A 55,937-nucleotide genomic window follows, 5' to 3' on the forward strand; every position below is an offset into this window, starting at 1 on the left:
ACGCCGGCCTCGTCAGGCCCATCAATACAAAGCCAACGCCTCAAGACACCGCCGCTTGTGCCCCTCCCCATGCGAAGGCAACAACTCCAGCGAGGGCAGCCGCAACCCATAGTCCACCTCCGCCTCGTCAGCCATGACCACCCAGGCACACAGTCGCGACAAGCGTTGCTCCACAGAACCACCACCCGTCAAGGCCATATCAAGCCAGAGTTCAACCGCCTGGCTCTGCTGGCTGTCTCGGCTCACCAGTTCGTCTGTCTTGGCCGCCTTCTTCCACACGATGGCCTTGAGCGGATCGCCGCGTCGATAGGGGCGCAGGCCGTCGAACTCGCCGCTGGGTGTCTGCCGCACGGCTGCGCCGGTGCTGTGCGGTTCGCCGGCCGGCAGAGGTGGCGGATGGGTTTCGGGTTGGGGGTAGGTCAGCAGCAAGGTGGCCGGGCGCCACACGGTCCAGACGCGGAACAGGCCGAGCGGGAAGTGGGTTTCGGCGGTGAGGGTGGGGATCGGGTGTCGGCCGCGCGGCCCGCCGGGCAGGAGCAGTTCGAGGGTGCTGCTGCCTTGCGCCGGCACGTCGCTCCAGACCCAGTGGCCGCTGCCGGGCAGGCTCAGGCCGATGCCGTGGCGCGGGTTCTTGCGGCTGTTGTTCAGGCTGATGTGCAGCGGCGTGGGGCCGCCGGCAAAGCGCGGCTCGGGGGGCTGCAGGCTCAAGGTCAGGCCGCGCAGTGTGCCGTGTGAAACGGGAATGCTGACGATGGCGCAGCCGGCCAGCAGAAAGGTGAGCAGGTAGCCGAGGTTGAGCTGGTAGTTGATGGCGGCCACCAGCAGCACCAGCAGCGTGGCCGCCAGCATGAGGCCGGCGCGCGTGGGCAGGATGTAGACGTTGTGCTGGGTCAGCAGCAGCACGTCCTGGCGTGGCAGCCGGTTATGCCACCAGCGCTGCCAGCGCGCGCGCGCATGGGCCAGCGGGTGCAGCAAGGGGTGCGGCAGGCCTTGCGTGGCGTCCATGGCCAATGCGCTCAGGGCAGAGGGACGGCTTCGATCATGGCGCGCACCTGCTCGAATGCGCCGCGGCCGGCCGTGCCCACCGGCACCAACCGGTGCGCCGTGGTTTGCGGCAGGATGGCCTGGATGTCGTCCGGCGCCACATAGTCGCGGCCGTTGAGCAGCGCCTGCGCCCGGGCGGCGCGCAGCACGGCCAGGCCGGCGCGCGGGCTCAGGCCCTGCACGAACCAGCGGCCCGAGCGGGTGGCGGCAATCAGGTCCTGCAGGTAGTCCAGCAGCGGCGGGGCTGCATGCACGGCCAGTACCTGTTGTTGCAGCGCTTGCAGTTCGGCCAGGGTCAGCAGGCTGGGCAGGGCTTCGACCATGGCACGCCGGTCGTGGCCGCTCAGCAGTTCGCGTTCGGCGGCACGGTCGGGGTAGCCGAGCGAGATGCGCATGAGGAAACGGTCCAGCTGCGATTCAGGCAGCGCGTGGGTGCCCAACTGGTCGTGCGGGTTCTGTGTGGCGATGACGAAGAAGGGCGCGGGCAGCGGGCGGGTCTCGCCTTCGATGCTGACCTGCCGCTCTTCCATGGCTTCGAGCAGGGCGCTCTGCGTTTTCGGGCTGGCGCGGTTGATCTCGTCGGCCAGCAGCACCTGCGCGAAGATGGGGCCGGGGTGGAAGACGAAGGTGCTCTGGTTGCGGTCATAGACCGAGACGCCCGACAGGTCGCTGGGCATGAGGTCGGCGGTGAACTGCACGCGCGAGAACTGCAGGCCGAAGGTGCGGGCCAGCGCGTGGGCCAGCGTGGTCTTGCCGACGCCGGGGGCATCCTCGATCAGCAGGTGGCCGCCTGCCAGCAGGCAGGCCACGCTGTCCTGCACCTGGCTGGATTTGCCGACGATCACCGTGTTAAGCTGATCCACCAGAGACTTGAGCTTGTGCTGTGCATCCATGGCATGACCTTAACCGAAATCGCAGAGACAGGAACCGACCGTGAGCAAGACCGGCTACTTCACCCACCCTGATTGCCGCAAACATGAGATGGGGCCGGGTCACCCGGAGTGTCCCGAGCGGCTCGATGCCATCGAAGACCGTTTGCTGATCTCCGGTGTTGGCGACGCACTGACGCGGCTGGAGGCGCCGGCGGCTTCGGTCGAGGAGATGGAGCTGGCGCACGGGCGCATGCATGTGGCCGCCTTGCGTGGCCTGCATGACATGCTGCTGGAGGAGGTCAATGCGGGCGGCCCGCGCTACTCGCACGTGGACCCTGACACGGCCATGAACGCCAGCACCTGGAGTGCCATCCTGCGCAGTGCAGGCGCCGCGATGGCCGCCACCGATGCCGTGATGGCCGGCGAGCTGGAGAACGCCTTCTGCGCCATTCGCCCGCCCGGCCACCATGCCTGCCGTGACAAGGCCATGGGCTTTTGCTTCGTCAACAACGTGGCGCTGGCGGCCAAGTACGCGGTGGAGCGCCATGGCCTGAAGCGCGTGGCCATTGCCGACTTCGACGTGCACCACGGCAACGGCACCGAAGACATCGTGGCCGACGACCCGCGCATCCTGATGGTGAGCATCTACCAGCACCCGTTCTACCCGCACGGCGGCGCACGGCCGGATACCGACACCATGGTCAACGTGCCGGTGCCGGCCTACACCAAGGGCATGGACGTTCGCGAGTTGATCGACATGCTGTGGCTGCCGCGCCTGGAAGCTCACAAGCCCGAGATGATCTTCATCAGCGCCGGCTTCGATGCCCACCGCGAGGACGACATGGGCCAGCTCGGCCTGGTGGAGTCTGACTACGCGTGGATCACCGAGCGCCTGAAGGACATTGCACGCCGCTACAGCAAAGGGCGCATCGTCTCCTGCCTGGAAGGCGGCTACAACCTCAGTGCCCTGGCGCGCAGCGTGGAAGCGCACTTGCGCGTTTTGGCTGACGTCTGAAGAGGAGGCTGGGGCGCACAGGTTTCACCGCCGGGCCGTCCCAAGGTGAAACGCGGCCCCACTCCAAGCAAAGCGCAGGGCAGGTCTGCGCGGGGGCAGGGCGCTACACGCAGTGAGCAACCGTGAGGGCCACATTCACCATGCAATGTAGGCGTAACCCTTTTCCTGCAGTTCCATCACGGCGGCGGCGCCGACGGCCTCGACCTTGACGAAGTCGAGCATGTCGGCTTTTTCCCAGCCGATGGTGTGCATGGTGTTGCCGCAGGCGATGAAGGTCACGCCGTAGGACTCGCTCATGCTGCGGATGCGCTGCTGGTGCAGCGGGGCCACCGCCCGTTTCGGTTTCTTGGCCAGCAGGTGGATGCCGGGTCCCCAGGCCACCACCACGATGCTGACGTCGTCCACGTATTTCTTCAGCACCGCGCCGATCGAGTTGAGGACGGCCTCCTGGTATTCGGGCTCGTAGTGATTGAGCTGGTAGACGATCTTGTGCGGCGGGCCGTCGTCGGCGGGTTGGGGTTTGGCCGGCGCGGCCTGGGCGGTGGTGGCGGCACCGGCAGAGGCCGCGGCCAGGGCGGTCAGCAGGTGGCGACGGGGCAGGGGTGAGGAGGACATGAGGGCCTGTTTGGGGTTGATGCGTGAGCGTAGATTAGCCCAAAACGCCGGAAGTTCCGGCCGGTTGCGTGTCGGGGGCGACGGGCTGCAATTCGGGGAGAATGGTTTCATCGCAGCAGATGCTGTCTTCAAGAAGTTTGTGAACCATGGGTGAACTGCAAAACCTCGTGCATGACCTGGGCGGGGCCCGGGTCTGGGTGGAAGGGCTGGTGCTGGCGGCCTGCATCGTGCTGGCCTACAGCGTGGCACGGCTGATCGGGCGCGGTCAGGCGGCGGAGTCGGTCTGGTTCGGGCGGCGCACCTTCGACGGCCTGCTGTTCCCGGCGCTGGCGGTGGTACTGATCTACGCCGCGCGTTATACGCTGGCGCAGTACCAGCCGGTGGTGGTGCTCAAGCTGGCGCAGCCCATCTTCATGTCGCTGGCCGTCATCCGGCTGTGTGTGCAGGTGCTCAGCGCGTCGTTCCCGAAGTCGCCGGCGGTGCATCTGGTCGAGCGGCTGGTGTCATGGCTGGCCTGGGGCGCGACGGTGCTGTGGATCACCGGCCTGCTGCCGGCCGTGCTGACCGAACTCGAGTCCATCACCCTGGCCTTCGGCAAGAGCCGGGTCAGCCTGCGCACCATGATCGAGGGCACGCTGTCCTCGGGCGTGGTGCTGGTGCTGACCTTGTGGATTTCGGCCACGCTGGAGCGGCGCATCCTGCGCGAGGCGGTGGGCGATCTGTCGATGCGCAAGGTTGCCTCCAACGCCATCCGTGCCGTGCTGCTGCTGGTGGGGCTGTTGTTCGCGCTGTCGGCCGTGGGTGTGGACCTGACGGCGCTGTCCGTGCTCGGCGGTGCCTTGGGTGTCGGTCTCGGTTTTGGTCTGCAGAAGCTGGCGGCCAACTATGTCAGCGGTTTTGTCATCCTGATCGAACGTTCGCTGCGCATCGGCGACATGGTGCGGGTGGACGGTTTCGAGGGCGTGGTGACCGACATCAAGACGCGCTACACGCTGATCCGCGCGCTCAACGGCCGCGAGTCCATCGTGCCCAACGAGCTCATCATCACGCAGCGGGTCGAAAACCTGTCGCTGGCTGACCCCAAGGTGTCGCTGTCGGTCACGGTCTCGGTGGGTTACGACAGCGATGTGGATCAGGTGCAGCAGATTTTGTGTGCTGCCGCAGCCGCCTGTGAGCGCGTGTTGAAAGACCCGGCGCCGGTGGCCCACCTGACCACTTTCGGCGCCGACGGACTGGAGTTCACCCTGTCGGTCTGGATCATCGATCCGGACAAGGGGCAGCAGGGCCTGCGCTCCGAAATCAACCTCAACATCCTGCGTGGCCTGCGCGCGGCAGGGATTGAAATTCCCTATCCGCAGCGCGTTGTTGAATTCAAGTCCGGACCCGGTAGCCCCGTGGAAACCCCTAAACCGACCGATCGGTCGGTTAATTCATAATCAACTCGGCGACCAAAACCATTAATTACCAAGGAGACATCGTCATGAAGAAAACCCTCACGTTCTCGTTATTGGCGGCGGCGCTGTTCAGTGCCGGTTTGGCACAGGCCCAGATCAAGGTCGGGGTGACCGTCTCGGCCACCGGGCCGGCGGCCTCGCTGGGCATTCCGGAGAAGAACACCTTCGCCGTCATGCCCAAGACCATTGCGGGCAAGACGGTCGAGTACATCGTGCTCGACGATGCCTCCGACACCACCACTGCGGTCAAGAACGCGCGCAAGCTGACCGCCGAAGACAAGGTCGACATCATCATCGGATCCTCGGTCACGCCCAATGCGCTGGCCATGATCGATGTGGCAGCCGAGACCGAGACGCCCGTGATTTCGCTGGCTGCTTCCAGCCGCATCATCGACCCGATGGATGCCAAGCGCCGCTGGGTGTTCAAGACACCGCAGAACGACAGTCACATGGCGAGCGCTGTGACCGGCCACATGGCGGACGCAGGCATCAAGAACATTGCCTTCATCGGCTTCAACGATGCCTACGGCAGCGGCTGGTCCGATGAGATGGTCAAGTTCGCCGCCCTGCGTGGCCTCAAGATCGTGGCCAGTGAGCGTTTTGCGCGCAACGACACTTCCGTTACCGGCCAGATCCTGAAGATCATGGCCACCAACCCGGACGCCGTGCTGATTGCCGGCTCCGGCACACCGGCAGCCCTGCCGCAGAAGGCGCTGAAGGAGCGTGGCTACAAGGGCAAGATCTACCAGACGCACGGCGTGGCCAACCCGGACTTCCTGCGTGTGTGCGGCAAGGACTGCGAAGGCACCTTCCTGCCGGCCGGCCCGATTCTGGTGGCCAGCCAGCTGCCGGCCTCCAACCCGATCCGCAAGGTCGCGCTGGACTACATCGGCAAGTATGAAAAGGCCTTTGGTGCCGGCAGCTTCTCCACCTTTGGTGGCCACGCCTGGGACAGCGGCCTGGTGCTCGAAAAGGCCATTCCGGTAGCCCTGAAGGCTGGTCAGCCGGGCACCAAGCAGTTCCGCGCGGCACTGCGTGATGCCATCGAGAAGACCACCGATCTGACCGTCTCGCACGGCGTGATCAACATGACCCCGAACGACCACCTCGGCTTCGACCAGCGCGCACGTGTGATGGTGGAAGTCAAGAGCGGGACCTGGAAACTGATCGGCGACGCCAAGTAAGTTTTGCTTTGGCAAGCAATCTGGGATGAACCGAGGGGCGGCGCAGCCGCCCCTCTTGTTATCCCTGTCTGACCGGATAGATGGGAACGAGATGGATTTATCGATAGCGGCCATCCTGGCGCAGGATGGCCTGACTTCCGGTGCGATCTACGCACTGCTGGCACTCGCGCTGGTACTGGTGTTTTCGGTCACGCGCGTGATCTTCATTCCGCAGGGCGAGTTCGTGGCGTTTGGTGCCTTCACCATGGCCGCGCTGCAAGGTGGCAAGTTCCCTACAGCGTCCTGGCTGTTGCTGGGGCTGGGTGTCACGGCCTTCGTGATGGAGCTTGTGGCGATTGCGCGGTTGCCTGAGCGCCGCAGCCTGCGCGAGGTGGCGCACGCGGCCTGGCAGATCCTGTTGCTGCCGGTGCTGGTCTGGGGTGCTGCCCAGTGGTTGCCGTTGTCGAACTGGCCCATGCTGCTGCAGGTGGCTTTCACCCTGGCCATCGTGGTGCCCATGGGGCCACTGGTCTACCGCATCGCTTACCAGCCGCTGGCCAGTGCTTCCACGCTGGTGCTGCTGATCGTGTCGGTGGGTGTGCATTACGCTTTGACGGGCATCGGCCTGCTGGCCTTTGGTGCGGAAGGCGTGCGCACCGAGCCGTTCACCGATCTGCGTTTCGAGATCGGTGCCCTGTCGGTTTCCGGGCAAAGCCTGGCCGTGGTGGTCGCCGCGTTGTTGCTGATCCTGCTGCTGTATGTCTATTTCGAGCGCACGCTGCCGGGCAAGGCCCTGCGCGCCACAGCAGTCAACCGCGTAGGGGCGCAGATCGTGGGCATCGGCATCACGCAGGCCGGGCGCGCTTCGTTCCTGTTGGCTGCGGCCATGGGCGCGGTGTGCGGCATCCTGATCGCGCCCTTCACCACCATCTACTACGACAGCGGCTTCCTGATCGGCCTCAAGGGTTTTGTGGCGGCCATCATTGGCGGCCTGGCCAGCTACCCGCTGGCGGCCGCCGGCTCCCTGTTGGTCGGCCTGCTGGAGTCCTATGCCTCGTTCTGGGCCAGCGCCTACAAGGAGGTGATTGTCTTCACGCTCATCCTGCCGGTGCTGCTCTGGCGCTCGCTGGCAGCGCCGCACCACGATGAGGAGGAAGAAGCATGAACCGGCTTTTCCTCGTTTTCATCGCCTTGCTGGCCCTGCTGCCGGTCTTGCCCACGCCTGAGTTCTGGATCACGCAGGCCAACTACATCGGCCTGTCCGCCATCGTCGCCATCGGCCTGGTGCTGCTGACTGGTGTGGGCGGCATGACCTCGTTCGGGCAGGCGGCTTTCGTCGGCCTGGGGGCCTATGCCACCTCCTATCTCAGCACGGCACTGGGCATGTCGCCCTGGCTCGGCCTGCTGGCCGGCGTGGCCGTCAGCATGGCGGTGGCGTTCATCCTCGGTGCGCTGACCATGCGGTTGTCCGGCCATTACCTGCCGTTGGGCACCATCGCCTGGGGGCTGTCCTTCTTTTTCCTGTTCGGCAACATGGAGTTCCTGGGCAAGTTCGACGGCATCAGCAGCATCCCGCCGATCGAGCTGTTCGGCCATCCGCTGCGCGCCGGCGAGGAAATCTTCTACCTGATCTGGGCCGTGGTGGTACTGGCCGTGCTGGCCACGCAGAACCTGCTCAACTCGCGCCCCGGTCGCGCCATCCGCGCGCTCAAGGGCGGGGTGGTGATGGCCGAGGCCATGGGTGCGCGCACGGTCTGGCTCAAGCTGGTGTGTTTCGTCTTTGCCGCGGTGCTGGCCAGTCTGTCGGGCTGGCTGTATGCGCACATGCAGCGCTCGGTCAATCCCACGCCGTTCGGCCTGAACGCCGGCATCGAGTACCTGTTCATGGCGGTGATCGGTGGTGCCGGGCATGTCTGGGGTGCCATCTTCGGTGCCGGCCTGGTGACCCTGCTCAAGGACCAGCTGCAAACCTGGTTGCCGCGCCTGTTCGGTGAGGCTGGCAACTTCGAGACCATCGTGCTGGGTGTGCTGCTGGTGGTGCTGTTGCAGCACGCCCGCAACGGCCTGTGGCCTTATCTGGCCGAACTGATGCCGCGCCGCTGGCGCCGCCAGGCACAGGTCGTGCCGCCGGCACAGGCCGAACCTCTGCCGGTGCGGACACGGCCCGCTGCGGGTGAGCCGCTGCTGGTGGTGGCGGGTGCACGCAAGGAGTTCGGCGGGCTGGTGGCGGTGAATGACATGCGCTTTGAGATCAAGGCGGGTGAGGTGGTCGGTTTGATCGGTCCCAACGGTGCCGGCAAGTCCACCATGTTCAACCTGATCACCGGCGTGCTCGACGTTACGCGCGGCAGCGTGCGCTACTTGGGGCAGGAGATCCAAAGCCTGCCGTCGCGCGAGATCGTGCGCCGCGGCATCGCGCGCACCTTCCAGCACGTCAAGCTGCTGGGCAATATGTCGGTGCTGGAGAACGTGGCGCTGGGGGCTCATTTGCGCGGCCAGGCCGGTGTGCTGCGCAGCATGCTGCGTTTGAACCGTGGCGAGGAGGCCCGGCTGCTGGCCGAGGCGCAACGGCAACTGGAACGCGTCGGCTTGGCTCATTTGATGCACGAGCCGGCGGGCAGCCTGGCGCTGGGCCAGCAACGTATTCTGGAAATCGCCCGCGCCCTGTGTTGCGACCCGGCGCTGCTGCTGCTGGACGAGCCGGCCGCCGGCCTACGCTACAAGGAGAAAGAGGCGCTGGCGGAACTGCTGGCCCGGCTGCGCAGCGAAGGCATGAGCATCCTGATCGTGGAGCACGACATGGACTTCGTCATGAACCTGTGCGATCGCCTGGTGGTAATGGAATTCGGCACCTTGATTGCCGAGGGGGTGCCCTCGGTGGTGCAACAAGATCCGGCGGTGCTGGAAGCGTATCTGGGAGGCCTATGAGCACCGAACCCTTATCTGTGGCGGCACCTTCGACGGTGCTGGAGGTGCGCGAACTGCACGCCGGTTACGGCAAGGTGGCCGCCTTGCATGGTGTGCATCTGCGCGCCGAGGTCGGCGAGATCGTGACCGTGATCGGCCCCAACGGCGCCGGCAAGTCCACGCTGCTCAATGCGCTGGGCGGCACGCTGCCGCTGACCGGCAACACGCGTGGCCAGATCCAGTTTCTGGGCCATGAGCTCAGCCGCATGCCGGTGGAGAAGCGGGTGGCCTTGGGCATGTCGCTGGTGCCGGAGAAACGCGAGCTATTCGGCAGCATGAGCGTGCTCGACAACCTGCTGCTGGGCAGCTACCGCCGCTACCGGCTGCACGAACCGAACCCGGCCGACCAGTTGGAGACGGTGTTCGAGCTGTTTCCCCGTCTCAAGGAACGGCGCGAGCAGTTGGCGGCCACGCTGTCAGGGGGCGAGCGCCAGATGCTGGCCATCGGCCGCGCGCTGATGGCCAAGCCGCGCCTGTTGATGCTGGATGAACCCAGCCTGGGGCTGGCACCGTTGATCGTGAAGGAAATCTTTCACATCATCCACGAGCTCAAACAGACCGGCGTCACGATTCTGCTGGTCGAGCAGAACGCACGCGCCGCGCTGCAGGTGGCCGATCGGGCCTACGTGCTGGAGACCGGCGACGTCATGTTGGAAGGGCCGGCCGACCAACTGGCGCGCGACTCGAAGGTGGTGGAAACCTACTTGGGTTTGAGCCGCGCCAAGTGATGCTTGTGGGTGATAAAAGGCTGGGCCACTCATTGCGTGCGCGGTCAGTCCTGCTCGGTGTTCGTCAGGCTCTTGGGTTGCTAAGGCGCCAGGCAAACCAACTTGGCAGAAACGAATCGGGTTAGTCTCGTGGCCGGAACAAAATCACCAGCGCCGGCGGTACCCGTCCATCGGTATCCCGCGGCAGCACCTCGGTCTTGTCGATGGCCTTGAGCACGGCCTCGTCCCAGGCCTTGGACCCACTGGACTTCAGGACCTTGCGGCCGACGATGGTGCCGTCGGGGGCGGTGCGAACTTCGACTTCCGCCACCGGGTTGCCAACGATGTCTTCGGTGAACACGATGTTGGGCTTGATGCGGCCGATGATGCGGCCGGCGTAGCTGGCCGAGGGGCCGGAGGATTTGAGGGCAGTGCCGGTAGAAGAGGGGCCGCCGGTGGCGCCGGCCAGGCCGGCCATGCGCTTGAGGTTTTCCTCGCGCATCTTCTTCAGCTTTTCGGCGTCCTGCTGTTCCTTGAGCTTGTCCTTCTTGGCGTCCAGCTCTTTCTGTTTTTTCTCTTCCGCCAGCTTCTTCTCGCGCTCCAGCTTGTCGCGCTCGCGTTTTTCCTGCTCACGCTTGAGCAGGGCAAGTTTTTCCTTCTCGCGTTCCCGTTCGCGCTGTTCCTGTTCCAGCTTCTCCTTGGCCTTGCGTTCCTTCTCGCGCGCCAGCGCAATGTCGGCTTGCGACACCACCGGTTCGGCCTTGGGTGGGGGCGGCGGTGCGGGTTTGGTTTCGGGCTCCGGTGGCGCTTCCACCAGCTTGGGGGCCGCCTGCTGCGGCACGGCCGACCAGAGCTCGGCCTCAACCGCCGGTGTCTGCGCATCGCGCTTCCAGCTCACGCCCCAGGTGAGGGCCGCCAGCAGGAGCAGGTGCGCCAGCACGGCAAGCGAGAAGGCGCGCATCAACCCCGGCGGGGGCGGTGGCGCGAACTCGAAGCGGTCGGCGGGAGCGTGCATGCGGAAGAGAACGTTTAGTTGGCGAGCTGGACCGACAGGCCGACGCGCTGGATGCCGGCGCGCTGCAGCGTGTCCATGACCTTGACTACGGTTTCGTACTTGACGTTCTTGTCGGCGCTGATGACGACGGCGGAGTTGGCAGCGGCAGTGCTGTCGCGCGCACCCTGGGCCTGCTTCACGGCGGGAGCCAGTTCCTTCAGGTTGAGGGAGCTGGTCTTGTCTTCTACCTTGAGCTCCAGCGTGTCGTTCTTGTTGACGACGATCTGGATGATCTGGTCCGGCTGCTTGGCGGCCTTGCCGACGCTGGGCAGGTCGATCACGCTGGGTGTGATCAGCGGTGCCGTCACCATAAAGATGATCAGCAGCACCAGCATCACGTCGATGAAGGGCACCATGTTGATTTCATTGATGGTGCGCCGGCCGCGACCGCGGCTTGCAACGGAGGGCATGGTTTTTCCCCCTTAGCGTCCGGACGGCGAAGCCATCGCGCCGGAACCGATGTTGCGCTGCAGGATGTTGGAGAATTCCTCGATGAAGGTCTCCAGGTGGATGGCAACGCGGTCGATGTCGCGGGCGAAGCGGTTGTAGGCCACCACAGCCGGAATGGCAGCGAACAGGCCGATGGCGGTGGCCACCAGCGCTTCGGCAATGCCGGGGGCCACGGTGGCCAGCGTCACCTGCTGCATGGAGGCCAGGCCAGTGAAGGCGTGCATGATGCCCCAGACGGTGCCGAACAGGCCGACGTAAGGAGACACCGAGCCGACCGAGGCGAGGAAGGACAGGCTGGATTCGACCACGTCCATTTCGCGCTGGAAGCTGGCGCGCATGGCACGGCGGGCGCCGTCGAGCAGGGTGCCGGCATCGGTGATGCGGCGTTCGCGCAGTTTCTGGTATTCACGCATGCCGCTGGCAAAGATGCGCTCCATCGGGCCGGCAGCGCGGGCGTTCTGCGAGGCGGCTGCGAACAGGTCGTTCAGGCTGGTGCCGGACCAGAAGTCGCGCTCGAAGATGTCGTTGAGTGACTTCACGCGCTTGAGCGAAAACAGCTTGCGGAAGATGGCTGCCCAGCTGGCAACCGACATGGTGAGGAGGATCAGCATCACCAGCTGCACGACCCAGCTTGCGTGCAGCACCAGTTGGATGATGGACAGTTCTTGGTTCATTTCAGGACATCCTGTACAGATTGCGGAATTCTTGCAGGTTTCATGGTGGCGGCGTCCACCCAGCCGATGCGGATGGTGCCCTCACACAAAAGTTCAGGGCTGGCAGCTGTTTTGCGAAAGGCCTGCTGCTCGATTGTCAGCGATGCACGGCCGCTTTCCAGCAGGCAGGCTGTAACCAACAGTTCGTCGTCGAGCCGGGCCGGGCGGTGGTACTTGAGCTGCGTTTCGCTCACCACGAACATGCCACCACTGCTGTTGCGCAGGGCTTGCTGGCCAACGCCGAGCGAACGCAGCCATTCGGTGCGGGCGCGCTCGAAGAACTTCAGGTAGTTGGCGTAGAACACGATGCCGCCGGCATCGGTATCTTCCCAGTAGACGCGGATCGGAAGTTCGAAAGTCATCTGCACCTCAACCTAGCAAGGCTTGCAGCCGCGCCACCGCTTGCTGCAGCTGCGGCATCGAGTTGGCGGTGGAGAAGCGGATGAAGCGCCCGGTGTCGGCGCTGCCGAAGTCGCGCCCCGGCGTCACGGCCACATGAGCCTGCTGCATCAGCGCGAACGAGAGGTCCCAGCTGTCCTTGACGCCCAGTTTGGCACAGGCGGCAGAGCAGTCGGCCCAGGCGTAGAAGGCACCGTCCGGCATGACCGGTACGTTCAGCCCCATGGCATTGAGGGCCGGAATGAAGTAGTCGCGGCGCGCCTTGAATTCGGCGCGACGGCGCTCGTACTCGAGCAGGCTCTCGGCTTCGAAGCAGGCCAGCGCGGCGTGTTGCGCAATCGTGCTGGGGCAGATGAACAGGTTCTGCGCCAGACGCTCGACCACCGGCACCAGGGCTTCGGGGACCACCAACCAGCCCAGGCGCCAGCCGGTCATGTTGAAGTACTTGGAGAAGCTGTTGATGCTGATGATGTCGTCGCTGAGGGCCAATGCGGTCTGGCCGTAGCGTTCGTCATAACTCAGCGGCAGGTAGATCTCGTCGACCAGCGTGATGCCGCCGCGCGCACTCACCACCTCATGGATGCGGCGCAACTCGCTCGGGTCGATCGAGGTGCCGGTGGGGTTGGAGGGGGAGGCCAACAGCACGCCGCGTGTCTTGTCGCCCCAGGCCGCTTGCACCTTGTCGGCACTGAGCTGGAAGCGCTCGGCCGCCGTGGTGGGCAGCAGCACCGCAGTCCCTTCGGCGGCACTGACGAAATGCCGGTTGCAGGGGTAACTCGGGTCGGGCATCAGCACCTCGTCGCCAGCCTCGATCAAGGCCAGGCAGGCCAGCTGCAGCGCGGCCGAGGCACCCGCGGTGACCACGATGCGGCTGGCGGGTACGTTGACACCGAAGCGCTGGCCGTACCAGGCGCTGATGCGCTCGCGCAGCGCGCTCAATCCGGTGGCATCGGTGTACTGGGTGCGGCCGTCGCGCACCGCTTTTTCAGCGGCCTGCTGCACCAGCGGCGGGGCGGTGAAGTCGGGTTCGCCGATGTTGAGGAAGATCATCGGCGCATCGCTGTGCGCCACCTCACGGGCCAGGGTGGAAGCAGCCTTGGCCACTTCCATGACGTAAAAGGGTTCGATGCGCTGGGCGCGGCTCGCAATTCTCATGCGTGGCGGGGTCACGCGCGGGGTTGGTTGGCGCGGTCAGCCGCTACTTCGGCGGCGCGCAGCTGCTGCGCCAGGCCATTGAGCACGCCGTTGACGTACTTGTGGCCGTCGGTGCCGCCAAATTCCTTGGCCAGCTCGATGCACTCGTTGAGCACCACGCGCCACGGCACGTCCATGCAGTGCTGGAATTCGTAGGTGCCGATCCACATCACGGCGTGTTCGATCGGCGAGATCTCGGCGATCTTGCGGTCCAGCAGGGGGGTGATCAGGCGGTCGAGTTCCTCGGCCGCGGCCACGCAGCCGTGCAGCAGCGCGTCGTAGTGTGCGGCATCGGCCTTGTTGAAGCCGGCCAGGTCGCGCGTGAAGACGTCGATGGCACTGGCCTCATTCTTGCCGACCAGGTGCTGGTACAACGCCTGCAAGGCGAATTCGCGGGCGCGGCTGCGGCCGGATTTGCTGGCGGCTTTGCGTGCGCCGGTGCTGGTCAGGCCGGTGCGCGACTGGCGCGGCGGGCGTTTGGAAGCAGGTTGGTTATCGCTCATTGGATCTCGTCCAGCAGGTTGGCCATTTCGATGGCAACACGGGCGGCATCACGCCCCTTGTCGGTCTGGCGGGCAATCGCCTGTTCCATGTTCTCGGTGGTGAGGATGGCATTGGCTACCGGCAGCTGGTAGTCCAGCGCAATGCGGCTGACGCCGGCACCCGACTCGTTGGCCACCAGTTCGAAGTGGTAGGTCTCGCCACGGACAATGCAGCCCAGGGCAATCAGGGCGTCGTAGCGGTTGCGCTCGGCCATGGCCTGCAGCGCCACTGGCACTTCCAGCGCACCGGGCACCAGCACGTGGTCGATGTGCTTGTCCTGCACGCCCAGGGCGGCGAGTTCGGCCTTGCAGGCCTGCGCCAGGGCATTGGTGATGGATTCGTTGAAACGCGCCTGCACGATGCCGATGTAGAGCTTGCGGCCGTCGAGCCGCTGGTCGTTGAAAGCCAGGCTTCCCTTGTCTGCGCCGAACATATGGATTTCCTTTGTGTTTTTATTTGGTGACGTAGCCGACAACTTCGAGGCCATAACCCGTCATGCTGGGCAGGCGGCGCGGGTTGCCCATCAGGTTCATCTTGTGCACGCCGCAGTCGCGCAGGATCTGTGCGCCCACGCCGTAGGTGCGCAGGTCCATGCGGCCACGCTCCGGCCCGTGGCTGGCGCGCGCCGTGCCTTCGAACTGGGCCAGCAATTGCTCGGCACTTTCGCCGCAGTTGAGCAGCACCACCACGCCACGGCCTTCGGTGTGGATGCGCGACAGGCAGGCATCCAGGCTCCAGGAATGCATGGCGCGGTTCACTTCCAGTGCATCCAGCACCGACAGCGGCTCGTGCACGCGTGCCAGCACGGTGTCGGCCGGGCTCCATTGGCCCTTGACCAGCGCCAGGTGCACGCCCTGACTGGGTTTGTCGCGGAAGGCGTGGGCGGTGAACTCGCCGAAGGCCGTGTTGAGCGTGCGGGTGCCGACCTTCTCGATCAGCGATTCGTTGTGGCTGCGGTACTTGATGAGGTCGGCAATGGTGCCGATCTTCAAGCCGTGTTCGGCAGCAAACAGCTGCAGGTCGGGCAGGCGGGCCATGGTGCCGTCGTCTTTCATGATCTCGCAGATCACGGCCGACGGCGAACAACCGGCCATGGCGGCGAGGTCGCAGCCAGCTTCTGTGTGGCCGGCGCGCATGAGCACGCCGCCGTCCACCGCCTGCAGCGGGAAGATGTGGCCGGGCTGCACCAGGTCCTGCGGCTTGGCGTCACGGGCCACGGCGGCTTGCACGGTGCGTGCGCGGTCTGCGGCCGAGATGCCGGTGGTCACGCCGGTGGCAGCCTCGATGGAGACGGTGAAGGCGGTGCTGTAGACGGTGCCGTTGCGTGCGGCCATGGGCGGCAGGCGCAGGTACTCGCAGCGTTCGCGCGTGAGCGTGAGGCAGATCAGGCCACGGCCGAAGCGGGCCATGAAGTTGATGGCCTCGGGGGTGACGTGGTCGGCGGGGAGGACCAGGTCGCCTTCATTCTCGCGGTCTTCTTCATCGACCAGGATCACCATGCGGCCGGCCCGCATCTCGGCCACGATGTCTTCGACCGGGGAGATGGCCACAGGGGTCATGGGGGTGGGGGTGCTCATGCGTTGGCTTTCTCGGAGGTGGGCGCGCTGCCGAGCATGCGCTCGACATAACGCGCGATCAGGTCAATTTCAAGGTTGACGCCGGAACCCGCCTGTAGCGAGCCCAGCGCGGTGTTCTGCACGGTGTGCGGGATCAGGTTGATGCTGAGTTCGCAGCCCTCTGCCTGGTCCTGGATGCGGTTGACGGTCAGGCTGGCGCCATTGACGGTGACCGAGCCCTTGTAGGCTAGGTATTTGGCCAGCGCCAGCGGGGCCAGGATGCGCAGCTCCCAGCTTTCGCCGACCTGGGCGAAATGGGTGACACGGCCGATACCGTCCACATGGCCCGACACCAGATGACCGCCCAGGCGGTCGTTGGCGCGCAGGGCTTTTTCCAGGTTGATGGGGCCGGTGCGGTCCAGACCGGTGGTCTTGGCCAGCGATTCGGCGGAGATGTCGATGGTGAAACGGCCTGCTGCGGCGTCGAAGGTGGTGACGGTCATGCAGGCACCGTTGAGGGCGATGCTGTCGCCAAGGCCCACATCGGCCAGGTAATCGGCAGGGCACTCAATGGTCAGGCGCTTGCCGTGCGTCAAAGAGCTGCCGAGATCGTGGACGGCGGCGATGCGCCCCACAGCGGTGATGATTCCGGTGAACATCCTCGTATTTTCGCAGGGAATGGGGCCGCTGGCCGGGGCGGCCTCTGAAAACCGTGAATTAGAAGCGGTCTCGCCCCGGAATCCGGGCCAGGATGCGCAAATCCGGGCCGATCATGGTTGTTTCACGGAATTCCAGCTCGATGGCCTGCGACAGCTCGGCCAGGGGACCGATGTTGACCATGCCGCGTCCGGCCCCCAGCAGTTTGGGCGCCAGGTAGAGCAGGAACTCGTCTACCAGACCTTCGCGCACCAGCGAGCCGTTGAGCTTGTGGCCGGCTTCCACGTGGATTTCGTTGATCTCGCGCGTGGCCAGGTCACGCAGCATGGCCGCCAGGTCCACCTTGCCTTCGGTGCCCGGCTGGCGGCCGGGGCAGTAAATGACGGTGGCGCCGCGTGCTTCCAGTGCTGCTTTTTTGACATCGTTTGGCACGGCAGCATAGATGGTGATTGCGCGGCCTGCTATAAAAAGATGAGCGTCCAGCGGCGTTTCCAGACGGCTGTCCACCACCAGCAGCTGGGGTTGGCGCGGTGTATCCACCTCTCGCACGTCCAGCCGCGGGTTGTCTTCCAGCACGGTGCCGATGCCGGTCAGTACGACACAGGCGCGGGCGCGCCAGGCGTGGCCGTCGGCGCGGGCCGGGGCGGACGTGATCCACTGACTGGTGCCGTTTTCCAGTGCCGTCTGGCCGTCCAGCGAGGCAGCCACCTTCATGCGCACCCAAGGCGTGCCCCGCACCATGCGGCTGAAAAAACCGATGTTGAGTTCGCGCGATTCGGCGGCACCCGGGCCGACCTCGACCTCAATGCCGGCAGCACGCAACCGTTCGAAACCCTGGCCGCCGACGCGTGGATTGGGGTCGGTGAGCGAGGCCACCACTTTTTTGATGCCGGCCGCGATCAGCGCATCACAGCACGGGCCGGTGCGGCCCTGGTGGGAACAGGGCTCCAGTGTCACATAGGCGGTGGCGCCTGCCACACTGTGGCCGCGGGCCTGTGCATCACGCAAGGCCATGATCTCGGCGTGCGGACCGCCGGTGCGCTGGGTGGCACCGGCACCCAGCAACTGGCCGTCGGTAGAAACGATGACGCAGCCCACGGCGGGGTTGGGTGGGGAGATAACTCGTCCACTCGCAGCGAGTTGAAGGGCTTCGTCAATCACAGGCGTTCAGCAAAATTTACTCAGGGTTAGGCGAAGTCTACCGTCTGGCGGGGTAACCAGGCCATACGTCGGGCGATAGGGGGCGACTTGGCCAGCCACCGTTAAGCTCCCGCACATGAAAGTGCGTCAGTCCGGTTTCACTTTGGTTGAGTTGATGGTGGTCGTCACGATTGCCGTGATCCTGCTTTCTCTGGCAGCACCCAGTTTCCGGTCCATGCTTGTCAAGCGTGGTGTTCAGTCCGCAGCCGATGTATTGGTCAGCGACTTACGGTATGCACGATCCGAAGCGCTTAAACGCTCTTCCACGGTCATTGTGTGTAACTCCCTGAACGGCTCAAGTTGCATGGCACTGTGCAGTCCTGCGGTACCTAATGTGTGTGCGCCCACGGCCAGCTGGCGAGGGGGGTGGATTGTCTTTGCAGATAGCAATGGCAATGGCTCAGTTGATGCTGGCGAGATCTTGCGTGTTCAAGATGCTTTGCTATCGATGGCATCTATTGCGAGTACCAATCCGGCCAATGACCGTCTGAATTTTGTCTATTTGCCCAGTGGCTGGGCGAGAGCTTCCTCGCAGACGTTCATTTTTACCCCTGAGGGAGGAGCAGCCAGCGCTGCGCGTGTTGTCTGTGTGTCGAGTCAAGGACGAGCAGCCCTCAAGGCGGAGGGGTCGACATCATGTGTTTAACCATCAGTTCCATGAGGTCTGGGCAGTGGCGTCAGCCGGTTCGGCGTGACCGCATGACCGGCGCTTCAATGGTCGAAGTGCTGGTATCCATTGTTCTTGCCTCATTTGCCTTGCTGGCGTTGGCGGGCGTGAATGCGGCTTCCGTGCGCTACACCAAGATGGCTCAGTACCGTGCCACAGCAACGCAATTGGCCAATGACATGGGGGAGCGCATCCGGGCGAACAAAGGGGTTACCAATCCTGCGCCGACTGGATTTTTTGCCGGTAATTACGACTTTACTTCGGACTTTGCCAGTCAGGCGACCGTGGCTACTTTGCCTGCACAGCTGTGCAATACAGCGGCCAGCAATTGCACTGCAGCTGAAATTGCTGACCTTGACCTACGACAGTGGCGCATTTTGGTTCGAGAGCAGTTGCCTGAGGGGGCTGTTTTCTTGCGACGTCAGGCGGGGGAAGTGGCCATGGATTTGTGGGTCATCTGGCGCGACCCTGCAGTGGCAGCTGTTGATGAGGCGCCGGCGCTGGCCGCAGAATGCCCAGACAGTCTGAATCGAGGCAGCGATGTCAGTATCCGCTGCAGCTATTTCCGGATCAATCTATGAAACAACGGGTATCCCGTTCTCGCATGCAGGGTATGTCCCTGATCGAACTCATGGTCTCTTTGGTCATAGGGTTGGTGGTCGTTGGCGCCGTTCTGGTGAGCTATCTGGGGGCCGGTCGGACTGGAAAATTGCAGGTCGCCTATGCGGAAATGAATGAGAACGCACAGGTCGCGATGAGCACGCTCACTCGCGAATTGCTGCAGGCTGGATATGCCTCGCCTACAGGCGTCAATGGAAGTGCTACGTTTGTGCGCTCTTATTCAGCCAGACCCGTCATGGGATGTGACAATGGCTTTGTTTCACCCAACACCACGAGTGATGTGGCCTGTGCAGTCGGCACGGGAGGTCCTGCCATTGAAGTCGTGTATGAGGCGGATACCACCAATACGGTGCCAACCTCAGCTGGGGTACCTTCGGATTGTCTGGGCAATGGCTTGCCCGCAACACCCATTGGAACAGCAACGTTCTATTTTTCCTACAACCGCTATTACCTCGCCACGAGTGCGGTAGGCCGTCCAGAATTACATTGTGCCAGTCGTCAAGGTGCGGCCGGTCAGCCACTGGTTGACAATGTGGAGGCTCTGAAGATCTGGTACGGCGAAGCCAATGCAGCCAATCCTCGTCAGGTTGTGCGTTATGTCAGTGCCGCAAACGTGACGGACTGGGGAATGGTGATCAGCGTCCGCACCTGCATGCTCATGCGTAGCAGTGAGCCTGTGCTTGAAGCCGAAGACCCTCTCAACTATCTGGATTGCGATTCTGCGTCACAAACCTCGGCGGATCGCTTTGCCCGTCGTGCGTATTTCACGACGACGACCTTGCGCAACAAGATGGCTTTCTGAGGTCGCCCATGCAATTCAAGCTTATCCATCGACCTGTTTCGCCAGCTTGGGGGCAATCCGGTGTTTCCCTCATCATTGTCCTAGTGATGCTAGTCATTATCGGCATTACCTCTGCTGCTGCCATCAGGAATGCCACTTCCAGCGAGAAGCTGACCAACAACATCCGCATCCAGAATCTGGCTCAGCAGTATGCCGAAGCTGCTTTGCGATTCTGTGAAGCCGAGTTGGCGAAAGCTGATGCAAGCCGAGTCGTCACGCTGTCGGAGGTCAACATTGTTCAGACAGCCTACGGTGCCAATCCAGCCTGGAATCAGGCGACCACGTGGACCGGTGGAGGTGGTGCATCCGCTTCCAAAACAGTGTTGCCGGAGTCCCAGGTCAAATCGACAGATAGCTCTTTCAAGCCCTCGGTCTTGCCGGAATGCGCGGTGGAGAAGCAAATCATGGCAGATGCCAATATGGCCTACGTTATCACGGCCCGTGGCTTTAGTCCTGACTACAGAGCCGATGTGGCGACCGGTGCCACGACCTCCGGATCGGTCGTTTGGCTGCAATCAACGGTCATATTGAACTGAAGGAAGAGTGAACATGTCTTTCCTACCCAAATTGTTTTCTGCGAAGGCAGCGCTCATGCTGGCTATGTTGGTCGGAACAGCCGCAATGGCACAGACCACACCTTCTCAAAATCCATTACTCAGTCGCGATGGTGGTGGCGTGCCACCTAACATCATGCTGACCATGGACGACTCAGGTTCCATGATGTTTCAGCATATGCCGGAGGAAACGGTGTACGTCGGCGCGTATTCCGTGGCCAATCCCGTGGGCGGAAATTCCGTGCGAATGGATCCAAGCGATAACGCCACGTTGTCGGGCTTTTTTATCGGTACTGTTGCCGGGCGAACTGGGTCGGCAAATTGGCGTCAGAAGTTGCTGCGCTCGGCCGACACCAATACGATTTATTACAACCCGGAAGTTCGCTATCTTCCTTGGCCGGTGGCAGCTGGGGGACGCATGGCACCGTCCTCTGCGGCTGCCGCACCGCGCGATCCGATGAACCCCTCTACCGGCGGCACGGTTAACCTTACGGATAGCAGGACGATTACCAACAATAACCTTGTCTGGTGTTATCGAACCGACTCACAGAGCAGTTGTGGCACGACCAGTTCAGGCGTGGCATACGATCCTGGTTTGTATTACCGCTTGAAGAAAAATGCCAGCGGCGCGTATCTGGATCCCACCCAAGCATCCAATTATGATGAGTACTCGATCAATGTGGGGAGCAGTTTCACCAAGTACACGGCGCGCACCGACTGTGCCGGCACAAGCTGTACGCAGGCCGAGGAAAGGCAGAATTTTGCCAACTGGTTTACCTACTACCGTACGCGTAACTTGCTGGCGCGAGGATCGCTTGCCGAGGCATTCAACGACTCGTCCAACACCTTTCGGCTTGGCTGGGGGCGAATTAACCAAGGCAATAGCCGGAGCATTGACGGCGTCAATACGGTTGTGATCGAGTCCGGTGTCAGGGCGTTCGACAGCACGACAAAGACCAATCTGTTTAACTGGCTGTATGCCTTGCCAGCCAACGGCAGCACGCCCCTGCCGCGTGCCATGCGTGCTGTGGGAGAGTATTACAAGCGTTCGGACAATAAGGGTCCTTGGGCCGACAATCCTGGGCAAACCAATACTACGGCAGATAAATCTTGCCGCCGTTCTTATCACATCATGGTGACTGACGGGTACTGGAACCAGACGACGACCTCTGTCGGAAATTCTGACAATACGGATGGGGCTGTCATCACTGGGCCAGGACGCACTTATCAGTATGTGTCCCCCCGTCCGTACCGAGATGGCTATTCAGACCGTTTGGCGGACTACGCCATGGAATACTGGAAAAAGGATTTACGTACCGATCTGACCAATAACGTGGTGCCTTCGGCTGACAATCCAGCATTCTGGCAGCACATGGTCAATTTCATGGTTGGCTTAGGCGTGAGAGGTACGTTGAATCCCGCCGTGGACTTGCCGGCACTGACCGACGGGACCAAGACTTGGGGAACGGACGAAATCGATGATTTGTGGCATTCGGCGCTCAACAGCCGGGGGGTATTTTTCAGTGCCAAAGACCCCAAGGAGTTGGCGGACTCAATCAAGAGTTCGGTGGGGCAAGCCTTGGAACGCGAATTGCGTGAGGCTGGCGTGGCGACCGCATCAACGATTCTGCAGGATGGCAATCGCAAATACATTCCTATGTATCGGACCTCCGACTGGAATGGGGACATTCAAGCATATCTGCTCGACTCGGCAGGTCAGGCAGGCGCGCTCAGTTGGACAGCCACCTCCAAGTTGCCCACATGGAACAATCGCAAGATCTATACATGGCGGGCGGATACCGTGCCGCCTGCAGCGGTGCCTTTCACATGGACTGACATGGGGGGCGACAGCCAAGCCGCTCTCGGCAGCGTGGGGAGTACCTATACCTCGTCCTTTGTGGATTTTCTGAGGGGTGACAGGAGTAAGGAGGGCGACAGCCAACCATTTCGTGTGCGCAAGGGGATTCTGGGGGACTTCATCAATTCCAATCCTGTGTTGGTCAAGGATGCTGTGAATATGGGATATATCAATTTGCCAACCACTCAAGGTGGAGGAGCTGCTTACTCTTCTTTTTTGACGCAGAAGGCAGCGCGTCCCGCGGTTTTGTTTGTCGGTGCTAACGATGGCATGTTGCATGCATTCAAGGACACCCTGGGGGCTGTGCCAGCAGATGATGGCAAGGAGATCTTTGCTTATGTACCCAAGGCGGTCTACCCTAATCTGTCAAAGCTAAGTGACAAGACCTACGGCACAGCATTGCTCTATCACCAGTTCTTTGTCGATGGTCCATTGATGGAGACGGACGCTTTCGTTAAAGCACCTGGCGCCTCTACGCCTAGCTGGCGCAATTACCTGCTGGGCACCTTGGGTGCGGGCGGGCGAGCCGTGTTCGCGTTGGATGTCACTGATAACGTTAATTTGGGTGCTTCCAACATACGATGGGAGTTATCCAGTGACGGTAATGGTGATGTGGGTTATATTTCCGCGCCGGTGCAGGTGGGAGTTTTGCCCAATGGCGAGTGGGTGGCAATATTTGGCAATGGAAGCTACAGCACATCGGGCAATGCAGTGCTGTTTGTTGTTAATCTGGAAACAGGCGTTACGCAGACATTGACCGTAGACTCTTCTGGTGCCAATGGCCTGGGAGGGGTTGGCGTTGTGCGTAACAGCAGTGGGCAGATTACAACTCTTTATGCTGGCGATTTGAAGGGTAGTCTGTGGAAGTTTGACTATCTGGCTTCGGCATCCAGCCGCTTTCAAGTGTCTGGCGGAGCGGCATTTTTCGCTGCTACCAGTTCGGGTGGGACGCTGCAACCCATTACGCAGGCGCCGGTTGCCTACGATTTTTCTAAAGGTGGCAAGCTCGTGGTATTCGGTACCGGCGTTCTGAACACCACGACCGATGCCGACTCAACGGCCGTGCAGTCCATCTACGCGGTCTGGGACAAGGCGTCAGACACTTTGCCTCGGCCTATGGGGAGGAGTGTGCTGGAGCCCCGGACGATCACTGCTGTCACTGGCGCTGGTGGTGCCGTCTTCTACTCGCTCGACGGAACGGCGGTTAACTGGACATCCCTGCGTGGTTGGGTCTTGGACCTGGATGTCATCACCGGCTTGCGAGTGGTTTATCCGTTGCAACGCGTAAGTTCGTCCGTTGTCTTGGTTAGCGCTGTCGCGCCTGCTCGCAATGTGCAAGTATGCGATACGGCGGCGGGTTCTGGCTTGAATCTGATGTTTGGCGTGGAGGCTGGCGTGAACCCGTCATATCCGATGTTTGATACCAATGGAGATGGTGTATTCGGCAGTGACGATGCCCGGGTCGCAGGCTATGCAACAGGTGCGGATGGTATTGATGCCGTGGTTAGGGGCACGCAGACTTGTGTCTCGGGTATCTGCACGACCAAGCTCAGCATTCAAAATACGGCAGGCCAGTTTGGCGCTTCCATTCAGGAAACGCAAAGCACGGTGGGTGCCAGGGTGATCAAGGATCGGGTCTGGCGGCACATTATCAATCCCCCCATTCGTTGAATCGTTACAAGGTTTGAATAAGCATGTATTCATTGCGCAATAAATCCCCCCGCTTGTCTCGTGCTTCCACGTCAGGGTTCACACTGATCGAATTAATGATCGTGATAGCAATTGTTGGTGTCCTGGCCATGCTGGCCTATCCAAGTTATGTCGAGCACCTGCGGCGGGGGTACCGTGTCGAGGCACGCACGGCCTTATTGGAGGCGCAGCAATTCATGGAGCGTTTTTATGCAGCTAACAGCCGCTATACGACCGATGCAGCCGGGACGACGAGTCCAACGCTGCCAGCTCGGTTGCAGAATGTTCCAGCGGGTTCGCCGCGTTATACCTTGGGCGTGGTTGCTACAGTTAACTCGTACACTTTGACGGCAACGGCCGCGAGCGCTGACAAATGTGGCAACCTCACGCTGACCAATACAGGCGTCAAAGGACGTAGCGGGTCTGAGATGTCAGTGCAGGACTGCTGGAAGTAAGGCCGGGAATTCAGGCTCAGCGCCTGACCTCATCCACCAGCATCTTGAACTCGTCAATGTCCTCGAAGCTGCGGTAGACGCTGGCAAAGCGGACGTAGGCCACCTTATCGAGTTTCTTCAACTCACGCATGACCAGTTCGCCAATGCGTGTGGAGGGGACCTCGCGCAGGCCCAGGTTGAGCAGTTTCTCTTCAATGCGCTCAATCGCGCTGTCGATTTGCTCGGTGCTGACCGGGCGCTTGCGCAACGCCAGGTTCATCGAGGCCTGCAGCTTGGCCCGCTCGTATTCGATGCGCCGGCCGTCTTTCTTGACGATGGCCGGGAAGTTGACGTCGGGACGCTCGTAGGTGGTGAAGCGCTTGTCGCAGGCGCCACATTGGCGCCGCCGGCGGATGAAATCCCCATCCTCCGAGATCCGGGTCTCGACGACCTGGGTCTCGGAGTGACCGCAGAAGGGACATTTCATGGCAGCAAGCCTTGGAGCGTGAACGCACGGTTTTGATCACGGGCACCCGTGGAACCGGCTTGGCCGGGCCACAGGGTGCGCCCCCCCTGCCACCGAAGGATGGCGTTCAGGGGGCTGAGGGCTGCGGCTCCAAGCCTGCCTGCGCAGGCTTGGACAGCCGGAAGAACCATTGCCTCTGGCAATTGGTGCCGGGGCGCGCAGCGCCTCAGGGGGGTGTTGGTCACTTGTACACCGGGAAGCGTGCGGTCAGGGCGTTGACCTTGGCGCGCACGGCAGCGATGTTGGCTTCATCGCGCGGGTTGTCCAGCACGTCGGCAATCAGGTTGGCCGTCAGGCGGGCTTCCTCGTCCTTGAAGCCGCGCGTGGTCATGGCCGGGGTGCCGATGCGCACGCCGCTGGTGACCATCGGCTTTTCCGGATCGTTCGGGATGGCGTTCTTGTTGATGGTCATGTGGGCAGCGCCCAGCACGGCTTCGGCTTCCTTGCCGGTGATGCCCTTGGCGCGCAGATCGACCAGCATGACGTGGCTTTGCGTACCGCCGCTGACGATGCGCAGGCCGCGTTGGGTCAGCGTTTCGGCCACGATGCGGGCATTGGTTACCACCTGCTGCTGGTAGGTCTTGAAGCTCGGGTCCATGGCTTCCTTGAAGGCTACCGCCTTGGCGGCAATCACATGCATCAGCGGGCCGCCTTGCAGGCCGGGGAAGATGGCGCTGTTGATGGCTTTCTCGTGCTCGGCCTTCATCAGGATGATGCCGCCACGCGGGCCACGCAGGCTCTTGTGGGTGGTGGAGGTCACCACGTCGGCAAACGGCACCGGGTTGGGATAGACGCCGGCGGCAATCAGGCCGGCGTAGTGGGCCATGTCCACCATGAAGATGGCGCCGACGTCCTTGGCCACCTTGGCAAAACGGGCGAAGTCGATATGCAGGCTATAGGCGGACGCGCCGGCGATGATGAGCTTCGGCTTCGTTTCGTGCGCCTTCTTCTCCATGGCGTCGTAGTCGATCTCTTCCTTGGCGTTGAGGCCATAGGAGACGACGTTGAACCACTTGCCGCTCATGTTCAGGGCCATGCCGTGGGTCAGGTGGCCGCCTTCGGCCAGGCTCATGCCCATGATGGTGTCGCCGGGCTTGAGGAAGGCCAGGAACACGGCCTCGTTGGCCGAGGCGCCGCAATGCGGCTGAACGTTGGCGGCTTCGGCACCGAAGATGGCCTTGACGCGGTCAATGGCCAGCTGCTCGGCCACGTCCACATATTCGCAACCGCCGTAATAGCGCTTGCCCGGGTAACCCTCGGCGTACTTGTTGGTGAGCTGCGAGCCCTGGGCGGCCATGACGGCTGGCGAGGCGTAGTTTTCGCTGGCAATCAGCTCGATGTGGTGTTCCTGGCGGGCGTTTTCGGCCTGGATGGCGGCCCAGAGTTCGGGGTCAGTCTGTTCGACGAGGATGTTTCGGTTGTACATGGCAGTCGGGTAAAACGCTGGTCCCCCGTCATGCGGGGGCTGCCCAGGCGAACGGCTGAACACAGAAAACCACGCGGGTTCTGCGGCACGCTTCCCTGTGGTGTCCCACGTCAGCACAACCTGCCCGAGGAGGGCGGCGCGCCTATCGCCAGTCGCGTACCCCTCAAGTGTAGCTGACGGGCGAGGGCCTTGCCGTCCTGCGCCTCAACAAGGGGTCAGCTGAGGGCGACCTTTTCCGTGGTGGTTTCGGGTTTGGCAGGCGTTGTGACCGGGATGATCTGCGGTGTCAGGAGCGGCACGACGCGGCCATTGGCAACCTGTTGCAGGCGGGCATGTTCGGCCAGCACTTTGGCGCCATAACCGGTGTCATCGTCCAGGTTGGCGGCCCCGACATAAAAACGCAGGCCGCCTTCCAGCGAGCCGGCGCGTTCAATACATTCCTGCAGCACCTTGGCGCCCACGCGCAAGTTGCTCACGGGATCAAAGGCGGCAAATTTGCCGCCAAAGCTTTCGTATTTGTCGCTGTGGATCCGGGTCATGACCTGCATCAGGCCCTGGGCGCCGACCGGGCTCTGGGCAAACGGGTTGAAGCCGGATTCCACTGCCATCACGGCCAGCAGCAAGGTCGGGTCCAACTGGGTGCGTTTGCCGATTTCATACGCTTCGGCCACCAGGGCGCTCAGGGGTTCGGGCGCAACACGGTACTTTTTGCTCAACCAGTAGGCGACGGCGGCCTGTTGTTTGGGCAGATCCTTGGGGTTGGCCGCCGTGGCACGCTCAATGGCATCGGCCTCCACCACAAAACCGGTGATGGCAATCTGGCGGCTTTGCAGCCAGCTCATCAGGCGGACTTCGCCGGCCTGGCGCAGTTCCGGGCGGGCGATCAGGGTGATCGTGGCAAACATCACAGCCAGCCCGAGGAGGGCAAAGCCGTTGTGGGTAATTTCAAAAAAGCCTTGGGCGACATCAGCAGCGAAGGTTCGCAGGCCTAGGCTCAATTTTTTGAACGCTGTCATAGCACTTCCTCTTCTCGCGTGGGCCGGTGCCTTGGCACCGCAGAAAGGTCGCAGTGTCAGGAACAGGTGTCACGTCTGGGTTGGTACGTCATCAGAATCCTGCGGGTCGTCTCTAGCGAGGGCAGCGATTCGATGTAGCCGGGGTCGGCAGCGGGTTCGGGTTCCCCCTGACTTAAGGCAGGGTTGGCTGAATTTTAAGTGCTTCAATATACCTGGTCAATAATAAAGAATCGTTTTGTTATTCCTTTAATATTCTGTGACGAAGGTGGGTACTGGGCAATCAAATGGCCGGATTTCATTGAAATTCCGATTTGAAATCGCCCGCAGGATGGCTAAATTGAAAGGGCCTGACGCATCAGGCACGCTCTGTCGGTAGTAAGCAGTCCGCACCCAATCGGTGTTCTGGGCTGACAGAACCCGGCGATTCTGGGGGCAATCTCTTGCCTCCTGCGCATGGTGGGACTCGACTCTCCCCCTTGCGTAACCCAGACGGCATGGGCCTTGAGCCAGCCGTCAAGCCCGGCGGGCAGGCTGCAGGCCAACCGTCCGGGCTTTCTTATTTGGACGGCGAGACAAATTTTTTCAACTCGGGAATTGATCTTTGCGGTATCCCGGGCAAACTCGACCGTATGACGCTCGATTCGATCAAGAAAAACAAGTGGGTGCGGCAAGCCTTGATGGTCGCGGCCGGTATCGTGGTGCTGTGGGGGTTGGGTTGGGCCGTTGTGCCCGGCCTGGTCAAAAACCAGCTGGAAAAGCTGGCGAGTGAGCAACTGGGGCGTCAAGTCAGCCTGGGAGTGGTCCATTTCAGCCCCTGGTCACTGGAGCTGACCCTGGAAGATCTGGTCGTGGCCGGCCTACCCGGTGCGCCGTCGCAACTGCAGATCAAACGTGTCTATCTGGATGCCGAGCTGCAATCCCTGCTGCGGCTGGCGCCGGTGGTGGATGCACTGCAGCTGGATGGCCTGGCCTTGCGGCTGACCTACCAAGGAGACGGCCACTATGACGTGGACGATGTCTTGGCGCGACTCATGGCGCCCGCCGATCGGCCACGCCCGCCGGCAGGCTTGCCCCGGTTTGCCCTCTACAACATCGCGGTGCAGTCAGGCTCGATCGACTTCGTCGACCAGAGCGTCGGTCGCACGCACGTAGTGCGCGAGCTGAACCTCAGCATTCCCTTTCTGAGCAGCCTGACGTCGCGGCGTGATGTCATCACCGAGCCCCGGCTGGCCTTTCATCTGAACGGCAGCCGCTTTGATTCCCGAGCGCAAACCACGCCGTTTGCGCCATCGCACAAGACCGATGCCACATTCCAGCTGGCCAATCTGGACCTGCGACCCTACCTGCCCTATCTGCCGGCCGGTTTGCCGATCAAGGTGCTGGCTGGGGTGGCGGGGGCGGATGTGCGGCTGCATTTCGAACAGGCCCCCAAGCCCGCGGTGCGGCTCAGCGGGGCCATTGAACTGAAAGGGCTGCAACTGGCCGATGCCCAAGGGCAGGATCTGCTGGCTCTGGAGGCCTTGCGGGTCGATATGGCCGATGTCCGGCCCCTGGAACAGATCGTCAAGCTGGCGTCGGTGGAGCTGACGGGGCCAACGCTGGACGCCCGTCGTGACAAGGCCGGCGCAGTCAATCTGTTGAACCTGGCACTGCCTCAAGACGGGAAGGTTTCCCGGTCCCAGCAGGATGGCTCTATAGCGCAACCTGCCGCCCCAGCCAATGCCTGGCAGCTGGCGCTCGCCAAGTTCACGGTCCGTGGCGGCCTGCTGCGCTGGCGCGATGCCGCGGTGACGCCGGCCGCCCGGATCGACATGCGCGATCTGGCGCTGGATGCCACGGCTTTGGCCCTGCCTTGGCGGCAGCCTGCCAGCTTCACAGGCTCCCTGGCACTGGCCAGCGGAACTGATCCGAACGGCAACAAGCCTCGTGCGGCCAAGGCCGAGGCCGCAACTGCCATGGCGCAGTTGAGCTTCAAGGGGGAGGCCAGCGAGCAGGCGGCAACGATCAGCGCCGAACTCAAGGACCTGCCGTTGGCACTGGCGACGCCTTATGCGGCGCAAGTGATCGAGCCGGCACTGGGCGGGAACCTCAGTGCCCAACTGGCTTTGCAATGGAAGGGCGGACAGTGGCAGGTGCAAGTGCCCCGACTGGAGGCCAGCAAGTTGACCTTGGGCCCCCAGAGCCGGACGGACCGCAACTGGCCGTTGTTCCTCGGCCGGCTTGACGTGCAGGGCGTCGAGATCAAGCCCGGCGAACGCAGTGTGACATTGGCCAAGCTGGCCCTCCACCAGCCCGCGGTTGCGGTGGAGCGCGACCGCGAAGGGCGCTGGATGTTCGAGCGCTGGTTGTCGCCGACCATGCCCGCGTCGACCCCGGCTGCCGATGCGACAACGCGGAAACCAAAGGCGGTGCGCGTCGATGAGGCCAAGCCGTCCGCGCCTGCCGCGCCCTGGCGGGTGGCGGTGGGTGATGCGACGGTGGAGGGCGGACAGATCCGGTATGCCGATCGTGCGCATGGCCGGCCTGTGGTGTTCGACCTGTCGGCCCTGTCGCTGCAACTGAAGGACTTTGCTTCCGACAGTCGCCAACCCGGCCCGCTCAAGCTCTCGGCCCGCATGCGGGCGCGCCGTGGCGAGCCGGGGCAACTGGGTTTCACGGGCAATCTGGCCCTGCAGCCCCTGGCCGTGCAGGGGCGTGTCCAGGCCGTCGATCTGCCGGCCCACGTCCTGTCCCCCTATCTGACGGACGTGCTCAATCTGCGGTTGCAGCGGGCCGATGCCGGCTTCAAGGGGCAAGTCTCCTATGCGCAAACAGCCCGAGGCCCTGTTTTCAAGCTTGGCGGCGATGCCCTGCTGGAGGATCTGCTGGCCAACACCGTGCCGGTGGCCGCCCAGACGCAGGATCTGCCGGTAGGAGAGGAATTGCTGAGCTGGAAGGCGCTGAGCCTGCGCGGTCTCAATGTAGCGCTGGCGCCGGGGCAGGCGACCCGGGTGGCGGTGGCCGAAACCGCGCTGAGCGACTTCTATGCGCGCATCATCATCCATGAAAACGGCCGCATCAACCTGCAAGACCTGGTGAAGGCGAGCGAAGCCAGCGCGCCAGCTGCGGAGGCCGCTTCAACGCCGGCCGCCGCGACCTCGACCAATGCCTCTGCCAGCACGGCGGGCGCTACCCTGGCACCCGTGATCGAGATGGGGCCGATCAGCCTGGTGAACGGCCGGGTGCTTTTCTCCGACCGTTTCATCAAGCCCAACTACAGTGCCGATCTGTCCGAGTTGACCGGCCGGCTCAGTGCCTTTGCGTCGGTGCCTGCCGGCGGCGAAGCCGGTGCTGCGCCGGCCATGGCCGACCTGGAGCTGCGCGGGCGTGCCGAGGGCACGGCGTCACTGGAAATCCTGGGCAAACTCAACCCGCTGGCCAAGCCGCTGGCGCTGGACATCACCGGCAAGATGCGCGATCTGGAGCTGCCGCCGCTGTCGCCCTACAGCGTGAAATATGCCGGCCATGGCATCGAGCGCGGCAAGCTGGCCATGGATGTGGCCTACAAGGTGGAGCCGGATGGGCAACTGGTGGCGCGCAACAAGCTGGTGCTCAACCAGCTCACCTTCGGCGATCCGGTGGAGGGCGCCCCCAACAGCCTGCCGGTGCGGCTGGCGGTGGCACTGCTGGCCGACAGCAATGGCGTGATCGACATCAACCTGCCGATCAGTGGCTCACTCAACGACCCGGAATTCAGTTTCGGCGGCATCATTTTCAAGATGATCATGAACCTGATCGCCAAGGCCATCACCTCGCCATTTGCCTTGCTGGCGTCGGCCTTTGACGGTGGCGATGACGGCGAACTCGGGATGGTGCCTTTCGCACCTGGGTCGTCCGTGCTCAGCGCGGAGGCACAAGCCAATCTGGACAAGGTGGCCAAGGCCATGAAGGACCGTCCGTCGCTGACCATGACCGTGGCCGGTATGGCCAGCCTGGAGGCTGAACGCGAGGGCTACAAGCGCGAACGCCTGAGTGCGCTGATGCTGGCCGAGAAACGGCGCGCCGCGGTGGTGGCCGGCAAACCGGCCGATGCTGTGCAAGCCGTGACCTCGGCCGAACGGCCGGAGCTGCTCAAGGCGGTGTACCGGCGTGCCCAGATTTCCAAGCCGCGCAACCTGCTGGGTTTTGCCAAGGATCTGCCGCCGGCCGAGATGGAGGCGCTGTTGCTGGCCAGCATTCCGGTGGGCGAGCAGCAGATGCAGGAACTGGCGCTGGCGCGTGGTGTGGCGGTGAAGGACTATCTGAGCAGCCGCGAACTGCCCGTGGATCGCCTGTTCCTGGGCGGCGCCAAGTCGCAGGCCGCTGACGCCAAATGGGTCCCCCACGCCGAGCTCTCGCTGACGATGAAATAAGCGCCCCGGCGCAAAAACATGCGCCAGGCATGAAGCGCAACGCCGTTCGGGGCGACAATACGCGGCTGAACCCATTCCGATCCACCTTGCTGCCGAGCTCACCGTGAACTCCTCCGTGCCTGCCAAACCGACCGACCTCCAACAACTTGATGCCCTCACCGGTGGCGCTTTCTCCGCGGCCACCTCCGGCGAGCGCGCGGCGCGCGTGCGCGAGTGGCTGGCCAGCGAGCCCGAGCCTGAACAGCTGCAAGTGGTCTTCAAGGAACTCAGCGTGAAGGACAAGGGCGCGGCCAAACTGCTGCGTGAACGGCTGGACGACATCCGCCGTGCCAAGGGGCAGGAGGCGATGGCTGCCGAGTGGGCGGGCAAGGCGCAGGCGCTGCTCGAGGCCGGCAAGCTCAATATTGCCGACGCCCTGGCCTGGCAGCGCGATGCCGCCAAGGCGGGTGCGCCGTTGAGCCGTGAACCCTTGGCCGGCCTCAAGGTGCAACTGGCCGAGCGGGTCAAGGTGATTGAAGATCTGCAGCATCGCGTGCAGGTGCAGCGCGAGGCCGCCGTGCTGCTGGCCCAGCGCATCGAGGTGTTGTCCACCAAGTCGTGGAAGGACGCCCAGGCTGCGGCCGATGCCTTGCGTGCCGACGTGACCAGCTGGCAGGAGCAGGCCGCGGCCTTGCCGGGGGATGCCAACTGGTCCAGCGTTGATGCGCGTTTCCCGCCCCAACTGGAAACCTCGCGCGGGCAACTGACGCTGGTGTGGGAAGCATTCAGTGCTGCGCTGGCGCAGGCCGTGGCAGCGGCGGCCGATCCGGCGCAGGCCTTGCCGCAGGTGCCGGTGTGGGCCGACGAGCTGCGCCAGGCGCGCGGCCTGCCGCCGGAAGCGGCGCCGCAGCCGGCCAAACCCAAGGTTGACCCTCAAATCCGTGCCCAAGCCACGTCGGCTGTGCGCGAGGCGCTCTCAAAATTGGAGCAGGAAGTGGCCGAAGGCCATGGCAAGGCCAGCACCGGTGCGGCCGCCAACCTGCGCCAGGCGCTCAAGGAGCATGGCCGCCATATCGATGACGCGCTCGACAAGCAGGTTCATGCAGCGCTTGCTGCGGCCGGCGAACTCGAAGGCTGGCAGCGCTGGCGCGCCGACCAGCTGCGCGAGGAACTGGTGGGCAAGGCCGAGGCCTTGCTGAACCGCCCCGAGGGCCAGACGCTGGGTGGGCGCAAGATGCAGGAAACCCTGCGCGCCCTGCGCGATCAGTGGAAGCAGACCGACCAGGGCGGTGTGCCCAACCATGCCTTGTGGAAACGCTTTGACGAAGCCTGCAACCAGGCGCACAAGGTGGTCGAGGCCTGGCTGGACAAGGTGCGGGCCGAGGCGGCCGAGCACCGGGCCAAGCGGCTCGCGCTGGTCGAGGAACTCAAGGCCTGGGCGACCGCCAACACGACCGCGGCTGGCAACGACTGGAAAGGTTTCAGCCGCGAGCTGCATCAGTTCGCCGAGCGCTGGCGCGAAGCCGGCCACCTGAGCGAAAAGGCCTTTGCCGAGTTGCAGCCGCTGTGGAAAGCCGCCATGGCAGCGGCCAGTGCGCCGCTGGAAGCGGTGCAAAAGGCCAGCCAGCAGCGCCGCCAGGCCATGATCGAGGAGGCGGCGGTGCTGGGCGCAGCGCCCGTGTTGCGCATCGATGCCGTCAAGGCCTTGCAGCAGCGCTGGCAGGCCGAAGCCCATGCCGTGCCGATGGAGCGCCGTCATGAGCAAAAACTGTGGGATGCCTTCCGCAAGCCGATTGACGAAGCCTTCAACCGCAAGACGGCCGAACGCGAGAAGGTCTCCAGCGCCATGAGCGAGCGCGACCGCCAGGTGATGGAGGCGGCCAAGGCCTTGGAAGCCGCCAATGCCGGTGGCGACGCGCAGACCATCCGTGCCGCCATGAACGCGTTGGAGAATGCCCTGCGGGCCTCCGAAAGTGCACCGGTTGCAGAGGAAAAACAGGCTCAAGCGCCAGTGGAATCTGCGCCGACTGCTACAGAAACAGGAGCGGATGAAGCGCCGGCCGAAGCCGTCGCACCTGCCGCCGAACCGCCCAAGCCGCGCAAGCCGCGCAAGCCCGTGGTGGCGGTGCGCGGTGACGACCGTCCCGGCATGAAAAAGGCCGAGCCCGCCGCACCGGCAGGCCGTGGCCGGCCCGGCGAGCGGCGCGAGGGCGGCCGTCGCGATGAGCGGGGCTTCGACCGTGGCGCGGAACGCGGTGGCCGGCGTGAACCTCGCGAGTCCTACCGTGAGCAGCCGCGTCTGGGCGATGCCGCTTTCCGTGCCCAGCGCGAGGCGCTGGAGCATGCCCAACTGGCGTTGAAGAAGCTGGCGGCGCAGGCGCATGGCGAGTCGCTGACGCACCTGCTCGCTGCCTGGGAACAGCGCGATGCCAGCCAGTTGCCGACCGTACAGGAGCTGGGCAGCCGCGTCACGCCGGCGGTGCGCACCTTGTGGAGCCAGGCCTTGTCGGCAGCGCCTTCCGGCGAGGCTGCCACCGCCTTGCTGCGGCTGGAGATTGCCGCCGAGGTGCCGACACCGGCCGCGGCGCTGGAGGCCCGCCGTGCCCTGCAGCTGCAGTTGCTCACCAAGCGCAATGACCCGGCGCCGGTGCAGACCTGGGGCCAGGATGCGGCGCGTGTGCTGGGTTCGGCCTTCGAGGCTGAACAGGCGCGGCGCCTGCAGAACACCCTGAAGGTCTTGTTGCGTCGCTGATCGGCCTGACGCGCTGCCTGGTGGCGGCCTCTGGAGGTGCTGCCTTCAGGCGCCGGGCCGGTAGAAGGCGTCAAACAAGGGCAGCAGTGCGACAAAGTCTTGCGCGAACTGCGGGCGGTTGACGAAATACGCTTCGCTGGCCACGGCAAAGAACTCGTCGATGGCCTCGGCGCCATAAGGGTCGAGCCAGGGTGGCGGTGCGCCGAAGCGCTCGGCCCGGATGACCTGTTCGCGGAAGTCTTCAAAGCCGGCCTGCAGCGTGGCCAACCAGTGGTCGCGTGCCTGGCGTGCACTGCTGATGCCGAGGAAACCGGCAGGCAGGGGCGGGCAGCCATCGGGCTGGCCATCGCGCAAGTCGAGCTTGTGCACGAACTCGTGGATGACCACGTTGTAGCCGCGCTCGCTGGAGGCGGCTGCCACGTCCTGCCAGCTCAGCATCACCGGGCCGCCCTGCATGGCCTCGCCGGCCAGCACTTCGTCGTAGTGGTGCACCACGCCGTCCTCGTCCATCACTTCGCGCTGCGCCAGCACTTCGTCCGGGTGCACCACGATGCCGACGAAGTCGTCGTACCAGTCCAGCGGCTGGCGGCCGGCGCCGAAGTACAGCACCGGCAGGCAGGCCTGGGCGGCAATCGCCACCGCCATGGCATCCGTAATGACCAGTCCCTGGGCGCCGTGGAATTCCTTGTTGGCCAGGAAGCCGGCACTGAGCTCGCGCAGGCGCTGCTGTTCGGCGGGGAGGCCTGTTGCAAGAAACGGGTAGTCGGTCAGGGTGGCTTGCCACAGCGCATCCGGAATGTCGCGGGGCGTGCCGGCCAGGCGCCGCAGCCAGCCCCACATGGTCAGACCGCCTGTTGGGCCGGCAGGCGCTGGACCTGCACGGTCCCGGCGCCCCGCTGCAGGCGCAGCACTTCGGCGCGTGGCGGTGTGCTGCCGGCATCCCAGTCGCTCAGCACGCGCCGGCGCAGGCCGTCACCGAAGGCGTGGTCTGCCGGCTTGTGGGTGTGACCGTGGATCAGTTCGCGTGCCTGGGCCGCTTGTAGCCAGGCTGTTGCGGCGGCGGCATCCACATCAGCGTAGAGGGCGCCGCTGCGCTTGCGGGCCTCGCTTTCGGTGCGCAGGCCGCGTGCGATGGCACGGCGCTCTGCCAGCGGCTTGGCCAGAAAGGCCTGTTGCCATTCGGCGCTGCGTACCTGGGCCCGGAATTGCAGGTAGTCGGTGTCGTCCAGGCACAGGGCGTCACCATGTGAGAGCAGCCAACGCTGTCCGCCGAAGGCCAGCACGGTGGGGTCGGCCAAGAGGTCAAGACCGCAGGCCTGGGCAAACACGTTGCCGAGAAGGAAGTCGCGGTTGCCGTGCATGAGGAACACGGCGCGACGCTGGGCGGTGGTGCGCAGGATGTGAACGCAGCCGGCCTCGAAACGGGCCTCGTCGTCGGCGTTAGCCGGGCCGTCATCGCCGACCCAGACCTCGAACAGGTCGCCCAGGATGAACACAGCATCGGCGTGGGTGTGCGCCATGTAATGTTCCCAGGCCTGCACGGTGGCGGGCTCGCCGGCCTGCAGGTGCAGGTCGGAAATGAAATCGACCACCTGCCAGGCCGCAGGAGCGGTGAGCTCCGCGATCCGGGGGGTGGTCGGGTTCATGCGGGCGGGGGATCAGGCCAGAGCGGTGGCCTTCTCGATCACCACATCCTCTTTCGGCACATCGCCGTGGTAGCCCTTCTGGCCGGTCTTGACGGCGGCGATCTTGTCGACCACGTCGGTACCGGCAACCACCTTGCCGAACACGGCATAACCCCAGCCTTGGGCAGAAGGGGCCGTGTGGTTGAGGAAGCCGTTGTCGGCCACGTTGATGAAGAACTGCGACGAGGCCGAGTGCGGGTCGTTGGTACGGGCCATGGCAATGGTGTACTTGTCGTTCTTCAGGCCGTTGTTGGCCTCGTTCTCGATCGGCTTGTCGGTCGGCTTCTGGTTCATGCCGGGCTCGAAGCCGCCGCCCTGGATCATGAAGCCGGGGATGACACGGTGGAAGATGGTGCCGTTGAAGTGGCCCTTGTTCACGTAGGCCAGAAAGTTTTCGACGGTCTTCGGTGCCTTGGCGGCGTCGAGTTCAAGCGTGATGGTGCCGAGGCCGGCGATCTGGAGTTCGACTTGAGGATTGCTCATGATGATGCTTTCTTATTTCAGCAGGGTCGCCGACTTGATGAGGATGGGGGTGAGCGGTACGTTCTGGTGCATGCCCTTGTTGCCGGTGGGGCTGGTACGGATCTTGTCGACCACGTCCATGCCGGACACCACCTTGCCGAACACGGCATAACCATAACCGTCGGGCATGGGGGCATTGAGGCCGCGGTTGTCGACCACGTTGATGAAGAACTGTGCCGTGGCGGAATTCGGGTTGCCGGTACGTGCCATGGCGATGGTGCCGCGGTCGTTCTTCAGGCCGTTGTTGGCCTCCAGCGGAATCGGCTCGCGCGTCGGCTTTTGCTGCATGTCAGGCGTGAAGCCGCCGCCCTGGATCATGAAGCCGTCCATCACGCGGTGGAAGATGGTGCCTTCGTACTGACGCTCGGCCACGTACTGCAGGAAGTTGGCCACGGTCCTGGGGGCCTTGTCCGGGTAGAGCTCAAGCACGATGTCGCCGGCGCTGGTGGCCAGCGCAACGCGCGGCGCCGACTGGGCGCTGGCCGTGCCATGCAGCAGCACGGCTGCGGCGCTGGCCAGGAAAAGACGGCGCAGGAGGGAGGAGGGCTGGGAGGTCATCCGAGGTTGCCTTCGTAAAAAATCTTCCACTGGCTGCCTTCGCGGATCCAGTACTGTCGTTTGGTCGGGCCGGTGCGCGTGCCGTCGGGCACCTCGCCAAAGGTCACGACCATGGTGTCGGCGGCATCGGTCCAGCGCAGGTAGGACAGGTCCTTCAGCTGGATCGGCCGGCCCTTGACGCGATCGACCTCGCTGCGCAGGGACGGTGCCCATTCGCGCAGGGACTTGCCGTTGCTGTTGAAGTCGGCGGTATAGAAGCTCAGCAGCTGATCGATGTTGCCGCTGGACTTGGCATTGCGCCAGGCGGTCAGGGCTTCCTCAAAGGGTTTGCTCTGGGCGCGGGTGCTGTGCGGTGCCACCCAGTCAAGCTTGTGCGAGATCACCACCGGCGTGGTGCGGACTTCGACCGTGCGGATGAGGCGGTCCAGATCGGGGTTGGCCAGCACGACGCAGCCGTCAGAGGCCAGCGGTGGGCGCGAGAACTGGTTGGGCGGCGTGCCGTGCAGCCAGATGCCGCGGCCGGTCTTGCCGCGCTTGCTGTCCAGCACATTGGGGTAGTTGATCGGCAGGGCACCCGTGCCGTAGAAGTCGCGCAGCGACTTGGGGTCGAGGTTGCTGGTGATGAAATACACGCCCAGCGGTGTGCGTGCATCGCCTTCGACCGCCTTCTCGATGCCGGATTTGCCGACCGAGATGTAGTAGTCGGCCACCAGGTTCAGGCCACGCTCGCTGTTCTCGAACAGGTACAGGCGCGAACGCGAGGCGTCCACGGCAATGGCGTGCTTGTTGCGCGGCGACAGGGCCAGGAACTGCGAGGGGATGGTGCCGGCCGGCGGCCGCTCGCGCAGGGCCTTGAGGCGCATCTGCGATTCGTCGCGCAGCTCGGCCAGGCTGGTGCTGTGGGCCAGGATTTCGGGCACATCACCGAACTTGCGCAGGGCCCGCGTGCGCGCTGTCAGCAGATCACCATAGACCAGCTGGGCCAGCTGGAAGTTGGGATAGTCGCGCACCAGGCTCTCGGCGCGAGCCAGCGCTTCGCGTGTCTTGCCATGGCCGGTCAGGCGGTAGACCTCGATCAGCCGGGCCTCGGCCACGCCATCGTTGGTGACGGTGTTGCGGGCAGCAGGGGCGGCGGCATTGGGTTTCTGGCTTTTTTTGCCGGGGTCGGCGCTCGCCGGCGCTGTGAACAGGCCGGTGGCAGCAATGAGCAAAAACGCTAAAAATCCTTGGGTCATGTCAGTTCAAAAGCAATGTGGGGAGCCCCGTCGGTATTCCTGTGGGACACGGATCATGGCTTCAGGTTCCCGTTGATTCCCTGACAATCAGCCAGCGCTCGCCCGATTTGACCAGATCGAGCGTCTTGCGGCTGGAAACCGCCAGTGCGTCAGCCTTGTAGTCCTGGCGGAATTTTGCCACTGCCTTGGTGCCATTGACACTCACGCTCAGGTTTTCCAGCTTGACGCTGATGGTCGACTTGCCGGTGATGCGCTGGCGTCGTTCGCTTTCCCAGCTGCTGCGCGACAGTTTGCCCGGCGGATCGAACTCCTTGCCATAGGCGCCGAGGTAGGCGTTCATGTCCTTGTTGGCCCAGGCCTTGGCCCAGGCGCGCACGGCGGCTTCCACATCCTTGGCGGCGTGGTCGGCCGTCACCGGCTTGGCTGCCGGGACCGGGGCTGCCGGTGCGGCGGGGGCTGCTGCCACCACGGCCGGCTTGGGTGTGGGTGCCGCGGCCGGCGCCGGGGCGGCGGGTGCCGGTGGTGTGGCCTGGGGGGCTGCCGGGGCCGGGGTGACGGGGCGCTGGCCCTTGGCGGCAGGGTCGAACAGTTCGCGGATCAAGGCCAGCTTGGGCTGGGCCGTGGCACCGCCGCTGTCGAGCTGCAGGGCCTTGTTGTAGGCCTGGCTGGCCAGTTTGGCATAGACGTCACCCAGGTTTTCGTGCGCGGTCGAGTAGCTCGGGTTGGTGCGGATCGCCATCTCCAGCGCGGCGCGCGCCTTGTCGTACTGGCCCTGGCCCGCATAGAGCACGGCCAGGTTGTTGTAGGGTTCGGGCAGCTCGGGGTAGTCCTCGGTCAGCTTGGTGAACGTGGCGATGGCGTCATTGGTCTTGCCGGTTTCGCGCTGGATCACGCCCTTGATGAAGCGCATCTGCGGGTCGCGCGGCTTGGCGGCCAGGTACTGGTCGGCCTTGGTCTGGGCCTCGGCCAGCTTGCCCGCTGCGACCAGCTTGTTGACGTCGCCGTATTCATCGGCATGCACGGACGGGAGGGCCAGACAGCCTGCCAATGCAAGCAGCCGGAGAAGGTGAGAAAGTTTGGCGCTACCGTGCTTCATAAATCGTGGATGGGTGCAAGCCCGTGTCGGATGACAAATCGCGGGGCTTTATACTGCGCTGGATTGTAGCCTTGCCAACGTTTCCGACCGGTTGCGCCGGTCGTTTGGCCCGCTTTAGAAATATTCATGAGTTTGCGCATTTACAACACGCTGTCGCGTGCGCTGGAACCTTTTACCCCGATCGAGCCCGGCCATGTCCGCATGTACGTCTGCGGCATGACGGTCTACGACCTGTGCCACCTGGGCCACGCCCGTGCCATGGTGGCGTTCGACGTGGTGCAGCGCTGGCTGAAAAACAGCGGCTACCGCGTGACCTATGTGCGCAACGTCACCGACATCGACGACAAGATCATCAAACGCGCGCTGGACAACGGCGAGACCATCCGCTCGCTGACCGACCGCATGGTCGATGCCCTGCACCAGGACGCCGACGCGCTGGGCATCGAGCGTCCGACGCATGAGCCGCGCGCCACCGAGTACGTGCCGCAGATGCTGAGCTTGATCGGCACGCTGGCGCAAAAGGGGCTGGCCTACCAGGCCGGCAACGGCGACGTGAACTATGCCGTTCGCAAGTTCCCCGGCTACGGCAAGTTGTCCGGCAAGTCGCTCGACGAGTTGCGTGCCGGCGAGCGCGTGGCGGTGCTGGACGGCAAGGACGACCCACTGGACTTCGTGCTGTGGAAGTCGGCCAAGCCGACCGAGCCGGCCGAGGCCAAGTGGGACAGCGCCTACGGCCCCGGCCGTCCGGGCTGGCACATCGAGTGCTCGGCCATGAGTTGCGAGATGCTGGGCGAGAGCTTCGATATCCACGGCGGCGGCGCCGACCTGCAGTTTCCGCACCATGAGAACGAGATCGCCCAGAGCGAAGGCGCCACCGGCAAGACCCTGGCCCGGGTCTGGATGCACAACGGCTTCGTGCGCGTGGACAACGAAAAGATGTCCAAGTCGCTGGGCAACTTCTTCACCATCCGTGAGATCCTGGCCAAGTACGACCCGGAGACGGTGCGCTTTTTCATCATCCGCGCGCACTACCGCAGCCCGCTGAACTACAGCGACGCCCACCTGGACGACGCCCGCGGCGCGCTCAAGCGCCTGTACACCGCCTTGCACAGTGTCAAGCCGGCCACGGTGGCCATCGACTGGCTCAATCCGTACGCCGCGCGTTTCAAGTCCGCCATGGACGAGGATTTCGGCACGCCCGAGGCGATGGCGGTGCTGTTCGAGTTGGCCACGGAAGTGAACAAGACCGGCTCCGCCCAAACGGCCGGCCTGCTCAAGGCGCTGGGCGGCTGCCTGGGTCTGCTGCAGGACGACCCGGAAAAATTCCTCAAGGCCGGCTCCAGCCTGGACGAGACGGCGATCCGCGCCCTGATCGAGCAGCGGGCCGCGGCCAAGCAGGCCAAGAATTTTGCCGAGGCCGACCGCGTCCGCAACGAACTGCTGGCGCAAGGCATCGTGCTGAAGGACTCGCCCACCGGCACCACCTGGGAGGCGGCGCAGTGAAGGCCGACATGATGGTTTTTTTCGTCGAATCCCGAAAGGCGTGATGTGGCAGCGACCAAAAGCATAGCGCCCAAGATCTTCACGCCCGACTACTGGGACGAGGCCTGCAAGCACCTGATGAAAAAGGACCGGGTGATGAAGCGGCTCATCCCGCAGCATGGCGACGCCTGCCTGCAGACCCGGGGCGACGCCTTCACCACGCTGGCGCGTTCCATCGTGGGCCAGCAGATTTCGGTCAAGGCGGCGCAGACGGTGTGGGAGCGTTTTGTCGCGTTGCCGAAAAAGATGACACCGGCCAATGTGCTCAAGCTCAAGGTCGACGACATGCGCGCGGCGGGTTTGAGTGCGCGCAAGGTGGAGTACCTGGTGGACCTGGCGCTGCACTTCGACAACGGCGCGGTGCAGGTGGCCGACTGGGCGGGCATGGACGACGAGGCCATCATTGCCGAGCTGGTGGACATTCGCGGCATCGGCCGCTGGACGGCCGAGATGTTCCTGATCTTCCACCTGATGCGGCCCAATGTGCTGCCGCTGGACGATGTGGGCCTGATCAACGGCATCAGCCACAACTATTTTTCCGGCGAAGCCGTGAGCCGCAGCGATGCGCGCGAAGTGGCCGCGGCCTGGGCTCCCTATTGCAGCGTGGCAACTTGGTATATTTGGCGCTCCCTCGACCCCGTGCCGGTGGAGTATTAGCCGTTGGACCGACCGGCGCCTGCCTGGATGCAGGTCCCGCCCCAGGTGCCAACGCAGAGAACAAGGAGTTAGTCGATGGCGAAAAAAACATTCCTCGATTTCGAGCAGCCGATTGCCGAACTCGAAGCCAAGATTGAAGAGTTGCGCTATGTGCAGAACGAGTCGGCGGTGGACATCACCGAAGAAATCGACCAGCTGAGCAAGAAGAGCCAGCAGCTGACCAAGGACGTCTACAGCAACCTGACACCCTGGCAGATCACCAAGATCGCGCGCCACCCCGAGCGCCCCTACACGCTGGATTACGTCAATGAGCTGTTCACCGACTTCGTCGAGCTGCACGGCGACCGCCACTTTGCCGATGACCTGAGCATCGTCGGCGGCCTGGCGCGCTTCAACGGCAACGCCTGCATGGTGATCGGCCAGCAGAAAGGGCGCGACACCAAGGAGCGCGGCATGCGCAACTTCGGCATGAGCAAGCCCGAGGGCTACCGCAAGGCGCTGCGCCTGATGAAAACGGCCGAGAAATTCAAGCTGCCGGTGTTCACCTTCGTCGACACGCCCGGTGCCTACCCCGGCATCGACGCCGAGGAGCGCGGCCAGTCGGAAGCCATCGGCCGCAACATCTTCGAGATGGCGCAGCTGGAAGTGCCCATCATCACCACCATCATCGGCGAAGGCGGCTCCGGTGGCGCGCTGGCCATCTCGGTGGGCGACCAGGTGCTGATGCTGCAGTACTCGGTCTATTCCGTCATCAGCCCCGAGGGCTGTGCCTCCATCCTGTGGAAGACCGCGGACAAGGCGCAGGAAGCCGCCGAAGCCCTGGGCATCACCGCCCACCGCCTCAAGGCCCTGGGTCTGATCGACAAGATCGTCAATGAGCCGGTCGGCGGCGCGCACCGCGACCACAAGCAGATGGCGGCCTTTCTCAAGCGCGCCCTGGGCGAGGCCTATCGCCAGGTTGCCGACCTCAAGGCCAAGGAGTTGCTGGAGCGTCGCTACGAGCGCCTGCAGAGCTATGGCCGTTTCACCGACACCAAGACCAGCGGCAAGTAAGTCCGCCGGCCCTGCGCACGGGGCGGAGGCCATCTGATGGGCAAGACGCTGGCGCAAGCCATGGCCGAGTTCGAGCCCGGCTTGCCGCTGGCGGTGGCCTACAGCGGCGGCGCCGACTCCACCGCACTGCTGCTGGCCTGTGCCGAGAAGTGGCCGGGCCGGGTCTGCGCTTTCCACGTCCACCACGGACTGCAGGCGGCGGCCGACGCCTTTGAACAACACTGCCGCGAGTTCTGCGCACGTCTGGGCGTGCCATTGCGGGTGTGCCGGGTCGATGCTCGCCATGCCCCGGGAGAGAGCCCGGAGGCGGCAGCGCGCCACGCGCGTTACGAGGCTTTTCAAGGTCTGGCCCAAGAGGATGCTGCGCCGGGTGCTATTGAAAACATAGCAGTTGCGCAGCAGGCCGATGACCAGGTCGAGACCCTGCTGCTGGCGCTGAGCCGCGGTGCCGGGCTGCCGGGCCTGAGTGCCATGCCGGCGCAATGGGCGCGCGATGGCCTGCGCTACCACCGGCCGTTGCTTGATGTGCCCGGAGCCGAGCTGCGCGACTGGCTGCGTGCGCGGGGTGTGGCCTGGGTCGAGGACCCGACCAACGCCGACGAACAGTTCACGCGCAACCGCATCCGAGCGCGCCTGCTGCCGGCCCTGGCTGTCGCCTTTCCTCAGTTCCGCGACACCTTCGCCCGCAGTGCGGCCCATGCCGCCGAGGCGCAACGGCTACTGGACGAGCTGGCGGTCGACGACCTGACACACATCGGCCTGCCGCCGCAGATCGCCCGCCTGCAGACCTTGAGCCGGGCGCGTCAGGCCAATGTGCTGCGCCACTGGTTGCGCCGTGCGCATGCCACGGTGCCCAGTGCGGCCCAGCTGCAGGAGCTGCTGGACCAGGTGGCCGCCTGCACCACGCGCGGCCACCGCATCCGCCTCAAGGTCGGCACGGGCTTTGTCGAGCGACAGGGTGCCGTGCTGGCTTGGTACAATCCCTAGGTTTTGCTCGCAGGTGCGTCACCGGGGCAGGGCGCACACCTGTGTTGACACCGGCAAGCCGCAGCGCGCTGCGCAGGCCAAGCCACCAATCCGACTAATTCAATGGCATTGATCGTTCACAAATACGGCGGCACGTCGATGGGCTCCACCGAGCGCATCCGCAATGTCGCCAAACGCGTCGCCAAATGGGCGCGCGCCGGCCACCAGATGGTGGTGGTGCCCTCGGCCATGAGCGGCGAGACCAACCGCCTGCTGGGCCTGGCCAAGGAGCTGGCGCCTGCCAAGGCGAATGAGGCCACCAATCGCGAACTCGACATGTTGGCCGCCACCGGCGAGCAGGCCTCGAGCGCTTTGCTGGCCATCGCCTTGCAGGCCGAAGGCATGGAGTCGGTCAGCTACGCTGGCTGGCAGGTACCGATCATGACCAACAGCGCCTACACCAAGGCGCGCATCGAGTCGATCGACGACAAGCGCGTGCGCGCCGACCTGGCCGCCGGCAAGGTTGTGATCGTCACCGGCTTCCAGGGGCTGGACGAGCAGGGCAACATCACCACGCTGGGGCGGGGTGGCTCCGACACCTCGGCCGTGGCCGTGGCTGCGGCCATGAAGGCCGACGAGTGCCTGATCTACACCGACGTTGACGGCGTCTACACCACCGACCCGCGCGTGGTGCCGGAAGCACGTCGTTTGCAGACCGTGAGCTTCGAGGAGATGCTCGAGATGGCCTCCATGGGCTCCAAGGTGCTGCAGATCCGTTCGGTCGAATTCGCCGGCAAGTACAAGGTGCCGCTGCGTGTGCTCTCCAGCTTCACGCCCTGGGATATTGACCTCGCTGAGGAAGCCAAGTCTGGCACGTTGATCACTTTTGAGGAAGACGAAAAAATGGAACAAGCCATTGTTTCCGGCATTGCATTCAACCGCGACGAAGCCAAGATTTCCGTCGTCGGCGTGCCCGACAAGCCGGGCATCGCGTACCAGATTCTGGGTGCCGTGGCCGATGCCAACATCGAAGTTGACATGATCATCCAGAACATCAGCAAGGATGGCAAGACCGACTTCAGCTTCACCGTCAACCGCAACGACTATGCGCGTGCGATCGACCTGCTCAAGGACAAGGTGGTGCCGAGCCTTGGCGCGCAGGACGTCCTGGGCGACACCAAGATCTGCAAGGTATCGATCGTCGGCATCGGCATGCGCAGCCATGTCGGCATTGCTAGCAAGATGTTCCGTTGCCTGAGCGAAGAAGGCATCAACATCCAGATGATTTCCACCAGCGAAATCAAGACTTCTGTCGTGATCGACGAGAAGTACATGGAGCTGGCCGTGCGTGCGCTGCACAAGGCATTCGATCTGGATCAGCCGAAGGCGTGAAATTGCATTGAAGTCGTGCGATAATCTCGCCTGACTTTAGGAAACGTGACCGAGTGGCCGAAGGTGCTCCCCTGCTAAGGGAGTATGGGGTGTAGAGCCTCATCGAGGGTTCGAATCCCTCCGTTTCCGCCAATAACAAGCCCCGCCTCGTGCGGGGCTTTGTTTTTTAGCTTTGCCTTGATGGGCCACCGCTAGAATCGCCCGGTGACATCGTCCGCCATTCCCACCCCCAGACCTTTGTACAGCCCGTCGGCCCAGGCGGCGATCGCCGCCGCCATGGCGCGCGTCGCCTTGCTGGCCGCTGGGGTCGACTGCATCTATTTCCTGTTCTTTCTGGTGGTGGATTCACCCTGGCTGGCCTGGATCAACGTGCTGAGCGTGGCCCTGTATGCCGCAGCCTACCGGCTGGCACAACAGCAGAAGCTGCGCGGCGGCGCCTTGCTGATCTGGCTGGAGGCGTTTGTGCATGCCGTGGTCGGCACGTTGATGACCGGTTGGGACAGCGGTTTCCACTACCTGTTGCTGATGTTCATCCCCTCGGTCATCCTGACCAACTCGCGTCGTCAGTCGCTCGCGTTTGTCGTGGCCTTGCTGGTGTTTCTGGTCACGCTGGATTTCCTGTCGCGCGGCCTCGGACCGCTGGCGCCGCTGTCAGCCACCGCCCTGATAGCGCTGAAGTGGCTGAACATCACGATCTTCATCTTCATGTTCTCCTCGCTGTCGATCTATTACCGGCGCAAGATCGTTCAGGCCGAGCGCTCCTTGCATGCCCAGGCGACGCAGGATGCCCTGACCGGCCTGCACAACCGGCGCCATTTCCAGTTGGTGGCCGAGCAGGAGCTGGTCCGCTGCCAGCGCACCGGCAGCAAGGCCTGCCTGCTCATGATGGACATTGATTTCTTCAAGACGATCAATGACACCTATGGCCATGAGACCGGCGACCATGTGCTGATTTCGGTGGCCCGCACGCTCAAGCAAGGCGCACGCGCGATGGACACACTGGCACGCTGGGGCGGCGAAGAGTTCATTCTGCTGATGCCGGATGTCGATGCCGAGGAGGCGCTGGTCGTGGCTGAGCGTTTCCGCCAGGCGGTGGAACAGACCCCCATCGTCTTTTCCTCCGGCGAGATTCTCTGCACCTTGTCGTTCGGCGTGACACAACTGGAACGCGGTGAGCCGCTGGGGGCGGCCGTGGGTCGTGCCGACCGCGCGCTCTACCGCAGCAAGGTGGACGGCAAGAACCGCGTCAGCCACGAGTGAACGGCGGGGCGATTCAGCCCGGGCCGGAAGCCATCATTCGATGGAGGCACTCCAGCGTGCATCCCAGGCATTCTGCATCTGGCGCCGGTCGCGCTTGGTGGGGCGGCCGTGTTCGATGCTCAGTGCCGGCTCGGCGGCAACACGTCGCTGCTCTGCTGCCGCGGTCCGTGCCAGCCGGCTGGCTTCGGTTTCCTCGTAGAGCTGTTGCGCCACTGGCGCCGGACCGCGCTGGTTGCTGATGCCCAGGACCTGCACCGTGCGCGTGACGGGGCCCTGGCGCATGGCGACGAGATCACCGGCACGCACCTCGCGTGACGGCTTGGCCACCTGCCCATTGACCAGCACGCGGCCTTTGCCGATTTCCTCACAGGCCAGCGAACGCGTCTTGTAGAAGCGGGCGGCCCACAGCCATTTGTCGATGCGCAGTTGTTCCATGTCAGCTTGCTGCGGCGGGTCTTCACAGGGCCGCCGTGAGGTCCACTGTACCATTGGCACATGGAAAAAACGGACACCTTGCCGCGTGATGCCCAGAGCATTCTGGAGCTGGCGGCGCGCTCCATGTTCGACCTGTTTGCCAACGCCAGCGAAGGCATGCTGCTGGTGGACCGGCAGGGCAAGGTGGTCTGGATCAACGAGCAGTACAAACGCTTCCTGCCGGCGCTCGGGTTCGAACGTGTGGAGGATTTTGTCGGCCATCCGGTGGCCAGCGTGGTGCAGAACACGCAGATGCACCACGTGATCGAGAGCGGCAAGCCGATCCTGATCGACCTGCTGAGCAACCGTGCCGGTACCTTTGGCGTCAGCCGCATTCCGCTGCGCGATAGCTCGGGCGAGGTCATCGGTGCCTTGGGCATCGTGCTGTTCGACCACCCCGAGACCAATCTGCAACCATTGATCACCAAGTTTGCCGCCCTGCAGCGCGAACTCGACGACGCCCGCCGCGAGCTGGCCAGCCAGCGCAGCGGGCAGCGTCAGGCCAAGTACACCTTTGCCAGTTTCGTCGGTGCCAGCCCGGCGGTGGTGGAGGTCAAACGACTGGCGCGCCGTGCCGCGCAGTCCAGCAGCACCGTGCTGTTGCTGGGCGAGACCGGCACCGGCAAGGAGTTGCTGGCGCATGCCATCCATGCGGTGTCGGCCCGTGCAACCAAGCCGTTCGTCAGCGTCAACATCGCGGCCGTGCCCGACACCCTGCTGGAGGCGGAGTTCTTCGGTGTGGCGCCCGGCGCCTACACCGGTGCCGAGCGCAAGGGACGCGATGGCAAGCTCAAGCTGGCCGACGGTGGCACGCTGTTCCTGGATGAAATCGGTGACATGCCGCTGGGGCTGCAGTCCAAGCTCTTGCGCGCCTTGCAGGAAGGCGAGTTCGAGCCGCTGGGCTCCAACCAGCTGATGCGTTTCGATGCCAAGGTGATTGCCGCCACCTCGCGCGACCTCGGGCGTCTGGTGCGCGAAGGCAAATTCCGCGAGGACCTGTACTACCGTTTGAATGTGCTGCCGATCCGGGTGCCGCCGCTGCGTGAGCGCCGCGCAGACATCCCGGCACTGGCGGAGGCACTGGGCGAAGACATTGCCTTGCGCAGCGGCCTGCCGCAGCCTGAGTTGACGGCCGATGCCATGGACCTGTTGTCGGCGCAGGTCTGGCGCGGCAATGTGCGTGAATTGCGCAATGTGCTGGAGCAGGCCGCCATGCTGGGCGACTCCCACCGCATCGACCGGGCGCAGATCGAGAAGGTGTTGCGCGAGACCGGCATCGAACAACTGGAGCCGGTGCTGACCGAAGGCACGCAGCAGGCTTGCGCGTCCACACCGATCCGCCCGTTGGCCGAGCAGGTGGCGCAACTCGAGCGCACTGCCATTGCCGCCGCCATGACGGCCAGTGGCGGCAACAAGGTGGCCGCAGCGAAACTTCTGGGTATCTCCCGTGCCACCCTGTACGGGCGGCTCGATTCGGCTGTCCGATAATTGAACAAATGTCTTTTATGTAGACAAATAATTGTCTGAATTTCAGGCAAATTCTATTGAGGCTCCCAGGAAAGTCAATCAAATCAAGTACTTGGCGATTGGCATGATCTGTGCTGAGATGCACTGTTCGCACACATAACAAGGAGACATCCATGCAACGACGCACCTGGGTTGCCCGGGCCGGTCTGATGACCGCGACCATGGCCGCCACACTCTTCGCCGGTACGGTTTTCGCGCAGGGCAAGGACATCCGCATTGCCCACATCTACAGCAAGACCGGTGCCCTGGAGGCCTATGGCAAGCAGACCCAGACCGGTTTCATGATGGGACTGGACTACGCCACCGGCGGCACCATGGCGGTCGCTGGCCGCAAGATCGTGGTGATCGAGAAGGACGACCAAGGCAAGCCCGACCTCGGCAAGAGCCTGCTGGCCGCCGCCTACGGCGACGACAAGGTGGATCTGGCGGTCGGCCCCACGGCTTCGCCGGTGGCACTGGCCATGCTGCCGGTGGCCGAGGAGTACAAGAAGATCCTTCTGGTGGAGCCGGCCGTGGCCGATTCCATCACCGGCGACAAGTGGAACAAGTACATCTTCCGTACCGGCCGCAACAGCAGCCAGGACGCCATCGCCAACGCCGTGGCGCTGGACAAGGACGGCGTGAGCATCGTCACCATGGCACAGGACTCGGCTTTCGGCCGTGATGGCGTCAAGGCCTTCAAGGAAGCGCTGAAGAAGGCCAAGCTGGTGCACGAGGAGTACCTGCCGCCGGCTACGACCGACTTCACCGCCGGCGGCCAGCGCATGATCGACAAGCTCAAGGGCCTGCCGGGCCGCAAGGTGATCTTCATCATCTGGGCCGGCGGCAACCCCTTCAAGATCGCCGACATGGACCTCAAGCGCCACGGCATCGAGATCGCCACCGGGGGCAACATCCTGCCGGCCATGACGGCCTACAAGCAGTTCCCCGGCATGGAGGGCGCAGCCTACTACTACTTCGGCATTCCGAAGAACCCGGTCAACGAAGCCCTGGTGTCCATGCACTACAAGCAGTTCAAGGCCCCGCCGGACTTCTTCACTGCGGGTGGTTTCAGCGCCGCCATGGCCGTGGTCACGGCACTGAAGAAGACCAATGGCGACACCGCCACCAACACGCTGATCAAGGCGATGGAAGGCATGAGCTTCGACACCCCCAAGGGCAAGATGACGTTCCGCAAGGAAGACCACCAGGCCATGCAGAGCATGTACCACTTCAAGATCAAGGTGGACCCGGCCTTTGCCTGGGGCGTGCCTGAACTCGTGCGCGAGATCAAGGCGGAAGAGATGGCTATCCCCATCCGCAACAAACGGTAATTGAGTGCTCGGCTACTGCGCGCGCCGATGGCGGCGTTGCGCAGTGCTCGAAATCCTCACGTACTGCAAGTACGTTCCGGTTTCTGCGCGCTGTGCGCCTTGCCCTCGGCGCGCTCGCTACGCCGCTCCCTCAATTCCTTCTCCATTCTTCAACATGCTTGAAACTCGGGATCTCACGATCCGCTTCGGCGGGCACGTGGCGGTCAATGCCGTCTCGTGCCGCTTTGCACCGGGCACGCTGACGGCCATCGTCGGCCCCAATGGCGCTGGCAAGACCACCTACTTCAACCTGATCTCGGGCCAGTTGCCGGCCAGCGAGGGGGCGGTGCTGCTGAATGGGGAAGACCTGTCGCCCCTGCCGGCCTCGGCCCGCACGCGTGCCGGCCTGGGGCGTGCCTTTCAGTTGACCAACCTGTTCCCGAACCTGAGCGTGCTGGAGAACGTGCGCCTGGCAGTGCAGGCCTCACTGGACGGGCCGCACCGTCGTGGGCTGAACCTGTGGAGCATCTGGAGTGATCACGCGCGTCTGACCGAGCGGGCCCATGCCATCCTCGAATCGGTGGCGATGGCACGCCAGCAGGATGCGCCGGTGGCCAGCCTGCCGCACGGCGACCAGCGCAAGCTGGAAGTGGCGCTGCTGATGGCGCTGGACCCGCAGGTCTACATGTTTGATGAACCCACGGCGGGCATGAGCCATGACGAGGCGCCGGTGATCCTGAACCTGATCCGTGCGCTCAAACAGGACAAGTCCAAGACCATCCTGCTGGTGGAGCACAAGATGGACGTGGTGCGCGAGCTGGCCGACCGCATCATCGTGCTGCACAACGGCACGCTGGTGGCCGACGGCGAACCAGCGGCCGTGATTGCCTCGCCAGTAGTACAGGAAGCCTATCTGGGCATTGCCAAGGAGCCCGCATGAGCCCGCGCACAGCTGTTCCGAAGAGGGCTCGCACCGCAGTGCGGAGCACGGAGGTGATCGAATGAGCGACATGTTGTTGACGCTCGAAGGCGTGCATACCCACATCGGTGCGTACCACATCCTGCACGGCGTGGACCTGGCCGTGCCGCGCGGCCAACTGACCATGCTGCTGGGCCGCAACGGTGTCGGCAAGACCACCACGCTGCGCACCATCATGGGCCTGTGGCAGGCCTCCGCCGGCCGCATCACCTTCAACGGTCAGGACATCACGCGCCTGCACACGCCGGCCATCGCTGCGCTGGACATCGCCTACGTGCCGGAGAACATGGGCATCTTCGCCGACCTCACGGTGAAAGAGAACATGCTGCTGGCCGCGCGCAAGGCAAAACATGCCCGCGACATGGACGAGGAACGCCTGCAGTGGATCTTCAAGCTCTTTCCGGCGGTGGAGAAATTCTGGAACCATCCCGCCGGCAAGCTGTCGGGCGGGCAGAAGCAGATGCTGGCGGTGTCGCGCGCCATCGTCGAGCCGCGCCGCCTGCTGATCGTCGACGAGCCGAGCAAGGGCCTGGCGCCGGTGATGATCGACAACATGATCACCGCCTTCCAGCAGCTCAAGGCCAGCGGCGTGACCATCCTGCTGGTGGAGCAGAACATCAACTTCGCCAAACGCCTCGGTGACCGGGTGGCCGTGATGGATGACGGCCGCGTGGTGCATGCCGGTGCCATGCAGGCGCTGGCCGAGGACGAAGTGTTGCAGCAGTCGCTGCTGGGGCTGGCGCTATGACCAAAGACTTTGATTACAAGCCCTTGCTGCTGGTGCCCTTGCTGGCCTTGGCCGCGCTGCCCTTGATCGGCTCCGGCTCAACCTGGCTCACGCTCACCGTGGCCGGCCTGGCCATGGGCATGATCGTCTTCATCATCGCCTCCGGCCTGACGCTGGTGTTCGGCCTGATGGACGTGCTCAACTTCGGCCATGGCGTCTTCATCGCGCTTGGTGCCTTTGTCGCCACCAGCGTGCTGGGGGCCATGGGTGACTGGACCGGTTCGGCCGAGCTGTGGCGCAACCTGGTGGCCGTGCTGCCGGCCATGCTGGTGGCCATGGCGGTAGCCGGTGCCCTGGGCCTGGCCTTCGAGCGTTTCATCGTGCGGCCGGTTTACGGCCAGCACCTCAAGCAGATCCTCATCACCATGGGCGGCATGATCATCGGGGAGGAACTGATCAAGGTGATCTGGGGCCCGCTGCAGATCCCGCTGCCCTTGCCCGAGGGCATGCGCGGCGCCTTGGCGCTGGGCGAGGCCTCGATCGAGAAGTACCGCGTGATCGCGGTGGTGGTGGGGCTGGTGGTGTTTGCCGTGCAGGCCTGGACACTGTCGCGCACCAAGATCGGCCTGCTGATCCGCGCCGGCGTGCAGGACCGCGAGATGGTCGAGGCGCTGGGCTACCGCATCCGCCGCCTGTTCGTCGGCGTGTTCGTCATGGGCAGCGCGCTGGCCGGCCTGGGCGGCGTGATGTGGGGCCTGTACCAGCAGAACGTGGTGCCGCAGATGGGCGCACAGGTCAATGTGCTGATCTTCATCGTCATCATCATCGGCGGCCTGGGGTCCACCGGCGGCGCGCTCATTGGTTCGCTGCTGGTCGGGCTGATGGCCAACTACACCGGCTTCCTGCTGCCGAAGGTGGCGCTGTTTTCCAACATCGCGCTGATGGTGGCCATCCTGCTGTGGCGGCCGCAAGGGGTTTACCCCGTGGCGAATCGTTAAGGAGCGTTAAACATGTTCGCTCGTCTCATTTCCAACGACCTGCCGCGCAGCCGCGTGCTGGCGGTGCTGCTGGTCCTGCTGCTGCTGGCGCTGGCGGCTGCGCCTTTTATCGCGCCGGGCGTCAAGGCGCTCAACGTTGCGGCCAAGGTGCTGATTTTCGTCGTGCTGGTGGCCAGCTTCGACCTGCTGCTGGGTTACACCGGCATCGTCAGCTTTGCGCACACCATGTTCTTCGGCATCGGTGCCTATGGCATTGCGATTGCCAGCACCCTGCTCGGGCCCACCTGGGGCGCGCTGGGTGTGGGGCTGGTCGCGGCACTGGCGCTGTCGCTGCTGCTGGCGCTGGCCATCGGCCTGTTTTCGCTGCGCGTGCGCGCCATCTTCTTCGCCATGATCACATTGGCAGTGGCCTCGGCTTTCCAGACCCTGGCTTCGCAGCTGTCGGAATTCACCGGTGGTGAGGATGGCCTGAGCTTCAAGCTGCCGGAGTGGCTGTCGCCCAGCTTCGAGCTGTTCGAGGAGCCGGTGTTGGGCGTCATGCTCGACGGCAAGCTGATCTGCTACTACCTGCTGTTTTTCGTGGCGCTGGTGCTGCTGCTGGCGCTGCTGCGTATCGTCAACTCGCCGTTCGGCCGTGTGCTGCAGGCGATCCGTGAAAACGAGTTCCGTGCCGAAGCCATCGGCTACCGTGTAGTGGTGTACCGCACGCTCTCCAGCGTGTTGTCGGCCCTGTTCGCCTGCCTGGCCGGCGCCATGCTGGCGCTCTGGCTGCGCTACAACGGGCCGGACACGTCGCTTTCGTTCGAGATCATGATGGACGTGCTGCTCATCGTGGTCATCGGCGGCATGGGCACGATCTACGGCTCGGCCATTGGTGCGGCGCTGTTTGTGGTGGCGCAAAGTTATCTGCAGGACCTGCTGCGTCTGGCCAGCGAAGCCGCCTCCGCCGTGCCGCAACTGGCGGCGCTGTTGTCGCCCGACCGCTGGCTGCTCTGGCTCGGCCTGCTGTTTGTGCTGTCGGTTTATTACTTCCCCACCGGGGTGGTCGGGCGCCTGCGCGCGGCGGCCCAAGGAGGCGCACGATGAATCCCACGTCGAATTACCTGACCTTGGCCGGCCGCGAAATCCATTACATGGAGTGGGGGAGCGGGAACCGCGAGACCGTGATCGCCTGGCATGGCCTGGCGCGCACCGGGCGCGACATGGACGAACTGGCCGGGCACCTGAGCGCCCACGGCTACCGCGTTATCTGCCCCGACACGCTGGGCCGTGGCCTGAGCCAGTGGAGCCCGTTGCCGCTGCAGGAGTATTGCCTGGCGTTTTATGCGCGCCTGGCGGCCGAGTTGTTCGGTCAGCTGAAGATCGAGCGCGCCCACTGGGTCGGCACCTCCATGGGCGGGGCCATCGGCACGGTGTGCGCCTCGGGTCTGTTCCAGCCGCAGCTCAAGGCACGCATCCGCAGCCTGGTGCTCAACGACAACGCGCCCGAGCTGGCGGCTGCGGCCATCAACCGCATCCGCGCCTATGCCGGCAACCCGCCGGCGTTCGAGACGGTGCGTGAGCTGGAGGCCTTCTTCCGCCAGGCCTACAAGCCCTACGGCTGGCTCAGCGACGCGCAGTGGCGCCGCCTGACCGAGACCTCCACCCGCCGCCTGCCCAACGGCCGCGTGACGCCGCATTACGACCCGGCCATGGTGCAGCAGTTCGAGCACCACCCCGATGACTATCTGATCTGGGATCACTACGAACAGGTCGACATTCCGGTGCTGCTGCTGCGCGGTGTCGAGTCCGACCTGGTGTTGCCGGAGACGGCCGCCAAGATGCAGACCTGCGGCCCAGGCCGAAGGGGGCAGTTGCAGGCGATCGAGGTGCCCGACTGCGGCCATGCGCCGGCGCTCAACGTGCCGGCCCAGCTCGACGCCGTGCTCGACTTCATCCGCCGCGCCGCCTGACGCTGCGGTGACAGATTCCGCTGCGGGAGACCGCGGTGGCGCGGTGCCGGCTTGGCACAATGCAGGCTCGATTCATCAAGAAGAACGAGGAGCAGGCATGGCCTTGACGATCTACGGCATCATCGCATCGCGCGCGTTGCGCCCCCTGTGGGCCGCCACCGAGCTGGGGCTCGATTTCGAGCATGTGCAGACCGACTACAAGCTCGGCACCACGCGCACGCCGGCGTTCCTGGCGATCAACCCCAATGGCCACATTCCGGTCCTGGTCGACCACCGGCCCGAGGGCGACGTGACGGTGTGGGAGAGCATGGCCTGCGCGCTGTACATCGCGCGCCACCACGGCCAGGCCGACGGAGTGAACCTGGTGCCGGCCACGCCGCGCGAGGACGCCGAGGCGCTGCGCTGGAGCTTCTGGACCGTGACCGAACTGGAAAAGGACGCGCTCACCGTGCTGATGCACCGTTTGGCGATGCCGGCCGAGGAGCGCAAGCATGATCTGGCCGAAGCGGCAGAACGGCGCCTGAAGGTGCCGCTGCGTGTGCTGGAGCAGCACCTGACGCAGCAGCAGGCGCGTGGCGAGGCTTTCATCGCAGCGGCACGTTTCACGGTGGCCGACCTGTGCGTGGCCAGCGTCATGCTGTGGGTGAAGCCGGCGCGCGAGTTGCTGGCGCAGCATCCGCTGGTCAGCGCCTGGCTGGCCCAATGTCTGGGCCGGCCAGCCTACGAAGCGCTGCGGCGCCAGCGCTAGGAAATTCAAGCCAAATTGTCCTGTAGGCCTTGCTGCTTATGCGCCGGCAGCTACTGAAACAATAGTGTTCCGTGCTTCAGTTGCGGGCGCCCAAGGCCAGCGCGGCAGCACGTGAAGCCGCCAGTGCCTGCGCGTCGGGTGCACTGTGTGTCGGCCAGCCGGCCAGATGCTGCAGCGTGATGCCGCCCAGCGCGGCGATGGCCTCGGCGCTGTCGTTCAGGCAGGGGATGTAGTGGAATTCCTGGCCGCCAGCGGTCAGGAAAGCCTGCTTCGCCTCCTGGGCGATTTCTTCCAACGTCTCCAGACAGTCGCTGGTGAAACCGGGACACACCACGTCAACGCGTTTCACACCGGCCTGGCCCATCTTGATCAGTGTCGGTTCGGTGTAGGGCTCGAGCCACTTGGCCTTGCCGAAGCGCGACTGGAAGGTCAACTGGTACTGTTCACGGCTCAGCCCCAGCTGTTCGGCCAGCAGCCGCGCGGTCTTGTGGCATTCGCAGTGGTAGGGGTCACCCAGGTGCAGCGTGCGCTCGGGCACACCGTGGAAACTCATCACCAGCTTGTCCGGCTGGCCGTGGGCTTGCCAGTAGGCGCGGATGCGCTGCGCCAAGGCACTGATGTAACCCGCATCGTCGTGGTAGCGGTTGACGAAGCGCAGCTCGGGGATGCTGCGCACCTGCGCGGCCCAGTGGTAGATGGCGTCGAACACACTGGCGGTGGTGGTGCCGGAGTACTGCGGGTAGGCCGGCAGCACCAGTACGCGTGTGGCGCCCTCGGCCTTCAGGGCATCGAGCTGTGCGGCGATCGACGGGCTGCCGTAGCGCATGGCGTAGCGCACGGTGACGTGATGGCCATGGCCCTGCAGCCAGGCCTGAAGCCCTTGTGCCTGCTTCTCGGTCCAGACCTTCAACGGGGAG

General features: G+C 64.1%; 52 protein-coding genes, 1 tRNA gene and 1 riboswitch (1 of these 54 running past the window's edge). Of the genes, 29 read left to right on the forward strand and 24 right to left on the reverse strand.

Annotation, left to right across the window (positions count from 1 at the left end):
- Positions 1-21: 21 nt before the first annotated feature.
- A complete protein-coding gene (locus CDE01S_RS11310) occupies positions 22-1,005 on the reverse strand; it encodes a DUF58 domain-containing protein (RefSeq protein ID WP_066707261.1) in 984 nt (327 codons plus the stop codon).
- Between the two features lie 11 nt (positions 1,006-1,016).
- Positions 1,017-1,937, reverse strand: coding sequence for an AAA family ATPase (locus CDE01S_RS11315; RefSeq protein WP_066707264.1), 921 nt, complete (start codon positions 1,935-1,937; stop codon positions 1,017-1,019).
- Positions 1,938-1,977: 40 nt separating this feature from the next.
- On the opposite strand from CDE01S_RS11315, the gene CDE01S_RS11320 reads away from it, so the two are divergent.
- The gene (locus tag CDE01S_RS11320; protein ID WP_066707266.1) at positions 1,978-2,931 is read left to right on the forward strand and encodes a histone deacetylase family protein; all 954 of its coding nucleotides are present in this window, start codon (positions 1,978-1,980) and stop codon (positions 2,929-2,931) included.
- 135 nt (positions 2,932-3,066) lie between these two features.
- Here the strand turns inward: CDE01S_RS11320 and CDE01S_RS11325 are convergent, their stop codons facing one another.
- Positions 3,067-3,546, reverse strand: a complete 480-nt coding sequence (locus CDE01S_RS11325) for a DsrE family protein (protein WP_066707269.1) — start codon at positions 3,544-3,546, stop codon at positions 3,067-3,069.
- 146 nt (positions 3,547-3,692) lie between these two features.
- Here CDE01S_RS11325 and CDE01S_RS11330 point away from each other — a divergent pair, with 146 nt between their 5' ends.
- The 5 genes from CDE01S_RS11330 to CDE01S_RS11350 all read left to right on the forward strand — a co-directional run bounded on the left by CDE01S_RS11330 (position 3,693) and on the right by CDE01S_RS11350 (position 9,858).
- Positions 3,693-4,982, forward strand: coding sequence for a mechanosensitive ion channel family protein (locus tag CDE01S_RS11330; RefSeq protein WP_066707273.1), 1,290 nt, complete (start codon positions 3,693-3,695; stop codon positions 4,980-4,982).
- A 44-nt stretch (positions 4,983-5,026) separates the two neighbouring features.
- Complete coding sequence (locus CDE01S_RS11335; RefSeq protein ID WP_066707277.1) at positions 5,027-6,184, forward strand: ABC transporter substrate-binding protein; 1,158 nt, start codon at positions 5,027-5,029, stop codon at positions 6,182-6,184.
- 91 nt (positions 6,185-6,275) lie between these two features.
- Positions 6,276-7,328 carry a branched-chain amino acid ABC transporter permease gene (locus CDE01S_RS11340; RefSeq protein WP_066707280.1) on the forward strand — a complete coding sequence of 351 codons (1,053 nt, stop codon included), beginning with the start codon at positions 6,276-6,278 and terminating at the stop codon, positions 7,326-7,328.
- Positions 7,325-9,091, forward strand: coding sequence for a branched-chain amino acid ABC transporter ATP-binding protein/permease (locus CDE01S_RS11345; RefSeq protein ID WP_066707283.1), 1,767 nt, complete (start codon positions 7,325-7,327; stop codon positions 9,089-9,091). The genes CDE01S_RS11340 and CDE01S_RS11345 overlap by 4 nt, the downstream gene beginning before the upstream one ends.
- Positions 9,088-9,858: an ABC transporter ATP-binding protein gene (locus tag CDE01S_RS11350; protein WP_066707286.1), complete on the forward strand. Its 771-nt coding sequence runs from the start codon at positions 9,088-9,090 to the stop codon at positions 9,856-9,858. The genes CDE01S_RS11345 and CDE01S_RS11350 overlap by 4 nt, the downstream gene beginning before the upstream one ends.
- Before the next feature lie 121 nt (positions 9,859-9,979).
- Here the strand turns inward: CDE01S_RS11350 and tolA are convergent, their stop codons facing one another.
- The 10 genes from tolA to ribD are packed head-to-tail and all read right to left on the reverse strand — an operon-like array spanning position 9,980 to position 17,564.
- A complete protein-coding gene (gene tolA / locus CDE01S_RS11355) occupies positions 9,980-10,852 on the reverse strand; it encodes a cell envelope integrity protein TolA (protein WP_066707289.1) in 873 nt (290 codons plus the stop codon).
- A gap of 14 nt (positions 10,853-10,866) precedes the next feature.
- Positions 10,867-11,301 (reverse strand): ExbD/TolR family protein, encoded by a 435-nt coding sequence (locus CDE01S_RS11360; RefSeq protein ID WP_066707292.1) that lies wholly within the window; start codon positions 11,299-11,301, stop codon positions 10,867-10,869.
- Positions 11,302-11,313: 12 nt separating this feature from the next.
- The gene (gene tolQ / locus CDE01S_RS11365; protein WP_066707298.1) at positions 11,314-12,015 is read right to left on the reverse strand and encodes a protein TolQ; all 702 of its coding nucleotides are present in this window, start codon (positions 12,013-12,015) and stop codon (positions 11,314-11,316) included.
- On the reverse strand, positions 12,012-12,416 hold the full coding sequence (gene ybgC / locus CDE01S_RS11370; RefSeq protein ID WP_066707304.1) for a tol-pal system-associated acyl-CoA thioesterase: 405 nt from the start codon (positions 12,414-12,416) through the stop codon (positions 12,012-12,014). The genes tolQ and ybgC overlap by 4 nt, the downstream gene beginning before the upstream one ends.
- Positions 12,417-12,423: 7 nt before the next feature.
- Positions 12,424-13,608: a pyridoxal phosphate-dependent aminotransferase gene (locus CDE01S_RS11375; RefSeq protein WP_066707306.1), complete on the reverse strand. Its 1,185-nt coding sequence runs from the start codon at positions 13,606-13,608 to the stop codon at positions 12,424-12,426.
- An 11-nt stretch (positions 13,609-13,619) separates the two neighbouring features.
- Complete coding sequence (gene nusB, locus CDE01S_RS11380) at positions 13,620-14,150, reverse strand: transcription antitermination factor NusB (RefSeq protein WP_066707308.1); 531 nt, start codon at positions 14,148-14,150, stop codon at positions 13,620-13,622.
- A complete protein-coding gene (gene ribH, locus CDE01S_RS11385; protein WP_066707314.1) occupies positions 14,147-14,623 on the reverse strand; it encodes a 6,7-dimethyl-8-ribityllumazine synthase in 477 nt (158 codons plus the stop codon). Before ribH ends, nusB begins: the two co-directional genes overlap by 4 nt.
- 19 nt (positions 14,624-14,642) lie before the next feature.
- The gene (gene ribBA / locus CDE01S_RS11390) at positions 14,643-15,767 is read right to left on the reverse strand and encodes a bifunctional 3,4-dihydroxy-2-butanone-4-phosphate synthase/GTP cyclohydrolase II (protein WP_066707317.1); all 1,125 of its coding nucleotides are present in this window, start codon (positions 15,765-15,767) and stop codon (positions 14,643-14,645) included.
- Positions 15,764-16,405 (reverse strand): riboflavin synthase, encoded by a 642-nt coding sequence (locus CDE01S_RS11395; RefSeq protein ID WP_066707320.1) that lies wholly within the window; start codon positions 16,403-16,405, stop codon positions 15,764-15,766. The genes ribBA and CDE01S_RS11395 overlap by 4 nt, the downstream gene beginning before the upstream one ends.
- A gap of 58 nt (positions 16,406-16,463) precedes the next feature.
- Entirely contained in the window at positions 16,464-17,564 is a 1,101-nt protein-coding gene (gene ribD / locus CDE01S_RS11400; protein WP_066707323.1) for a bifunctional diaminohydroxyphosphoribosylaminopyrimidine deaminase/5-amino-6-(5-phosphoribosylamino)uracil reductase RibD, read from the reverse strand.
- A 115-nt stretch (positions 17,565-17,679) separates the two neighbouring features.
- Here ribD and CDE01S_RS18180 point away from each other — a divergent pair, with 115 nt between their 5' ends.
- From CDE01S_RS18180 to CDE01S_RS18190, 6 genes are read left to right on the forward strand one after another with little or no spacing between them, the layout of a single operon-like run.
- Positions 17,680-18,249, forward strand: a complete 570-nt coding sequence (locus tag CDE01S_RS18180; RefSeq protein WP_084382853.1) for a GspH/FimT family pseudopilin — start codon at positions 17,680-17,682, stop codon at positions 18,247-18,249.
- 53 nt (positions 18,250-18,302) lie between these two features.
- Entirely contained in the window at positions 18,303-18,851 is a 549-nt protein-coding gene (gene pilV / locus CDE01S_RS11405; RefSeq protein ID WP_169802257.1) for a type IV pilus modification protein PilV, read from the forward strand.
- Positions 18,852-18,874: 23 nt separating this feature from the next.
- Complete coding sequence (locus CDE01S_RS18185) at positions 18,875-19,693, forward strand: PilW family protein (protein ID WP_281179358.1); 819 nt, start codon at positions 18,875-18,877, stop codon at positions 19,691-19,693.
- Positions 19,694-19,701: 8 nt separating this feature from the next.
- The gene (locus CDE01S_RS11415) at positions 19,702-20,268 is read left to right on the forward strand and encodes a pilus assembly PilX family protein (protein ID WP_066707331.1); all 567 of its coding nucleotides are present in this window, start codon (positions 19,702-19,704) and stop codon (positions 20,266-20,268) included.
- Between the two features lie 13 nt (positions 20,269-20,281).
- A complete protein-coding gene (locus tag CDE01S_RS11420; RefSeq protein WP_084382849.1) occupies positions 20,282-23,815 on the forward strand; it encodes a pilus assembly protein in 3,534 nt (1,177 codons plus the stop codon).
- A gap of 23 nt (positions 23,816-23,838) precedes the next feature.
- Positions 23,839-24,288, forward strand: a complete 450-nt coding sequence (locus tag CDE01S_RS18190) for a type IV pilin protein (RefSeq protein WP_084382850.1) — start codon at positions 23,839-23,841, stop codon at positions 24,286-24,288.
- Between the two features lie 16 nt (positions 24,289-24,304).
- Here the strand turns inward: CDE01S_RS18190 and nrdR are convergent, their stop codons facing one another.
- The 3 genes from nrdR to CDE01S_RS11435 form a co-directional block, all read right to left on the reverse strand.
- The gene (nrdR, locus tag CDE01S_RS11425) at positions 24,305-24,754 is read right to left on the reverse strand and encodes a transcriptional regulator NrdR (protein WP_066707338.1); all 450 of its coding nucleotides are present in this window, start codon (positions 24,752-24,754) and stop codon (positions 24,305-24,307) included.
- Between the two features lie 220 nt (positions 24,755-24,974).
- Positions 24,975-26,219 (reverse strand): serine hydroxymethyltransferase, encoded by a 1,245-nt coding sequence (glyA, locus tag CDE01S_RS11430; protein ID WP_066707341.1) that lies wholly within the window; start codon positions 26,217-26,219, stop codon positions 24,975-24,977.
- A gap of 34 nt (positions 26,220-26,253) precedes the next feature.
- A riboswitch (ZMP/ZTP riboswitch) is annotated at positions 26,254-26,385 on the reverse strand.
- Between the two features lie 49 nt (positions 26,386-26,434).
- Positions 26,435-27,235: a lytic transglycosylase domain-containing protein gene (locus CDE01S_RS11435; protein ID WP_066707343.1), complete on the reverse strand. Its 801-nt coding sequence runs from the start codon at positions 27,233-27,235 to the stop codon at positions 26,435-26,437.
- Between the two features lie 629 nt (positions 27,236-27,864).
- Between CDE01S_RS11435 and CDE01S_RS11440 the strand changes: the two genes are divergently transcribed.
- Positions 27,865-31,626 carry a DUF748 domain-containing protein gene (locus CDE01S_RS11440; protein WP_084382851.1) on the forward strand — a complete coding sequence of 1,254 codons (3,762 nt, stop codon included), beginning with the start codon at positions 27,865-27,867 and terminating at the stop codon, positions 31,624-31,626.
- Positions 31,627-31,741: 115 nt separating this feature from the next.
- Positions 31,742-34,357: a DUF349 domain-containing protein gene (locus tag CDE01S_RS11445; RefSeq protein WP_245636164.1), complete on the forward strand. Its 2,616-nt coding sequence runs from the start codon at positions 31,742-31,744 to the stop codon at positions 34,355-34,357.
- 45 nt (positions 34,358-34,402) lie between these two features.
- Here CDE01S_RS11445 and CDE01S_RS11450 read toward each other — a convergent pair whose 3' ends face one another.
- From CDE01S_RS11450 to CDE01S_RS11475, 6 genes are all read right to left on the reverse strand, one after another.
- Entirely contained in the window at positions 34,403-35,197 is a 795-nt protein-coding gene (locus CDE01S_RS11450; protein ID WP_066707348.1) for a M90 family metallopeptidase, read from the reverse strand.
- 2 nt (positions 35,198-35,199) lie between these two features.
- Complete coding sequence (locus CDE01S_RS11455; protein WP_066707350.1) at positions 35,200-36,003, reverse strand: UDP-2,3-diacylglucosamine diphosphatase; 804 nt, start codon at positions 36,001-36,003, stop codon at positions 35,200-35,202.
- A gap of 12 nt (positions 36,004-36,015) precedes the next feature.
- On the reverse strand, positions 36,016-36,525 hold the full coding sequence (locus CDE01S_RS11460) for a peptidylprolyl isomerase (RefSeq protein WP_066707352.1): 510 nt from the start codon (positions 36,523-36,525) through the stop codon (positions 36,016-36,018).
- A gap of 12 nt (positions 36,526-36,537) precedes the next feature.
- Positions 36,538-37,122 carry a peptidylprolyl isomerase gene (locus CDE01S_RS11465; protein WP_066707354.1) on the reverse strand — a complete coding sequence of 195 codons (585 nt, stop codon included), beginning with the start codon at positions 37,120-37,122 and terminating at the stop codon, positions 36,538-36,540.
- Positions 37,119-38,357, reverse strand: a complete 1,239-nt coding sequence (locus CDE01S_RS11470; RefSeq protein ID WP_066707358.1) for a L,D-transpeptidase family protein — start codon at positions 38,355-38,357, stop codon at positions 37,119-37,121. Before CDE01S_RS11470 ends, CDE01S_RS11465 begins: the two co-directional genes overlap by 4 nt.
- Before the next feature lie 61 nt (positions 38,358-38,418).
- Entirely contained in the window at positions 38,419-39,453 is a 1,035-nt protein-coding gene (locus CDE01S_RS11475) for a nuclear transport factor 2 family protein (RefSeq protein ID WP_066707361.1), read from the reverse strand.
- Positions 39,454-39,579: 126 nt separating this feature from the next.
- Between CDE01S_RS11475 and cysS the strand changes: the two genes are divergently transcribed.
- The 7 genes from cysS (at position 39,580) to CDE01S_RS11510 (ending at position 46,323) form a co-directional block, all read left to right on the forward strand.
- Entirely contained in the window at positions 39,580-40,956 is a 1,377-nt protein-coding gene (gene cysS / locus CDE01S_RS11480) for a cysteine--tRNA ligase (protein ID WP_066707364.1), read from the forward strand.
- Between the two features lie 45 nt (positions 40,957-41,001).
- On the forward strand, positions 41,002-41,652 hold the full coding sequence (locus tag CDE01S_RS11485) for a DNA-3-methyladenine glycosylase family protein (protein WP_066707366.1): 651 nt from the start codon (positions 41,002-41,004) through the stop codon (positions 41,650-41,652).
- A gap of 75 nt (positions 41,653-41,727) precedes the next feature.
- On the forward strand, positions 41,728-42,705 hold the full coding sequence (locus CDE01S_RS11490; RefSeq protein WP_066707368.1) for an acetyl-CoA carboxylase carboxyltransferase subunit alpha: 978 nt from the start codon (positions 41,728-41,730) through the stop codon (positions 42,703-42,705).
- A 36-nt stretch (positions 42,706-42,741) separates the two neighbouring features.
- Entirely contained in the window at positions 42,742-43,692 is a 951-nt protein-coding gene (tilS, locus tag CDE01S_RS11495) for a tRNA lysidine(34) synthetase TilS (protein WP_066707370.1), read from the forward strand.
- A 102-nt stretch (positions 43,693-43,794) separates the two neighbouring features.
- Entirely contained in the window at positions 43,795-45,063 is a 1,269-nt protein-coding gene (locus CDE01S_RS11500; protein WP_066707372.1) for an aspartate kinase, read from the forward strand.
- A gap of 39 nt (positions 45,064-45,102) precedes the next feature.
- Positions 45,103-45,195, forward strand: a tRNA-Ser gene (locus CDE01S_RS11505).
- 72 nt (positions 45,196-45,267) lie between these two features.
- Positions 45,268-46,323 carry a GGDEF domain-containing protein gene (locus CDE01S_RS11510; protein ID WP_157077110.1) on the forward strand — a complete coding sequence of 352 codons (1,056 nt, stop codon included), beginning with the start codon at positions 45,268-45,270 and terminating at the stop codon, positions 46,321-46,323.
- A gap of 33 nt (positions 46,324-46,356) precedes the next feature.
- Here CDE01S_RS11510 and CDE01S_RS11515 read toward each other — a convergent pair whose 3' ends face one another.
- Positions 46,357-46,758 carry an RNA-binding S4 domain-containing protein gene (locus tag CDE01S_RS11515; RefSeq protein WP_066707378.1) on the reverse strand — a complete coding sequence of 134 codons (402 nt, stop codon included), beginning with the start codon at positions 46,756-46,758 and terminating at the stop codon, positions 46,357-46,359.
- A gap of 60 nt (positions 46,759-46,818) precedes the next feature.
- Here CDE01S_RS11515 and CDE01S_RS11520 point away from each other — a divergent pair, with 60 nt between their 5' ends.
- The 8 genes from CDE01S_RS11520 to CDE01S_RS11555 all read left to right on the forward strand — a co-directional run bounded on the left by CDE01S_RS11520 (position 46,819) and on the right by CDE01S_RS11555 (position 55,020).
- A complete protein-coding gene (locus CDE01S_RS11520) occupies positions 46,819-48,285 on the forward strand; it encodes a sigma-54 interaction domain-containing protein (protein WP_066707381.1) in 1,467 nt (488 codons plus the stop codon).
- A 152-nt stretch (positions 48,286-48,437) separates the two neighbouring features.
- Positions 48,438-49,637 carry a substrate-binding domain-containing protein gene (locus CDE01S_RS11525; protein ID WP_066707388.1) on the forward strand — a complete coding sequence of 400 codons (1,200 nt, stop codon included), beginning with the start codon at positions 48,438-48,440 and terminating at the stop codon, positions 49,635-49,637.
- A gap of 154 nt (positions 49,638-49,791) precedes the next feature.
- Positions 49,792-50,556 carry an ABC transporter ATP-binding protein gene (locus tag CDE01S_RS11530; protein ID WP_066707391.1) on the forward strand — a complete coding sequence of 255 codons (765 nt, stop codon included), beginning with the start codon at positions 49,792-49,794 and terminating at the stop codon, positions 50,554-50,556.
- Between the two features lie 61 nt (positions 50,557-50,617).
- On the forward strand, positions 50,618-51,343 hold the full coding sequence (locus tag CDE01S_RS11535) for an ABC transporter ATP-binding protein (RefSeq protein WP_066707394.1): 726 nt from the start codon (positions 50,618-50,620) through the stop codon (positions 51,341-51,343).
- Positions 51,340-52,320: a branched-chain amino acid ABC transporter permease gene (locus CDE01S_RS11540; RefSeq protein ID WP_066707397.1), complete on the forward strand. Its 981-nt coding sequence runs from the start codon at positions 51,340-51,342 to the stop codon at positions 52,318-52,320. The genes CDE01S_RS11535 and CDE01S_RS11540 overlap by 4 nt, the downstream gene beginning before the upstream one ends.
- A 12-nt stretch (positions 52,321-52,332) precedes the next feature.
- A complete protein-coding gene (locus CDE01S_RS11545; RefSeq protein WP_066707400.1) occupies positions 52,333-53,406 on the forward strand; it encodes a branched-chain amino acid ABC transporter permease in 1,074 nt (357 codons plus the stop codon).
- Positions 53,403-54,272 (forward strand): alpha/beta fold hydrolase, encoded by an 870-nt coding sequence (locus tag CDE01S_RS11550; RefSeq protein WP_066707403.1) that lies wholly within the window; start codon positions 53,403-53,405, stop codon positions 54,270-54,272. The genes CDE01S_RS11545 and CDE01S_RS11550 overlap by 4 nt, the downstream gene beginning before the upstream one ends.
- A gap of 97 nt (positions 54,273-54,369) precedes the next feature.
- The gene (locus tag CDE01S_RS11555; protein WP_066707406.1) at positions 54,370-55,020 is read left to right on the forward strand and encodes a glutathione S-transferase family protein; all 651 of its coding nucleotides are present in this window, start codon (positions 54,370-54,372) and stop codon (positions 55,018-55,020) included.
- Between the two features lie 76 nt (positions 55,021-55,096).
- Here CDE01S_RS11555 and hemH read toward each other — a convergent pair whose 3' ends face one another.
- A protein-coding gene (gene hemH / locus CDE01S_RS11560) for a ferrochelatase (protein WP_066707409.1) crosses the window boundary here: on the reverse strand, positions 55,097-55,937 show its 3' portion. The gene runs 251 nt beyond the window's last position; 841 of the gene's 1,092 nt are visible here — the last part of the coding sequence; its start codon lies beyond the right edge, outside the window — the gene reads right to left on this strand; its stop codon occupies positions 55,097-55,099.

This window comes from Curvibacter delicatus NBRC 14919, from assembly GCF_001592265.1.
GTDB classification, from domain to species: domain Bacteria; phylum Pseudomonadota; class Gammaproteobacteria; order Burkholderiales; family Burkholderiaceae_C; genus Hylemonella; species Hylemonella delicata.

What these genes read in the sequence shown, in the direction of transcription:
- CDE01S_RS11310 (WP_066707261.1), bottom strand. Translation starts at nt 1,005, where the DNA reads ATGGACGCCACGCAAGGCCTGCCGCACCCCTTGCTGCACCCGCTGGCC.
- CDE01S_RS11315 (WP_066707264.1), bottom strand. Translation starts at nt 1,937, where the DNA reads ATGGATGCACAGCACAAGCTCAAGTCTCTGGTGGATCAGCTTAACACG.
- CDE01S_RS11325 (WP_066707269.1), bottom strand. Translation starts at nt 3,546, where the DNA reads ATGTCCTCCTCACCCCTGCCCCGTCGCCACCTGCTGACCGCCCTGGCC.
- CDE01S_RS11330 (WP_066707273.1), top strand. Translation starts at nt 3,693, where the DNA reads ATGGGTGAACTGCAAAACCTCGTGCATGACCTGGGCGGGGCCCGGGTC.
- CDE01S_RS11335 (WP_066707277.1), top strand. Translation starts at nt 5,027, where the DNA reads ATGAAGAAAACCCTCACGTTCTCGTTATTGGCGGCGGCGCTGTTCAGT.
- CDE01S_RS11340 (WP_066707280.1), top strand. Translation starts at nt 6,276, where the DNA reads ATGGATTTATCGATAGCGGCCATCCTGGCGCAGGATGGCCTGACTTCC.
- CDE01S_RS11345 (WP_066707283.1), top strand. Translation starts at nt 7,325, where the DNA reads ATGAACCGGCTTTTCCTCGTTTTCATCGCCTTGCTGGCCCTGCTGCCG.
- CDE01S_RS11350 (WP_066707286.1), top strand. Translation starts at nt 9,088, where the DNA reads ATGAGCACCGAACCCTTATCTGTGGCGGCACCTTCGACGGTGCTGGAG.
- tolA (WP_066707289.1), bottom strand. Translation starts at nt 10,852, where the DNA reads ATGCACGCTCCCGCCGACCGCTTCGAGTTCGCGCCACCGCCCCCGCCG.
- CDE01S_RS11360 (WP_066707292.1), bottom strand. Translation starts at nt 11,301, where the DNA reads ATGCCCTCCGTTGCAAGCCGCGGTCGCGGCCGGCGCACCATCAATGAA.
- tolQ (WP_066707298.1), bottom strand. Translation starts at nt 12,015, where the DNA reads ATGAACCAAGAACTGTCCATCATCCAACTGGTGCTGCACGCAAGCTGG.
- ybgC (WP_066707304.1), bottom strand. Translation starts at nt 12,416, where the DNA reads ATGACTTTCGAACTTCCGATCCGCGTCTACTGGGAAGATACCGATGCC.
- CDE01S_RS11375 (WP_066707306.1), bottom strand. Translation starts at nt 13,608, where the DNA reads ATGAGAATTGCGAGCCGCGCCCAGCGCATCGAACCCTTTTACGTCATG.
- nusB (WP_066707308.1), bottom strand. Translation starts at nt 14,150, where the DNA reads ATGAGCGATAACCAACCTGCTTCCAAACGCCCGCCGCGCCAGTCGCGC.
- ribH (WP_066707314.1), bottom strand. Translation starts at nt 14,623, where the DNA reads ATGTTCGGCGCAGACAAGGGAAGCCTGGCTTTCAACGACCAGCGGCTC.
- ribBA (WP_066707317.1), bottom strand. Translation starts at nt 15,767, where the DNA reads ATGAGCACCCCCACCCCCATGACCCCTGTGGCCATCTCCCCGGTCGAA.
- CDE01S_RS11395 (WP_066707320.1), bottom strand. Translation starts at nt 16,405, where the DNA reads ATGTTCACCGGAATCATCACCGCTGTGGGGCGCATCGCCGCCGTCCAC.
- CDE01S_RS18180 (WP_084382853.1), top strand. Translation starts at nt 17,680, where the DNA reads ATGAAAGTGCGTCAGTCCGGTTTCACTTTGGTTGAGTTGATGGTGGTC.
- pilV (WP_169802257.1), top strand. Translation starts at nt 18,303, where the DNA reads ATGACCGGCGCTTCAATGGTCGAAGTGCTGGTATCCATTGTTCTTGCC.
- CDE01S_RS18185 (WP_281179358.1), top strand. Translation starts at nt 18,875, where the DNA reads ATGCAGGGTATGTCCCTGATCGAACTCATGGTCTCTTTGGTCATAGGG.
- CDE01S_RS11415 (WP_066707331.1), top strand. Translation starts at nt 19,702, where the DNA reads ATGCAATTCAAGCTTATCCATCGACCTGTTTCGCCAGCTTGGGGGCAA.
- CDE01S_RS11420 (WP_084382849.1), top strand. Translation starts at nt 20,282, where the DNA reads ATGTCTTTCCTACCCAAATTGTTTTCTGCGAAGGCAGCGCTCATGCTG.
- CDE01S_RS18190 (WP_084382850.1), top strand. Translation starts at nt 23,839, where the DNA reads ATGTATTCATTGCGCAATAAATCCCCCCGCTTGTCTCGTGCTTCCACG.
- nrdR (WP_066707338.1), bottom strand. Translation starts at nt 24,754, where the DNA reads ATGAAATGTCCCTTCTGCGGTCACTCCGAGACCCAGGTCGTCGAGACC.
- glyA (WP_066707341.1), bottom strand. Translation starts at nt 26,219, where the DNA reads ATGTACAACCGAAACATCCTCGTCGAACAGACTGACCCCGAACTCTGG.
- CDE01S_RS11435 (WP_066707343.1), bottom strand. Translation starts at nt 27,235, where the DNA reads ATGACAGCGTTCAAAAAATTGAGCCTAGGCCTGCGAACCTTCGCTGCT.
- CDE01S_RS11440 (WP_084382851.1), top strand. Translation starts at nt 27,865, where the DNA reads ATGACGCTCGATTCGATCAAGAAAAACAAGTGGGTGCGGCAAGCCTTG.
- CDE01S_RS11450 (WP_066707348.1), bottom strand. Translation starts at nt 35,197, where the DNA reads ATGTGGGGCTGGCTGCGGCGCCTGGCCGGCACGCCCCGCGACATTCCG.
- CDE01S_RS11455 (WP_066707350.1), bottom strand. Translation starts at nt 36,003, where the DNA reads ATGAACCCGACCACCCCCCGGATCGCGGAGCTCACCGCTCCTGCGGCC.
- CDE01S_RS11460 (WP_066707352.1), bottom strand. Translation starts at nt 36,525, where the DNA reads ATGAGCAATCCTCAAGTCGAACTCCAGATCGCCGGCCTCGGCACCATC.
- CDE01S_RS11465 (WP_066707354.1), bottom strand. Translation starts at nt 37,122, where the DNA reads ATGACCTCCCAGCCCTCCTCCCTCCTGCGCCGTCTTTTCCTGGCCAGC.
- CDE01S_RS11470 (WP_066707358.1), bottom strand. Translation starts at nt 38,357, where the DNA reads ATGACCCAAGGATTTTTAGCGTTTTTGCTCATTGCTGCCACCGGCCTG.
- CDE01S_RS11475 (WP_066707361.1), bottom strand. Translation starts at nt 39,453, where the DNA reads ATGAAGCACGGTAGCGCCAAACTTTCTCACCTTCTCCGGCTGCTTGCA.
- cysS (WP_066707364.1), top strand. Translation starts at nt 39,580, where the DNA reads ATGAGTTTGCGCATTTACAACACGCTGTCGCGTGCGCTGGAACCTTTT.
- CDE01S_RS11490 (WP_066707368.1), top strand. Translation starts at nt 41,728, where the DNA reads ATGGCGAAAAAAACATTCCTCGATTTCGAGCAGCCGATTGCCGAACTC.
- tilS (WP_066707370.1), top strand. Translation starts at nt 42,742, where the DNA reads ATGGGCAAGACGCTGGCGCAAGCCATGGCCGAGTTCGAGCCCGGCTTG.
- CDE01S_RS11500 (WP_066707372.1), top strand. Translation starts at nt 43,795, where the DNA reads ATGGCATTGATCGTTCACAAATACGGCGGCACGTCGATGGGCTCCACC.
- CDE01S_RS11515 (WP_066707378.1), bottom strand. Translation starts at nt 46,758, where the DNA reads ATGGAACAACTGCGCATCGACAAATGGCTGTGGGCCGCCCGCTTCTAC.
- CDE01S_RS11520 (WP_066707381.1), top strand. Translation starts at nt 46,819, where the DNA reads ATGGAAAAAACGGACACCTTGCCGCGTGATGCCCAGAGCATTCTGGAG.
- CDE01S_RS11525 (WP_066707388.1), top strand. Translation starts at nt 48,438, where the DNA reads ATGCAACGACGCACCTGGGTTGCCCGGGCCGGTCTGATGACCGCGACC.
- CDE01S_RS11530 (WP_066707391.1), top strand. Translation starts at nt 49,792, where the DNA reads ATGCTTGAAACTCGGGATCTCACGATCCGCTTCGGCGGGCACGTGGCG.
- CDE01S_RS11535 (WP_066707394.1), top strand. Translation starts at nt 50,618, where the DNA reads ATGAGCGACATGTTGTTGACGCTCGAAGGCGTGCATACCCACATCGGT.
- CDE01S_RS11540 (WP_066707397.1), top strand. Translation starts at nt 51,340, where the DNA reads ATGACCAAAGACTTTGATTACAAGCCCTTGCTGCTGGTGCCCTTGCTG.
- CDE01S_RS11545 (WP_066707400.1), top strand. Translation starts at nt 52,333, where the DNA reads ATGTTCGCTCGTCTCATTTCCAACGACCTGCCGCGCAGCCGCGTGCTG.
- CDE01S_RS11550 (WP_066707403.1), top strand. Translation starts at nt 53,403, where the DNA reads ATGAATCCCACGTCGAATTACCTGACCTTGGCCGGCCGCGAAATCCAT.
- CDE01S_RS11555 (WP_066707406.1), top strand. Translation starts at nt 54,370, where the DNA reads ATGGCCTTGACGATCTACGGCATCATCGCATCGCGCGCGTTGCGCCCC.